Source organism: Streptomyces sp. NPDC058257 (genome assembly GCF_042881845.1).
Taxonomy (GTDB): domain Bacteria; phylum Actinomycetota; class Actinomycetes; order Streptomycetales; family Streptomycetaceae; genus Streptomyces.
Genome location: NZ_JBHVXJ010000001.1, coordinates 1,048,314 through 1,105,984, shown reverse-complemented (window position 1 = coordinate 1,105,984; position 57,671 = coordinate 1,048,314). Strand labels below are relative to the sequence as shown.

The 57,671-nt window shown below is 69.1% G+C and carries 40 protein-coding genes (2 of these 40 cut by a window edge); 28 read left to right on the top strand and 12 right to left on the bottom strand.

The features are described 5' to 3' along the window. A protein-coding gene (locus ACFVXC_RS04760; protein ID WP_389901395.1) for a helix-turn-helix domain-containing protein crosses the window boundary here: on the bottom strand, window positions 1–1,192 show its 5' portion. It extends 338 nt beyond the left edge of the window; 1,192 of the gene's 1,530 nt are visible here — the first part of the coding sequence; the start codon lies at window positions 1,190–1,192; its stop codon lies off the left edge, out of view. A 121-nt stretch (window positions 1,193–1,313) separates the two neighbouring features. Next, the gene (locus ACFVXC_RS04755) at window positions 1,314–3,215 is read right to left on the bottom strand and encodes an amidohydrolase (protein WP_389901394.1); all 1,902 of its coding nucleotides are present in this window, start codon (window positions 3,213–3,215) and stop codon (window positions 1,314–1,316) included. A 193-nt stretch (window positions 3,216–3,408) separates the two neighbouring features. Between ACFVXC_RS04755 and ACFVXC_RS04750 the strand changes: the two genes are divergently transcribed. From ACFVXC_RS04750 to ACFVXC_RS04730, 5 genes are all read left to right on the top strand, one after another. After that, window positions 3,409–4,422 (top strand): LacI family DNA-binding transcriptional regulator, encoded by a 1,014-nt coding sequence (locus ACFVXC_RS04750; RefSeq protein WP_389901392.1) that lies wholly within the window; start codon window positions 3,409–3,411, stop codon window positions 4,420–4,422. 306 nt (window positions 4,423–4,728) lie between these two features. Further along, the gene (gene acnA / locus ACFVXC_RS04745) at window positions 4,729–7,458 is read left to right on the top strand and encodes an aconitate hydratase AcnA (protein WP_389901390.1); all 2,730 of its coding nucleotides are present in this window, start codon (window positions 4,729–4,731) and stop codon (window positions 7,456–7,458) included. A gap of 98 nt (window positions 7,459–7,556) precedes the next feature. Further along, window positions 7,557–10,748: an NACHT domain-containing protein gene (locus ACFVXC_RS04740; protein ID WP_389901388.1), complete on the top strand. Its 3,192-nt coding sequence runs from the start codon at window positions 7,557–7,559 to the stop codon at window positions 10,746–10,748. A 235-nt stretch (window positions 10,749–10,983) separates the two neighbouring features. Beyond that, a complete protein-coding gene (locus ACFVXC_RS04735; protein ID WP_389901387.1) occupies window positions 10,984–13,131 on the top strand; it encodes an ATP-binding protein in 2,148 nt (715 codons plus the stop codon). Continuing rightward, window positions 13,128–14,705, top strand: a complete 1,578-nt coding sequence (locus ACFVXC_RS04730) for an ABC transporter substrate-binding protein (protein ID WP_389901386.1) — start codon at window positions 13,128–13,130, stop codon at window positions 14,703–14,705. Before ACFVXC_RS04735 ends, ACFVXC_RS04730 begins: the two co-directional genes overlap by 4 nt. Before the next feature lie 13 nt (window positions 14,706–14,718). Here ACFVXC_RS04730 and ACFVXC_RS04725 read toward each other — a convergent pair whose 3' ends face one another. Beyond that, on the bottom strand, window positions 14,719–15,108 hold the full coding sequence (locus ACFVXC_RS04725; RefSeq protein ID WP_389901385.1) for a VOC family protein: 390 nt from the start codon (window positions 15,106–15,108) through the stop codon (window positions 14,719–14,721). Window positions 15,109–15,463: 355 nt separating this feature from the next. Between ACFVXC_RS04725 and ACFVXC_RS04720 the strand changes: the two genes are divergently transcribed. After that, complete coding sequence (locus tag ACFVXC_RS04720; protein ID WP_389901384.1) at window positions 15,464–16,252, top strand: hypothetical protein; 789 nt, start codon at window positions 15,464–15,466, stop codon at window positions 16,250–16,252. Window positions 16,253–16,427: 175 nt separating this feature from the next. Here the strand turns inward: ACFVXC_RS04720 and ACFVXC_RS04715 are convergent, their stop codons facing one another. Beyond that, window positions 16,428–17,177 carry an SDR family NAD(P)-dependent oxidoreductase gene (locus tag ACFVXC_RS04715; protein ID WP_389901382.1) on the bottom strand — a complete coding sequence of 250 codons (750 nt, stop codon included), beginning with the start codon at window positions 17,175–17,177 and terminating at the stop codon, window positions 16,428–16,430. A 94-nt stretch (window positions 17,178–17,271) separates the two neighbouring features. Here ACFVXC_RS04715 and ACFVXC_RS04710 point away from each other — a divergent pair, with 94 nt between their 5' ends. The 3 genes from ACFVXC_RS04710 to ACFVXC_RS04700 all read left to right on the top strand — a co-directional run bounded on the left by ACFVXC_RS04710 (window position 17,272) and on the right by ACFVXC_RS04700 (window position 20,513). Beyond that, the gene (locus ACFVXC_RS04710) at window positions 17,272–17,880 is read left to right on the top strand and encodes a TetR/AcrR family transcriptional regulator (protein ID WP_389901380.1); all 609 of its coding nucleotides are present in this window, start codon (window positions 17,272–17,274) and stop codon (window positions 17,878–17,880) included. Window positions 17,881–18,024: 144 nt separating this feature from the next. Beyond that, window positions 18,025–19,173, top strand: a complete 1,149-nt coding sequence (locus tag ACFVXC_RS04705) for a trypsin-like serine peptidase (protein WP_389901379.1) — start codon at window positions 18,025–18,027, stop codon at window positions 19,171–19,173. A 47-nt stretch (window positions 19,174–19,220) separates the two neighbouring features. Continuing rightward, window positions 19,221–20,513 carry a DUF4157 domain-containing protein gene (locus ACFVXC_RS04700; protein ID WP_389901377.1) on the top strand — a complete coding sequence of 431 codons (1,293 nt, stop codon included), beginning with the start codon at window positions 19,221–19,223 and terminating at the stop codon, window positions 20,511–20,513. Between the two features lie 28 nt (window positions 20,514–20,541). Here the strand turns inward: ACFVXC_RS04700 and ACFVXC_RS04695 are convergent, their stop codons facing one another. Then, on the bottom strand, window positions 20,542–20,973 hold the full coding sequence (locus ACFVXC_RS04695; RefSeq protein WP_389901375.1) for a VOC family protein: 432 nt from the start codon (window positions 20,971–20,973) through the stop codon (window positions 20,542–20,544). Window positions 20,974–21,120: 147 nt separating this feature from the next. After that, entirely contained in the window at window positions 21,121–24,981 is a 3,861-nt protein-coding gene (locus ACFVXC_RS04690; protein WP_389901373.1) for a GH92 family glycosyl hydrolase, read from the bottom strand. A gap of 509 nt (window positions 24,982–25,490) precedes the next feature. On the opposite strand from ACFVXC_RS04690, the gene ngcE reads away from it, so the two are divergent. The 13 genes from ngcE to ACFVXC_RS04625 all read left to right on the top strand — a co-directional run bounded on the left by ngcE (window position 25,491) and on the right by ACFVXC_RS04625 (window position 42,661). Next, entirely contained in the window at window positions 25,491–26,924 is a 1,434-nt protein-coding gene (ngcE, locus tag ACFVXC_RS04685; RefSeq protein ID WP_389901371.1) for an N-acetylglucosamine/diacetylchitobiose ABC transporter substrate-binding protein, read from the top strand. Between the two features lie 295 nt (window positions 26,925–27,219). After that, on the top strand, window positions 27,220–28,086 hold the full coding sequence (locus tag ACFVXC_RS04680) for a carbohydrate ABC transporter permease (RefSeq protein WP_389901585.1): 867 nt from the start codon (window positions 27,220–27,222) through the stop codon (window positions 28,084–28,086). 20 nt (window positions 28,087–28,106) lie between these two features. Next, on the top strand, window positions 28,107–29,003 hold the full coding sequence (locus tag ACFVXC_RS04675) for a carbohydrate ABC transporter permease (RefSeq protein ID WP_389901370.1): 897 nt from the start codon (window positions 28,107–28,109) through the stop codon (window positions 29,001–29,003). A 150-nt stretch (window positions 29,004–29,153) separates the two neighbouring features. Continuing rightward, window positions 29,154–30,416, top strand: coding sequence for an extracellular solute-binding protein (locus ACFVXC_RS04670; RefSeq protein WP_389901368.1), 1,263 nt, complete (start codon window positions 29,154–29,156; stop codon window positions 30,414–30,416). 71 nt (window positions 30,417–30,487) lie between these two features. Further along, entirely contained in the window at window positions 30,488–31,435 is a 948-nt protein-coding gene (locus ACFVXC_RS04665) for a carbohydrate ABC transporter permease (protein WP_389901366.1), read from the top strand. Further along, window positions 31,435–32,319, top strand: coding sequence for a carbohydrate ABC transporter permease (locus tag ACFVXC_RS04660; RefSeq protein WP_389901364.1), 885 nt, complete (start codon window positions 31,435–31,437; stop codon window positions 32,317–32,319). Before ACFVXC_RS04665 ends, ACFVXC_RS04660 begins: the two co-directional genes overlap by 1 nt. 199 nt (window positions 32,320–32,518) lie before the next feature. Further along, a complete protein-coding gene (locus ACFVXC_RS04655; protein ID WP_389901362.1) occupies window positions 32,519–33,718 on the top strand; it encodes an ROK family transcriptional regulator in 1,200 nt (399 codons plus the stop codon). A 120-nt stretch (window positions 33,719–33,838) separates the two neighbouring features. Continuing rightward, a complete protein-coding gene (locus tag ACFVXC_RS04650; protein WP_389901360.1) occupies window positions 33,839–34,954 on the top strand; it encodes a substrate-binding domain-containing protein in 1,116 nt (371 codons plus the stop codon). A gap of 221 nt (window positions 34,955–35,175) precedes the next feature. Next, window positions 35,176–35,964: an ATP-binding cassette domain-containing protein gene (locus ACFVXC_RS04645; protein WP_389901359.1), complete on the top strand. Its 789-nt coding sequence runs from the start codon at window positions 35,176–35,178 to the stop codon at window positions 35,962–35,964. Next, window positions 35,961–37,238: a sugar ABC transporter permease gene (locus ACFVXC_RS04640; protein WP_389901357.1), complete on the top strand. Its 1,278-nt coding sequence runs from the start codon at window positions 35,961–35,963 to the stop codon at window positions 37,236–37,238. The genes ACFVXC_RS04645 and ACFVXC_RS04640 overlap by 4 nt, the downstream gene beginning before the upstream one ends. A gap of 211 nt (window positions 37,239–37,449) precedes the next feature. After that, the gene (gene dxs / locus ACFVXC_RS04635) at window positions 37,450–39,384 is read left to right on the top strand and encodes a 1-deoxy-D-xylulose-5-phosphate synthase (protein WP_389901355.1); all 1,935 of its coding nucleotides are present in this window, start codon (window positions 37,450–37,452) and stop codon (window positions 39,382–39,384) included. Window positions 39,385–39,576: 192 nt separating this feature from the next. Beyond that, window positions 39,577–41,070 (top strand): amino acid permease, encoded by a 1,494-nt coding sequence (locus ACFVXC_RS04630; protein ID WP_389901354.1) that lies wholly within the window; start codon window positions 39,577–39,579, stop codon window positions 41,068–41,070. Between the two features lie 94 nt (window positions 41,071–41,164). Beyond that, a complete protein-coding gene (locus tag ACFVXC_RS04625; protein WP_389901352.1) occupies window positions 41,165–42,661 on the top strand; it encodes an ArnT family glycosyltransferase in 1,497 nt (498 codons plus the stop codon). Window positions 42,662–42,690: 29 nt separating this feature from the next. Here the strand turns inward: ACFVXC_RS04625 and ACFVXC_RS04620 are convergent, their stop codons facing one another. Then, window positions 42,691–43,665, bottom strand: a complete 975-nt coding sequence (locus tag ACFVXC_RS04620) for a hypothetical protein (protein ID WP_389901351.1) — start codon at window positions 43,663–43,665, stop codon at window positions 42,691–42,693. A 47-nt stretch (window positions 43,666–43,712) separates the two neighbouring features. Between ACFVXC_RS04620 and ACFVXC_RS04615 the strand changes: the two genes are divergently transcribed. The 5 genes from ACFVXC_RS04615 (at window position 43,713) to ACFVXC_RS04595 (ending at window position 50,631) form a co-directional block, all read left to right on the top strand. Next, entirely contained in the window at window positions 43,713–44,921 is a 1,209-nt protein-coding gene (locus ACFVXC_RS04615) for a CapA family protein (protein ID WP_389901349.1), read from the top strand. A gap of 302 nt (window positions 44,922–45,223) precedes the next feature. After that, entirely contained in the window at window positions 45,224–47,464 is a 2,241-nt protein-coding gene (locus ACFVXC_RS04610; RefSeq protein ID WP_389901583.1) for a HAMP domain-containing protein, read from the top strand. Window positions 47,465–47,469: 5 nt separating this feature from the next. After that, window positions 47,470–49,059 carry a poly-gamma-glutamate synthase PgsB gene (pgsB, locus tag ACFVXC_RS04605; protein WP_389901347.1) on the top strand — a complete coding sequence of 530 codons (1,590 nt, stop codon included), beginning with the start codon at window positions 47,470–47,472 and terminating at the stop codon, window positions 49,057–49,059. Further along, the gene (locus ACFVXC_RS04600; protein WP_389901345.1) at window positions 49,056–49,538 is read left to right on the top strand and encodes a poly-gamma-glutamate biosynthesis protein PgsC/CapC; all 483 of its coding nucleotides are present in this window, start codon (window positions 49,056–49,058) and stop codon (window positions 49,536–49,538) included. Before pgsB ends, ACFVXC_RS04600 begins: the two co-directional genes overlap by 4 nt. A 16-nt stretch (window positions 49,539–49,554) precedes the next feature. Beyond that, complete coding sequence (locus ACFVXC_RS04595) at window positions 49,555–50,631, top strand: C40 family peptidase (RefSeq protein ID WP_389901344.1); 1,077 nt, start codon at window positions 49,555–49,557, stop codon at window positions 50,629–50,631. A 22-nt stretch (window positions 50,632–50,653) separates the two neighbouring features. On the opposite strand, the gene ACFVXC_RS04590 is transcribed toward ACFVXC_RS04595, so the two are convergent. Continuing rightward, a complete protein-coding gene (locus tag ACFVXC_RS04590) occupies window positions 50,654–51,022 on the bottom strand; it encodes an NTP pyrophosphohydrolase (RefSeq protein ID WP_389901342.1) in 369 nt (122 codons plus the stop codon). A 98-nt stretch (window positions 51,023–51,120) separates the two neighbouring features. Here ACFVXC_RS04590 and ACFVXC_RS04585 point away from each other — a divergent pair, with 98 nt between their 5' ends. Continuing rightward, a complete protein-coding gene (locus tag ACFVXC_RS04585) occupies window positions 51,121–52,176 on the top strand; it encodes a hypothetical protein (protein WP_389901341.1) in 1,056 nt (351 codons plus the stop codon). Between the two features lie 87 nt (window positions 52,177–52,263). Here ACFVXC_RS04585 and ACFVXC_RS04580 read toward each other — a convergent pair whose 3' ends face one another. The 4 genes from ACFVXC_RS04580 to ACFVXC_RS04565 all read right to left on the bottom strand — a co-directional run. Beyond that, window positions 52,264–54,405: a 3-hydroxyacyl-CoA dehydrogenase NAD-binding domain-containing protein gene (locus ACFVXC_RS04580; RefSeq protein ID WP_389901339.1), complete on the bottom strand. Its 2,142-nt coding sequence runs from the start codon at window positions 54,403–54,405 to the stop codon at window positions 52,264–52,266. Then, complete coding sequence (locus ACFVXC_RS04575) at window positions 54,402–55,628, bottom strand: thiolase family protein (RefSeq protein ID WP_389901338.1); 1,227 nt, start codon at window positions 55,626–55,628, stop codon at window positions 54,402–54,404. Before ACFVXC_RS04575 ends, ACFVXC_RS04580 begins: the two co-directional genes overlap by 4 nt. A 592-nt stretch (window positions 55,629–56,220) precedes the next feature. Then, window positions 56,221–57,492: an HRDC domain-containing protein gene (locus tag ACFVXC_RS04570; protein ID WP_389901336.1), complete on the bottom strand. Its 1,272-nt coding sequence runs from the start codon at window positions 57,490–57,492 to the stop codon at window positions 56,221–56,223. A 78-nt stretch (window positions 57,493–57,570) separates the two neighbouring features. Then, window positions 57,571–57,671: the 3' end of a LuxR C-terminal-related transcriptional regulator gene (locus ACFVXC_RS04565; RefSeq protein ID WP_383268565.1), read on the bottom strand. Its footprint extends 562 nt past the window's final position; 101 of the gene's 663 nt are visible here — the last part of the coding sequence; the start codon falls outside the window, past its right edge; its stop codon occupies window positions 57,571–57,573.

Genomic DNA, 57,671 nt, shown 5'->3' with positions numbered 1-57,671 from the left:
AGAAGGGGACGTTGTCGATGTTCAGGCCGGGGAACGGCATCGGGTGAATCTTGTCGATCGGCGCCTCCAGCTTGGAGGGCCGGACGGTGAGGTCGATCAGGCGCGTACGGCCGTTGTCCGCGAAGTACTCCGGCGTGCGGTCGTGGTCGAGGCCCATCTCCTCCAGGACCGCGAGCTCGATCTCCAGGAACTCGATCGGGACGCGGTTCACCGTCAGCTCGGACTCCGTGACGACGGCCGCGGCGAGCAGGCTCATCGCCTCGACCGGGTCCTCGGAGGGGGAGTAGTCGACGTCGACGTCGATGGTCGGGACGCCGTGCACGGTGAGGGTCGTCGTGCCGATGCCCTCGACCTTCACGCCGAGCGCCTCCAGGAAGAAGCACAGGTCCTGGACCATGTAGTTCGACGAGGCGTTGCGGATGACGGTGGTGCAGTCGCTGCGGGCCGCGGCGAGGAGGGCGTTCTCGGTCACGGTGTCGCCGCGCTCGGTCAGCACGATCGGGCGGTCGGGGACGACGTCTCGCGCGACCTCGGCGTGGTAGAGCCCCTCGGTCGCGGCGATGTCGAGCCCGAAGCGGCGCAGCGCGATCATGTGCGGCTCGATCGTGCGGGTGCCGAGGTCGCAACCGCCCGCGTACGGCAGGTTGAAGCGGTCCATGCGGTGCAGCAGCGGACCGAGGAACATGATGATCGAGCGGGTCCGGATCGCGGCCTGCGCGTCGATCGCCTCCATGTCGAGCTGGGCGGGCGGCACGATCTCCAGGTCCACCCCGTCGTTGATCCAACGGGTGCGCACGCCGATCGAGTTCAGGACTTCGAGGAGGCGGTAGACCTCCTCGATGCGCGCCACGCGGCGCAGCACCGTGCGTCCCTTGTTGAGCAGGGAGGCGCAGAGCAGCGCCACGCAGGCGTTCTTGCTCGTCTTGACGTCGATGGAGCCGGAGAGCCGCCGCCCGCCGACCACGCGCAGATGCATCGGCCCGGCATACCCGAGGGAGACGATCTCGCTGTCCAGCGCTTCGCCGATACGCGCGATCATCTCAAGGCTGATGTTCTGGTTGCCGCGCTCGATGCGGTTCACGGCGCTCTGACTTGTGTTGAGCGCCTCGGCGAGCTGCGACTGCGTCCAGCCCCTGTGCTGCCGGGCGTCGCGGATGAGCTTGCCGATACGTACGAGGTAATCGTCTGCCATGTTGTGCAGGTTATCTCAGATATGAGATGACGCATGCGCTGGGGTAGGCCATACGTGAAATGACCGGTTCAACACGGAAGTTCCCGTACGTCTATTCCGTACGCCACTTCACCACGTCGGGTCAGCCGCAACCGCACGAGGCGTGCCGCCCGCCGTGCACCGCGGCCTGCGCCGCCGGTCGCGGTCCCGCCGCCGCGCGCGTCACCCGGGCGGCGGCAGCGCGCCCGGCCGACGAGTCGGCGTCATGCACCACTGTGCCTCCGGTCAGCGTCAGCCGCACTTCGGCAGAGCTGATATCGGCCACCGGACACCGCGTCACATCGCGGTCGAGCAGCACCAGGTCGGCCGACTTTCCCGTTTCGACCGTTCCGGTGAGGTGGTCCATACGGAGCTGACGCGCCGTGCCGATGGTGTGCATGAGCAGGGCGGACGAGCGGCTGAGGCCCTCCTGCTCGCGGTACAGATCGCCCTCGCCCTCGGCCCCGAACCGGTCGACGGCCGTCCGCACCTGGTTCCACACCTGGAGCGGATCGACAGGCCAGTCCGAGCCACCGGAGAGCCGCGCCCCGTGCCCCTCCAGGCTGCGCGCCGGGTACAGCCGGCGGTGACGTCCGGCGCCGATGTAGGGCAGCAGGGCATCCATGGTCCAGATGTTGCGGGTCGCCCACTGGAGCTGCATGCAGGGGATGACGCCGAGCAGGGCGAACCGGGGCAGATCGGCGGGGTCGACGAGCTGGAGATGCGCGGTGGTGTTGCGCAGGCCGCGCGCTGAGGTGGTGCGCAGGGCGTACGCGTAGCCGTCGAGGGAGGTGCGCACCGCGCGGTCGCCGATGGCGTGCGCGTGCATCTGCCAGCCGTCCTTGTTGAAGGCGGCGGTGAGGCGGCCGTAGTCCGCCGACGACACGTACAGGTCGCCGCGGTGGTCGGTGGGTTTGCCGTCCTCGTCGAGGTAGGGCTTCAGGAGCGCGGCGGTCTGCGCCGGGTACTCGATGACCCCGTCGAGGAAGACCTTGACGGTGCCGAAGCGGAGCCCGCGTACGTCCTTGAAGTCCTCGCGGAGCCCCTTCGCGTACGCGAGCGCCGCCGCCGGGTCCTTGGTCTGACCGGTCTCGATGCGCAGGGCGGGCACGATGCGCTGGAGCAGGCGTCCGGACTCGGCCAGGCGCTGATACGTCTTCAGCTCGCCGCGGCCCACCACGGCTTCCATGAAGGTGGTGACGCCGGACGCGGCGGCCTCGGCGAGGGTCTTGGCGGCGGCGTCCGCCAGCTGTGTCTCGTCGGGCTCGGGGATGTGCCGGGAGACGAGCGGCTGGGCGTCGTCCTTGAGCACGCCGGTCGGCTTGCCGTCCGCGCCCTTGACGATCTTGCCGCCGACCGGGTCGGGCGTCGACGCGGTGATCTTCGCGATGTCCAGGGCGCGCTGGTTGGCCCAGAGGTTGTGCCCGTCGCCGCCGCGCAGCGCGATCGGCCGCCGGGTCGGCAGCGCGTCGAGCATGGAGTGATGCGGGGCGGTCCCGCGCGGCAGCAGCCCCACGGGGTTCCAGTCCTCCACCACGAGCCATCCGTCGGGCTCCTGGTCGGCGGAGTCCTTCAGGGCTGAATCCTTGAGAAACGTGGTCAGCGTCTTGCGCAGCTCATCGACGGTCTGCTCGGCGCCGGCCAGCGAGGGCCGCAGCGAGCGGTTCGCCGCGTCCATGGGGTGGGCGTGCCCGTCGTGAATGCCGCTCATCACGGTGCCGCCCCGAGCGTCCACCACCTGCGTGTCCCGCCCGATGAAGCGCTTGAGAGCGGAGTCGCTCCCGACGGCAAGGATCTTCCCGTCCCGCCCGACGGCGACGGCCTGCGCGGGGGCGTGTCCCCGAGTGCCGGTGAACACGCGGGAGTTGTGCAGTACGAGGGCGGCGGAGCGGCGGGGGGAGGAGGCGGCCGCGCCACTCGCGCCGACGGCGACAGAGGCTCCTGCGGCACCGGCGGAGGCGAGGAGCCCGCGCCGGGAGAGGGCGAAGGAGTGCGAAGAGGGCATAGGGCGTCTCCTAGCTGCTGTGACACGGGGCATTCGGTGGGTGGCCGGGAGGAATCCGCCGCGAAGCGAGCGGCGCGACGACTCGCGGGAGGCTCAAAGACTCACCGAGTAACCCGTTAACCAGAAGCCGTCGCCCACGACGGATTCCGTGGAGTCATGGCCCCCGGCACAGGGAATCCGTAGAATCACCGCCGTGCCAGGGCCCACCCTCACCGACATAGCGCGCGCGGCGGAGGTGTCGACCGCGACGGTCTCGCACGCCCTGAACGGCACCGGCCGGCTGGGCGCGGCCACCCGGCGCAGGGTGCGGGAAACCGCCACCGCCCTCGGCTACGGCACCCGCCGCACCGCCCCGCGCACGCGCACGCTCGGCATCGCCGTCACCACGTTCCCCGCCGCCTGGAACTACACGGAGATCGCGTACTTCTCGCGCGTCGTCACGGCGGCCACAGCGGCGGCCCACACACGTGGCTACGCCCTCACCACGCTGCCGGCCGTGCGCGCGGCGGACGACGCGTGGCACAGTCTCGCCGTCGACGGCATGCTGGTCATGGACAGCCCGCGCGGGGACCCGATGGTCCGCGCGCTGCGCGCCCGCGGCATCCCGGTCGTCTTCGACGGCGTACCCGGCGATCCGCTGCCCGGCGACCACTGGGTCGACAACGACCACGACGCGACCACCCGCGAGGTCCTCGACCACCTTGCGGCGTCCGGCGCCCGCCGGATCGCGCTCCAGTCCGGCAACGGCGACGAGCACTACGCACGCGCGGTGACGGCGGCCTACGCCGGATGGTGCGCGGAGCGCGGCGCCGACCCGCTGATCGTGCCCTTCGGCGTGGCGGACGACCAGGGGCGGGCGTTCGACGCGCTGCTGCGGGGCCCGGTCCCTCCCGACGCCGTCTACGCGGCGTACGACCCGGGCGGCCACCAGCTCCTGGCCGCCGCGGCCAGGGCCGGCCTGCGCGTCCCGCACGAGCTGCGAGTGGTGTGCGCGAGCGAGGACCCCGCCTACGCGGCGACCCGGCCGCCCGTGACCACGGTGACCCTCGACCCGGACCGCACGGCGCGGGCAGCCGTGGGCCTCCTGGCCGACCTGATCGAGGGCCGCGGCGAGAGGGCACCGGCACCGGGACGGGTCGTCGTTCCCGCCGCCCTCCTCGTACGCGCGTCGTCCGGCGCTCAGCCGACGGGGTGGGCGTGGTCGTGACCCCGTACGGACGACTGCTGCTCACCCTTCTGATCAGGGTCGACGGTGAGCGGGGCGCCGCGTACGGGGTGGTTTCCGCGCCGGACCGGCCGCGTGCGATGGAGTTCTCCGTGCTCCCTTCGGCGTGCGGGCAGGCTGGCGCGCCTCGTCGTACGCGCGAGTGATGTACTAGAGTTATCTCGACATCGAGATATCTGCCGAGGCGCACCAGGAGCCGCCACTCGGTAAGGGTTACCTAACTAAGCCTTACCTTAGCGGATCGACGAGGAGTCGTGGCGGCAGGATGTGACGGAAACGCGCACATATATGAAGGAGACTGTCGTGTCGGCGAACAGCTTCGACGCCCGCAGCACGCTGCGCGTGGGCGACGAGTCGTACGAGATCTTCAAGCTGGACAAGGTCGAGGGCTCCGCGCGCCTCCCTTACAGCTTGAAGGTGCTGCTGGAGAACCTGCTCCGCACCGAGGACGGCGCGAACATCACCGCCGACCACATCCGCGCGCTCGGCTCCTGGGACTCCCAGGCGCAGCCGTCGCAGGAGATCCAGTTCACGCCGGCCCGCGTGATCATGCAGGACTTCACCGGCGTGCCCTGCGTCGTGGACCTCGCCACGATGCGTGAGGCCGTCAAGGAGCTCGGCGGTGACGCGGACAAGATCAACCCGCTGGCCCCGGCCGAGCTGGTCATCGACCACTCCGTGATCGCCGACAAGTTCGGCACGGCGGACGCCTTCGGCCAGAACGTCGAGCTGGAGTACGGCCGCAACAAGGAGCGCTACCAGTTCCTGCGCTGGGGCCAGACCGCCTTCGACGAGTTCAAGGTCGTCCCCCCGGGCACCGGCATCGTCCACCAGGTGAACATCGAGAAGCTGGCCCGTACGGTCATGATCCGTAACGGCCAGGCCTACCCCGACACCCTGGTCGGCACCGACTCGCACACCACGATGGTCAACGGCCTCGGCGTCCTTGGCTGGGGCGTCGGCGGCATCGAGGCCGAGGCCGCGATGCTCGGTCAGCCGGTCTCCATGCTCATCCCGCGCGTCGTCGGCTTCAAGCTGACCGGTGAGCTGCCCGCCGGCACCACCGCCACGGACCTCGTCCTCACGATCACCGAGATGCTGCGCAAGCACGGCGTCGTCGGCAAGTTCGTCGAGTTCTACGGCGAGGGTGTGGCGGCCACCAGCCTCGCCAACCGCGCCACCATCGGCAACATGTCGCCGGAGTTCGGCTCCACCGCCGCGATCTTCCCGATCGACGACGAGACGCTGAAGTACCTCCGCCTGACCGGCCGTGACGCGCAGCAGGTCGCGCTCGTCGAGGCGTACGCCAAGGAGCAGGGCCTCTGGCTCGACCCGGCCGCCGAGCCCGACTTCTCCGAGAAGCTGGAGCTCGACCTCTCCACGGTCGTCCCCTCCATCGCGGGCCCGAAGCGCCCGCAGGACCGCATCGTCCTCGCCAACGCCTCGCAGCAGTTCGCGCAGGACGTGCGCAACTACGTGGCGGACGACTCCGAGGCGGGCAAGGAGTCCTTCCCGGCCTCCGACGCCCCGGCCGTCTCCAACGGCACCCCGTCGAAGCCGACCACGGTCACCGCCCCCGACGGCTCGACGTACGAGATCGACCACGGCGCCGTCACCGTCGCCGCGATCACCTCCTGCACCAACACCTCGAACCCGTACGTGATGGTCGCCGCCGCGCTCGTCGCGAAGAAGGCCGTCGAGAAGGGACTGACCCGCAAGCCGTGGGTCAAGACCACCCTCGCGCCGGGCTCCAAGGTCGTCACCGACTACTTCGACAAGGCGGGGCTCACCCCCTACCTCGACAAGGTCGGCTTCAACCTCGTCGGTTACGGCTGCACCACCTGCATCGGCAACTCGGGCCCGCTGCCCGAGGAGGTCTCCAAGGCGGTCAACGACGCCGACCTGGCCGTCACGTCCGTCCTCTCCGGCAACCGGAACTTCGAGGGCCGCATCAACCCCGACGTCAAGATGAACTACCTGGCGTCCCCGCCGCTGGTCGTCGCGTACGCCCTCGCGGGTTCGATGAAGGTGGACATCACCAAGGACGCGCTCGGCGCCGACCAGGACGGCAACCCCGTCTACCTGAAGGACATCTGGCCGACCGAGGCCGAGGTGAACGACGTCGTCGCCAACTCCATCGGCGAGGACATGTTCAACAAGTCCTACCAGGACGTCTTCGCGGGCGACGCCCAGTGGCAGGCGCTCTCGATCCCGACCGGCAACACCTTCGAGTGGGACCCGCAGTCGACCTACGTCCGTAAGCCCCCCTACTTCGAGGGCATGACGATGGAGACCACCCCGGTCTCCGACATCACGGGCGCCCGCGTCCTTGCCAAGCTGGGCGACTCGGTCACCACCGACCACATCTCCCCGGCCGGTGCGATCAAGGCCGACACCCCGGCAGGCAAGTACCTCACGGAGCACGGCGTCGAGCGTCGCGACTTCAACTCCTACGGCTCGCGCCGTGGCAACCACGAGGTCATGATCCGCGGCACGTTCGCCAACATCCGCCTGCGCAACCAGATCGCGCCGGGCACCGAGGGCGGCTTCACCCGCGACTTCACGAAGGACGACGCTCCCGTCTCCTTCATCTACGACGCCTCGCAGAACTACCAGGCCGCCGGTACGCCGCTCGCGATCCTCGCGGGCAAGGAGTACGGCTCCGGTTCGTCCCGCGACTGGGCCGCCAAGGGCACCGCGCTCCTCGGTGTGCGGGCCGTCATCGCCGAGTCGTACGAGCGCATCCACCGCTCGAACCTCATCGGCATGGGCGTCCTGCCGCTCCAGTTCCCGGAGGGCCAGACCGCCGAGACCCTCGGCCTGACCGGCGAAGAGGCCTTCTCCTTCACCGGCGTGACCGAGCTGAACAACGGCACGACCCCGCGCACGGTCAAGGTCACCACCGACACGGGCGTGGAGTTCGACGCGGTCGTCCGCATCGACACCCCCGGTGAGGCGGACTACTACCGCAACGGCGGCATCATGCAGTACGTGCTGCGTTCGCTCATCCGCAAGTAAACCTTGTACCAGGGCAGTTGGGCCCGTACTCCCGTGAAGGGGGTGCGGGCCCTACCCTTTGAGTGCGCAGGGAACTCGCGGCGGCGACGGGGGTTGCAGTGGACGCTGGAGCAATGGGCATCAAGGTCGCGTCCTCGGTCGTCGTACCGTTGCTGAAGCGGCTGTTGCTGCCACCGCCCAAGGCGCCCGGAGCCGAGTACTCCGAACAGCCCGTACGCATCAAGGGGTTGCTGTCCTTCGCCGGGGACCACCCCACGCTCAGCAAGGACGACATGCACCGGCTCGCCCAGGAGCTGGTGCGCCGGGCGGTGCGGGCCGCGGGGCCGAACGAACGGCCGATCGCGGACGACGAGCACGACTCCGTCGGGCAGGCGCTGACCCGCACCCTCTTCGCCCTCGGCGAGCTCGACATGGACGACGTGCAGATCTTCGTCCTCGGGCCCGAGGAGCTGGCCAAGGAGCTCTCCCGCGAGGCCGGTCCCGACACGCGCAGGCTGCTCACCCGCGACGCGGCGCTCTTCCACGACGTACTCCTGCGGACGGCCTGCGTGCACCTCGTGCGCTTCTTCACCCAGCGGCCCGGATTCGCGGCCCGGGCCCAACTGGAGGAGTTCCATGAACTACGCCGCCAGCGCGACCAGTTGGAGGTGATTCTGCGCCGCGTCTCGGGGGACGACTGGACGGCGGCGGACGCCCGCTTCGAGGAGAAGTACTCCGACTACGTCATCCAGCAGCACAGCAGCCTCACTCTCCACGGAGTCGACCTGCGCGAACCCGGCGACCCGGAGTGGCCCCTGGAGAGCGCCTACCTGAGCCTGCGCGCCGTCGCGACGGCAGCCGTGGACGTCGACCCCGACGTGGCCCGCGAGGGAAGGACGGCGGAACTGGAGGACAGCGTCGAGTCCATCCTCGTCGGCCACCGGCGCGTACTGCTGCAGGGCCTCGCCGGTACGGGCAAGACGACGCTCGTCCAGTGGCTGGCCCTGACCACCGCGCGCCAGGACACGGTGCCGGGGCATCTGCCACAGCTCCTCGGCCGTGTTCCCTTCGTCCTGCCGCTGCGCACCCTGGTCCGCGAGGGCACCGAACTGCCCCTGCCCGACGACTTCCTGCGCCGGATGGGCTGCCCGCACGTGGGCACCGAGCCCGACGGCTGGACGGCGCGCGTGCTGCAGAACGGCCGCGGCCTCCTGCTCATCGACGGCCTCGACGAGATTCCCGAGTCCGACCGCACACGCACCCGGGAGTGGCTGCGCCGGCTCGTCGCCGCCTTCTCCGGCAACCTGTGGCTCGCCACCACCCGGCCCTCCGCGCTCGCCCCCGGCTGGCTTGAGCGTGAGGGCTTCCACGAGTTCACGCTGAACGGGCTGCGCCCCGACGACCTGCGGCGCTTCATCCAGCGGTGGCACGCGGCGGCTGAGGCGCCCGAAGGGGTGGACGACCTCCTGATCCAATCCCTGCGCACGCGACCGGAGCTGAGCAGGCTCGCCACCAACCCGCTGATGTGCAGCCTGATGTGCGCCCTGCACGAGGAGCGCAACGGCTTTCTGCCCGAGGGGCGGGCCGCTCTCTACAAGGCGGCCCTGTCCATGCTGCTCGAACGGCGCGACAAGGAGCGCGGCGTGCCCCCCGAGCTCAGCGAGGAGGCCGCCTCCGAACCGCTCAAGCGCCTCGCGTACTGGCTGATCAGAAACGAACGCACCCAGATCGAGCGCACGGACGCCCTTGAGCTGCTGCGCAGGCTTCAGCCGCAGGTGCCGAGCCTTCAGAAGATGGGGGAACCGGAGAAGGTCCTGCGGTACCTCCTCGTACGCACCGGACTGCTGCGTGAGCCCGCGCCGGGGGCCGTGGACTTCATTCACCGCACTTTTCAGGATTATCTCGGGGCCAAGGCGGTGCTTGAAGAGCGGGACTTCGGCATTCTGGTGAAGAACGCCCATGCGGACGAGTGGGAGGACGTGGTGCAGATGGCTGTCGCGCAGAGCGATCACGTGGGACGCGCCGACCTGCTCATGCGGCTCAACGAACGCGGCAACCGCGAGAAAGACGCGATGGTTCAGGCCAGGCTGCGGCTGCTCGCCCTCGCTTCGCTCGAGCAGGCCACCCGTCTCGACCCCGCCGTGCGGCTGACCATCGAGACCGAGGCGGCACGCATGGTTCCGCCGCGCAGCCTGCGCCAGGCCAGGGTCCTGGCGCGCACGGGGCCGCTGCTGCTCGGCCTGCTGCCCAGGGCGGGGGACCTGGAGGGCGACGAGGAGCTCGCCACCGTCCACGCGATCTGCCAGATCGGCGGTGACGCCGCCATCCCGCGCCTGAAGGAGTTCCTCAACACCCGGCAGCCACTGGTGCGGGCCCAACTCCTCGGCCACTGGGACCGGTTCGACACCGCCGTCTACGCCGACGACATCATCCGGCCGCTCCTGACCGCGGACTCCTCGCAGCCCGTCACCGTACGCTCGCAGTCCGAGCTCGACGCCCTCGCGGGCATGCCCGGATGTGAACGCGTCGGTATCCACGGAGACTTCGACCCCCAGGCCGTACGCGCGGCCCTCGACCCGCGGCGCCTGCGCGAGCTGAGGCTGCGCGGCGCGCTCCAGCTGGACGACCTCGGCCTGCTCGCGGACTTCCCGGCCCTTGAGAGCCTCACCCTGCGGGGCTGCCGCAACCTCAGGGAGCCCGCACCGCTCACCGGGCTGCCCCAGCTGCACACCCTCGTACTGGAAGACCTCCCGCAGTTCGAACCGCTGTCGAAGCTGGCGGACTGCCCGCGCCTGACCGCCCTGCACCTGGGGCTGCAAGTGCCCTGGCGCGGGCTCCCCGACCTGTCCCGCCTCGGGCACCTGCGGGTCCTCGCGCTGCCGATGGGCACGGTCGACCTCTCGGAGATCGCGCACTTCCAGGCCCTTGAGGAACTGCGCCTGCACGAGGCGGGCGAGCGACTCCTGCCGGACGAGTGGGGCGCCCTGCTCGCCCGGCTGCCCGAGCTGCGCACGCTGACCCTCTCACCCGAGCAGCTGAGCACGCTGCTCTTCGACCCGAGGGCACAGGTCTCGCAGGTCACACACCTCTACGTGTACGCGAAGCCGGGCGCACCCGTGTCGTTGCGGCGCATCGCCCGCAGGCTGCCGGGGCTCGTGGAGATCCATCTCATCCAGGGCACCGACATCGACCTCTCGCACCTGGCCGGTCTGGCCGGGCTGCGACGGGTCAGGCTCGCTTACCCGGGAGAGGTCCGCGCGGCGGTGGACCTTCCCGGCCGGTTCGACCTCGAGATTTATCCACAGCCCTGAAGAGGGTAGAACAACGTTCTTACGTGCCGCTGGTCTCCCGCGATTCCGCTGGCGGGTGACCGGATGCACAGATAAGTTCCACTGGTGCGGGAGGAGTTGGAGCAGTAGTCAGCGGCTGGTGTACGGGGGGAGCACTGCGGCTCGCCCTGTTCGCGGCCGAACGCTCCCAGCGGAAGCAGGATGTCGTCGGATGGGCAAGCCGCAAACCCCACTGCTGTACGGTCGCGATCCTCTGGTGAGTTCACTCATCCCGTCCCTCACCGGACTGGCCTACGACGAACGTGCGCGCAGGAAGCGGGAGTTCGGCGACGACGTGCCCGTCGTCCTGCTCACCGGGCAGCACGGCCTGGGGCGCAGCGCCGTCCTCGACGGGCTCGCGCGCCACTACGACAGGCGGCTTCCGCTGGCCCATGTACGGGTCGTCGCGCCGGGGACGGCGTCCGTCCCCGTGCCCGTCGTCCCCGCGGACACCGAGGGGGTGCCCGCCGCCCCGGCCGCCGAGTTCGTGCAGGTCCTGGAGCGGATCGTGTGTGCGCTCGCGCCCGGACTCGGCCTCTTTCCCGTCCTGTTGCCGGGCCTGTTCGCGGTCTCCGGCTGGTTCCTGGGCGATGCGGACGAACGGGACGCCGTGTGCGTCCGGCAGGCCAGGCTCCTGATCGCCTGCGGGCTCCTCGCCGGGGCCGAGCGGGACGTGGCGCGGCAGTGGTCGGAGCGGGTCGAGGCCTCCATCGCCGATGCGGCGGGCGCGTCCGCCGCCGGTGTCGCGGTGGAGGACGACGACGGCTCGCAGCCGGTGACGGCGGCGATCCTGCGTGAACTGCAGTCGCTGCGCGGCCTCGTTACGGCCCGGCACTGGTACGCGCAGCGGCACACCACACCGGACGGCGCCACCGGCAAACTCGACGCCCTGCTTGAGCTCGGCCGGCGCTTCCACCGGGGCGGTGACTACCAACACGCCGTCGAGAACACCCTCATGGCCGCCTTCCTTGAGGAGGTGGCCACCGCCTACGGCTGGGTGCGGTCCATGAACCGTGAACCCTGGCCGCTGATCCTCCTCGACGAGGCGCACGCCCCCGCGGGGCAGCGCTTCCTGGACCTTCTCCTGGAACACCGCGCCACCGCGCGGCGGCCCCACCGCGACCGGATCACCGTCGTCGCCACCCGCCTCGGCGACGTACCGCAGGACGAGGCGCCGCAGGCCGTACGCCGTGAGTTGGCCGACCTGCTGCCCACCGGAGGCGGCGCGCGGCGCAAGCAGGCCGCCGCCATCTGGCAGCGCGCGGGACACGACCCGTCCGCGGGACTGCTCGTCGTGCCGCTCACGCCGCTGAGCCGGGACGAAGTCCTCTCGATGCTCGACCGGGCGTCCGTGCGGCTGCTCCACCCGCACCTGGCGTCGGCGCTGCACTCGCTGACCGGCGGGCACCCGGCGGCGAGCACCGTGCTGTGCGAGGCCGTCGTGCACGCGGCCCGCCAGAACCGCAAGGTGGCCCCGAGGGATCTGCTCGACCTGCCCACCGCGCAGGGGCGCCCGGTCACCCAGGTCCTCCTGGAGGATCTGCTGCCCGACCGGCGCCAGCGCGACCGGCTGCTCGTGCTGTGCCTCGCGCGGGACAACGAGACCGCGGAGGCCCTCGCCGAGAACCTGCGCCTCGACGGCCCCGAGCAGCTGCCCGCCAACGCGGCGGCACAGTACCTGGTGCAGCGGCAGTGGCAGCAGACCGTCCCCGCCGAGGCCCCGTTGGTGGAGAGCAGGCTGCTGCAGGCGCTCCTGGTCCATGAGGCGCGCCGCACGTCGCCGCCTCCTGACGATCCGCACAGCTGGCACCAGATCCACCGCTTCCTGCATCTGCACCACGTGCAGCGTTCCGCCAACGAGGAGGCGGACGCGCTGCGCCACAGCCTGGCCGCGGGGAACGCGGCACGCGTGGTGGACATGCTGGCCGACGAGTTCGGTGCGGAGGAGGCGGAGCAGAGCGTCCAGCACTGGCTGCAGTGCCTGCGGGACTGCGCCACCGCTCCGACTCCGCCGTCGGGGATCGCCGAGTGGTCGATGAACGCGCATGAGGACGCGGTGGGTTGGAGCGATCACCGGATGGAGATCGCGCTGGGGGAGCACGCCGCCCGCTACGCCCATCTCGACGAGGCGGGCCGCTGCATCAACCGGCTCCTGCACGCCCTGTGGTACCTGTCCGAGCCGTACGCCGACCCGGTGATCGACCCGGATGCCGAAACCCTGTGCCAGGCGGTCGGCGACGAACTCGGATACCTCTCCCGGCGCCACCGCACCTGGTACGCAGCCCTCGGCAGAGCCGCCCGTGACTGGCCGGCGGCCGCCCGCAAACGGCAGGTCCTGCCCGTCCCCGCCAGTGAGGGGTCATGATGTTCAACCACCCGCCCAAGGAGTGGGGCCCCCTCGAATGGCTCGTGGCCGCCGTGGTGGTCGCCGCCCTCGTCGTCGGCGGCGCCACCTGGAACAACTCGCGCCCCGGCCCGTGCGGTGACGGACTGGAGGAGATGGCGGGGGAGTGCGTCGGGGTCACCGCCCACGCCTTCGACGCGGACAAGAAGGCCGCGAGCCTCATCACGGCCATCGCGGACGAGAACGCCCGGGTCGCCCAGGACTGGGAGAACCCGCCGAACCGCAAAGCCCGCATTCCCTACGTACGCATCGCCCTGATGATGCCCTTCACGTCGAACGAGTCGAGCGCCATGACCGGCGACATGATCCGGCGCGCCCTCGCGGGAGCTCTCGCGGCGCAGCTGGAGGCGAACAGCGCCAGCGGGCCGCACTATCAGCTGCTCTTCGCCCCCGACGGCAACGACCTCAAGCAGTGGAGGCCCGTCGTCGACCGCCTCGCCGAGATGACGCGGGACACGGAGGCGCCGCTTGTGGGGGTGACCGGCATTCCGAGCAGCACGACGGACACCCGCAAGGCAGTCGCCGAACTCACCAGGCGCGGCATTCCGACGGTCGGCCCGGTCATCACCGCCGCCTCCATGAATTTCCGGTACTTCTTCAAGACGTCGCCCAACAACGAACAGTTCATCAAGGCCCTGTCCCACTACATCGACCGCTATCCGCAGGAGGAGAAGGGCCTGCTGCTCTGGGACAGCCGCGAGGGCGACGTGTACTCCAAGAACCTGCGTGAGATCTTCGAACGGCACTTCGGCAAGACCTACGACCTGAAGAACCACAACTCCCACTACATCGGTTCGTCGGGCGACGACCAGGGCATCCCGCGGCGCTTCGCCGACGCCGTCACGAGGATCTGCCGGGACAAGGCGGACACCGTCTTCTTCGCGGGCCGCGACCAGGATCTGCCCGCCTTCATCAACCGCCTCGCGAACGAGGGTGGTTGTGACCGCAGCGGCAAGCTGCGGATCCTCAAGGTCGGCATAGGCATGGAACCGACGCTCACCTCCACGGACACCAGCCGGAGCCTGCACAGGGCCAACGCCACGATCGTCGATGCCTCGGCCTTCGACCCCGCCTGGGAGTCGGACATCGGTCATGCGCCGTCCGGTTTCTCTCCCTTCCACGCGCGCTACAAGAAGATAGTCAGCGAGCACGCTCTTGGGGCGAGGCCCTTGGCGGACGGGTACATGGCCATGTATTACGACGGGTTCGCCCTTCTCGCGTCCGCCGTCGACCGTACGTACGGCGAGATGACCGAAGACGGCAAGCAGACCCCCGTTCCGGCGCGGCTGCCCTCCACCAAGGATGTGTACAGCACGCTCACCATCTCGACCATCAGCGACGGGACGTGCAGGGGCTGCCTCGTCGGGGCGAGCGGCACCTACGGCTTCACCGGTCCGGGCGAGAACAACCAGTGGGCCGTCTGCAAGCCCGTCCCGATCGTCGAGTTCCCCTCGGCGGACCGGCCCGGCGACGAGGACAGGATGCCGCTGTACCGGACGTACCGAGGGGACAAGGCGAAGAGCTGTCCGTCATGAACGACGGGCGCGACTACTCCGGAAATCCGCCGTACGGCACGGTGATGATCTCCATGGCGTGCCCCGCCGGATCCAGGAAGTACACGCCCCGGCCACCGTCATTGGTGTTGATCTCGCCCGGCAGCTTCTGATGCGGATCGGCCCAGTGCGCGACGCCGCGCGCCTTGATCTTCTCGTACGCCGCCTCGAACTCCGCCTCGGAGATCAGGAACGCGTAGTGCTGCGGGGTGATCTTGTCCGCGGGGATGGTGGCGAAGTCCAGGGTGACGGAGTTGCTCAACTCCACCGCGATGAACGGGCCCCACTCCGAGGTGATCTCAAGGCCCATGAGGTCCGCGAAGAACTCGGCGGACTCCCGGTTGTCCCGGGCGTGGATGATCGTGTGATTCAGTTCGACCGACAAGGAATGCCTCCAGAAGGCATCTCCCGACACCTCCATGCCTCACCCGGCCGGTGACCGACACGCGACGTCGCCGTGGATCTTAGGCACGGCGGCATCACGCTGTCGAGCCATTTCAGGCGGACGGCCGGCCGCCACGGCCGCCCTGATGTTTCCGAGCGTTCCTGTCATGCCGCTCACTCGACGGTCACTCGACCGGCCGCCGCGGATCTCTCACTGAATTCGGTGTACGCAGGACTGCCCTCATGGACATCTACGGACGTCTCCGGGACGCCTATCGTCGAAGGCGACTGGCGGAACGGCTCGGGGCCAGGTGTTACGCGCGGCTACCGGCCCCACTACAGGGAGCGGCAGCGGCATGGGTTTCGACCGGAAGAACGAGCACGGCGAGCAGGAGAAGAAGGCTTCGCCACCTCGGACCTCAGCGACCCGGAGCGTCGACGCGGCGCCCTTCTCGGGGAACCGGCAGGTCACACAGTCGTCCGTCCTGGCCGTGCAGCGCCTGGCGGGAAACGCTGCCGCCACCGCGTATGTGCAGAGGGTCACCGACGAGGACCGCGACAGAGCCAACAGCAGGCGGGAGCGTTGGGCCGAGCGCGACACCGAACGCGGCGGCGGCCGGCAGGCGGAGAGCTTCAGCACGCACGAGACCCCGTTCGGTCCGTACAACGATGGCCCCGGGCGCGGAAGCGCTCCGAACGTCACCACCAACAAGACTCAGTATCCGGGAACCCACAACACCGACGGCCGCTACGTCCGTGAGGAAGAGAGCCAGTTCATCGGCCTGGTCCCCGAACTCGACGCCGAGCATTTCGCCCCCCTCGTCGACGCGCTGAAGGGGCGGAAGCTGAGCGAGGAGGAGATCGAGGGGCTGAGCGACGACCAGTGCCGGGCGGCGGCGATGCTCATGGGAATCGCCAACGCCGAAAGGGTCCGCGAGCCGGGAGCGCTGAAGCACATCCGCAGCGCCCTCCGGCGGCAGGCCGACCCGGCCCACGAAGCGCCGGAGTTCCTCAACGACTACCCGCAGGGACGTCCCGGTGGGGCCAAGCACGAGAGCCGTGTCCGGTCGGGCCGGACGAAGCGGGCCACACCCGAGGTCGAGACCATTCTTGAGGCCTCGTCCTCGTCGGACGAGGGCGCGTGATGCGGACGAAGGCGACACCTCGTCACGGTCGGCCGCACTCACGGAGCGGACCGTCCCCGAGGACCCGCCGCACGCAGCTGGATATGCGGGGGATGCAAGAAAGTCCCGCCCCAAGCGGGCATTTCGCCCTCCTGGGTGGGACTTTCTCGCAACCCGCTCGCCCATGGGGCCGGGGTTAGATCTGGTTTTCGCCGCCGTCCGCGTACAGGTTGGCTCCGAGGATGAAGCTGCTTTCGCTGGAGGCCAGGAACGCCACCAGTGCGGCGACTTCCTCCGGGCGGCCCATGCGGCCGATCGCCAGTCCCGCGGCGAGGTTCACCCTGGCGTCGGCCGCGTTCTCCTCGCCGAAGACGGTCGTGATTCCGGGGGTGTCGATCGGGCCCGGCGATATGGCGTTGACCCGGATGCCGCGGCCCTTGAGCTCGTTGGCCCACGTCCGCGCGTAGGACCGGACCGCGGCCTTGGACGCCGCGTACGTGCCGAACGCCTCCGTGCCGTTGTCGGCGGCGGTGGACGCGTTCAGGATCACGGACGCGCCGTCGTTGAGCAGAGGGAGCGCCTTCTGGACGGTGAACAGCGTGCCCCGCACGTTGACGTCGAAGGTCTGGTCGAAGTGCTCCTCGGTGACCTGCTCCAGGGTCGCGAACGAGAAGCTAGCCGCGTTCGCGAAGACCACGTCCAGGCCCTGGCCCCGGGCGCGGACCGCGTCGTAGAGCCGGTCCAGGTCGGCCAGGTTCGAGATGTCACCCGCCACCGCGGTGGCCCCCGCCGACCCGATCGTCTCGACAGCCACGTCCAGTTCGGTCTTGCGTCGGCCGGTGATGAACACGTGCGCGCCCTCGGCTGCCAGCCGTACCGCGGTGGCCAGGCCGATCCCGGTGCCGCCGCCGGTGACGACGGCGGTCTTGCCTTCGAGTTGTCCCATGTGAATGACCTCCACAGAGTTCAGTACCGATCGGTACTGAATGGGACCGTAGCACCTTCCGCACCGATCGGTACAGAAGAGTAGGGTTGGCCGCATGGAGATCCAGCGGAAGGCGCCGATCGGTCGGCCCAGAGGCTTCGACGCCGACGGGGCCCTCGAACGTGCCATGCGGGTCTTCTGGGAGCAGGGCTACGAAGGCGCCAGCCTCACCGACCTGACCAAGGCCATGGGCATCACCCGCACCAGCATGTACGCGGCCTTCGGAAACAAGGACGAGCTGTTCCGCAAGGCTCTGGAGCGTTACACCGAAGGCCCCGCCGCGTACGCGGCACGGGCCCTGCGAGAACCGACCGCCGAGCAGGTGGCCACCGCGTTCCTGGGCGGCTCCGCCCGGGCCAGCACCCGCCCCGACTGCCCCGCCGGATGCCTCGGCGTCCAGGGCGCCCTCGCCGTCGGCGACCCCGGACGCAACGCCCGCGACGCACTCACCGCCTGGCGCAACGAGGCCATCGCGCTCCTGCACGACCGGTTCCGACAGGCCGTCGACGAAGGCGATCTACCCGCCGAGACCGATCCCGGGCTGCTCGCCCGCTACCTCATGACCGTGGCGAACGGCATCGCCGTCCAAGCCGCGGGCGGCACCTCCCGCGACGACCTCCAGCAGGTGGCCGACGTAGCCCTGCGCAACTGGCCACCCGCCTGACGGCACCGTCGTGCCCCGATCGACCAGGACCGGCGGGGCACGGTCCGCCGCTCGTGGCGGCGCCGGCCGACGAGTGGGGCATCGCGGAACGCGACCCCGGCTAGGTCGCCCGGCGGAACTCCGCCCATGGACTAGAACTCGACTGTGAGAACGAAACACAGCCTGACGGCGACAGCCGCCGCGTCCGCGCTTCTGGCGGTCACGGCCGCGCTCCTGGCAGCCGTGGGACCGGCCTGGTCAGCTCCGGACCCGACGCCGATCGAGGAGTTCTGGACGCCGGAGCGTATGGCGCGGGCCGAGCCGGTCGAGGAGAGGCAGGCCCGCGAGGGAGTGTCGGGCTCGCCCTCGCACACCTTCCCCTCGCACACCTTCAAAGGGATCAAGGAAGTCGGCACCTTCTACTGGGCGCGGAAGGCGGGCGACGAATACCCGGACCGCTACGACTACCGCTTCTGCGGCGGGACCGTCGTTCCCTCCCCGGGCAGGAACCTGGTCGTGTCGGCAGCGCACTGTTTCGACACCGATGGACGCCAGGAAAACCTGGTCTTCGTGCCGCAGCACAGCGCGAAGAGCCCGATGCCGCACGGCATGTACCCCGTCGAGAAGGGCCACATCTTCAAGAAGCCCGGCTACACCGGGAGCAAGAAGAGCGAGGAGGCACTGACCGACGTCGATGTCGCGTTCCTCGCCACCGAGCCGCGCGGTGACGGCAAGGAGGTCGAGGATGTCGTCGGGGCCATCCCGATGGGGTTCGACACCGGCTTCCACCACACCGTGCTCGCCATCGGATACCCGTATCTGTACGGCGGCGGCAGCTACCAGCCCAAGCAGGACCCCCTCGGCTGCACCACGCCGACGAAGAAGTACACCACCGGGGACGTCAGGGACGGCGGCGGCAGGGTCTGGCGAGGCGGCACCTTCACCGAGATCAACTGCGACGGTTACGTCGGCGGCACCTCCGGCGGCCCCTTCATCACGGCGGGCGCTGAGCCGCCCAGGCTGATCGGTGTCACCGGCGGCTGGATGACCGGCGGCCACAGCGCCGACACCTCGTACGCGTCGTACTTCGACGACGACATCAAGCGCGTCTACGTCGCCGCGAAGGCGGACAGGGGTGACAGGGGCAGCGACAGGGATAGGGGCAGCGGCAGGGACAGGGGCAGGGGCAGCGGCAGGGACAGGCGCCGTCATGCCCAGATGCGGAGGACCGCCAAGGACGGCCAGCGGCGGACTGCCCGCTCGGCCCGCAAGTCTGCCCCCGCGGCCCTGGAGCCGCACGAACCTCGCGCGTAAGGGTGGAGGTTGGTCCACCCAACCCCTTGAGCGCCGGAGGAACGCAGATGGCCTTGGCCCGCGACGACAACAACAAGGCCGGGGCCCGGAGGAGGGACGCGTCCGAGCGAGTGCGACCGGCAACCACGCGCGCCGACGCGGCTGTTCAGCGGATGCTCGATCTGCAGGGATCCATCGGGAACGGTGGCGTCGTCCAGATGCTGCGTCAGACCGGGCACGAGTGGGCCCGGCACCAGCACGGCGCCGGATGCGGACACGAGACGCAGGCGGCGCAGGGATCGCAGGAGGCGCGGGTCCAGCGGTCCGTCAGCAGTACGGTCGCGCGCGAGGCGCTGGAGGACGAGCACGCCCACATGGTGGTGCCGGACACCAGCCCCGAGGGACAGGCGGCCCTGGTGGCCGAGGCCAGGAACTCTCCCAGCGAGTCCTTGCCCTCCGCGGTCGTGGACAAGGCCGTGCCCTTCTACCAGAACCAGAGGATCGCCTCCACCCGCGTCCACCGCGACGCGATCGCCCAGCGCGCCACCGCCGCCATGGGCGCCGAGGCCATGACCATCGACAACCACATCTTCCTGTCCGCCAAGGCCGTCGGCAACGAAGAGACCATCGGCCACGAACTGAGCCACGTCGACAAGAACACCCGCGGCGTCGTCGAGACCGGCCACAGCAACGGCGCGGGCGTCACCACCACCGACCCCCGCCAAGGCTCCGAACACGCCGCCGGAGCCGACGGCCACGCCTACGCCGCGGGCGAAGCGACCGCACCCTCCCTCACAGCCCAGCGCAAGACCACCGACCACGGTGAGGAACTCACGAAGACCGGAACCGTGCAGCGGGCGCCCGCCGCCTACTACCTTCCGGAGGAGGAGATGACGGAGAATCCGGGCTTCTCCACCATTCTGACGGCGACACTGAATGGGCACGCCATCGGGACATGGACCAGCAAGACCACCGCCCAGTCGGAGGGCGACCACGCGGAAGACCAACTGCTCGACTACCTGGACTCGGAAATCGCTCACTACGAGGCCACCGGCAACCCGGACTCCGTCATGTCCACCGGTGTACCCAGGAGTCGTGGCGGCATGAGGCACCAGCTGGCGATCTCGATCACGGCGAGCCCGTGCTCCAGCAAGCACGGAACCTCAAGGAAGACGTACGGCGAGGGCTGCGCCGAGAGGCTCATCGACTACGCGGAGAACGGCTACATGGGGCACAAGTTCACCATCTCCATGACCGCCGCGCACTACTACCAGCCGCAGAACATGCGCGGCGGCAAGGGCAAGTCCAAGGACGCCGTGAAGGACATGCGCAGCGCCGGGATCCATGTGAGCGTCAGCTGAGGAAGCCCCGGCCCGCTTTCACGGCCGCTCAGTCGAGACAGAACTCGTTGCCCTCGACGTCCTGCATGTTGAGGCACGATTCGTAGTCGTCATCGGCGAGCAGGAGTCGCCCGCGTACCGCGCCGAGCGGGATCAGTCGTGCGCACTCGGCCTCAAGCGCGGCGAGGCGCTCCTCACCCACGAGCCCGGTGCCGGCCCGCACATCGAGGTGCACCCGGTTCTTGACGACCTTGCCCTCGGGGACGCGCTGGAAGAACAGTCGCGGGCCGACACCGGTGGGGTCCACGCAGGCCGCTGAGCCGCGGTGCTCGGGCGACAGCGTGCGATCGTAGTCGTCCCAAGTGGTGAACCCCTCCGGTGGCGGCGGTATGACGTACCCCAACGCCCCGCACCAGAATTCAGCGACTCGCCGAGGTTCCGCGCAGTCGAAAGTGACTTGGAACTGCTTGATCGTTGCCATCGGCACATCGTAGGGGCGGCGTCTTTCGCTGTCTCCGCGGTTTTCCTGGAGGCGGGGCCGAGGCCGGAGAGCGCAAGCGGGGGCGGGAGTGAACCTTTCACTCCCGCCCCCGCGTCGACGAGCTGCGGTACTGCCTCCCGAGAGGGATCAGCTCAGGAGCTCGACCTCCGCGAGCGTCGCGGACCCGTCCGGTACGAGCCGGTAGTGCCCGTACGTCCCCGGACGGTCGACCGTGAACACCCGGGTCTGTTTGTCCCAGGCGAACGACTGGCCGGACCGCTTGTCGAGGTCCTTCCACTTCTCGCCGTCGGTGGAGCCCTGGAGGACCCAGCCGCGCGGCGCCTTCGCCTTGTCGGCGGACGACGTCAGCGTGTACTGCACCGCCTTGGTCTCCTTGCCGACCGGAAGGTCCACGGCGGAGTCCGAAGTGGCCTCCGTCTTCGACGTGTCGTCGAAGAGCGCGCCGTCACCCTTGATGGCGTCACCGCGCGGCGCGGGCACCTTGTCGTCCTGCGTGACGGACGACGGCTGGGCGTTCTTGCCCGTGCCCCACGAGGACGGCTTGGGGCCCATGTCGAACTCCAGGACTCCGCCGCGCGCGATCTCCTTGTGGGGGAGCGCCGTAGAGGTCCACTTCTTGCCGTTGACCTTCAGGCCCTGGACGTAGATGTTCTTCGCGCTGTTCTTGGGCGCCTTGACGACCAGGTCGCGACCGCCGTCCATGTGCACCGTCATCTTGGTGAACTGCGGCGAACCGATCGCGTACTCGCCGCTGCCCATGACCAGCGGATAGAAGCCGAGCGAGGAGAAGAGGTACCAGGCCGACTGCTCGCCGTTGTCCTCGTCGCCGTGGTAGCCCTGCCCGATCTCGCTGCCCGTGTAGAGGCGGGAGAGGACCTCGCGGACCTTCTCCTGCGTCTTGGACGGCTGACCCGCCGCGTCGTACATGTAGGCGACGTGGTGGGCGACCTGGTTGGAGTGCCCGTACATGCCCATGCGTACGTCGCGCGCCTCGGTCATCTCGTGGATGACACCTCCGTAGGAGCCCGCGAACTCGGCGGACCCGGTCTCCGGAGTGGCGAAGTACGTGTCGAGCTTGTCGCCGAGACCCTTGCGGCCGCCGTAGAGGTTGGCGAGGCCGCGCGAGTCCTGCGGGGCGGTGAAGGCGTAGCCCCAGGCGTTCGTCTCGGTGTAGTCGTAACCCCACACGCGCGGGTCGAACTTGTCCGACGGGACGCGCCAGTCGCCCTTCTTGTCCTTGCCCTGGAAGAAGCCCGGCGCGGTGCTTCCTCCCGCCGCCTTGTCGTCGAAGAGCTTGACGTAGTCACGGGCGCGGTTGAGGAAGTACTCCGACTCCTCCTTGTAGCGCTTCTCGCCCGTCTTCTTGTAGAGGGCCTGGCCCATGCGCGAGATGCCGTAGTCGTTGAGGTAGCCCTCAAGCGCCCAGGAAAGGCCCTCGTGGGTCTCGCTGGGGGTGTAGCCGAGGAAGGGAGAGGTCTCCATGCCCTTGCGGCCGACGCCCGAACTCGGCGGTACCACCGTCGCGTTCTTCAGGGCCGCGTCGTACGCGTCCTTGGCGTCGAAGTCCACGCCTTTGACGTACGCGTCGGCGAACGCCACGTCCGAGGAGGTGCCCGTCATCAGGTCGGCGTAGCCCGGCGAGGACCAGCGCGACGTCCAGCCGCCGTCCTTGTACTGCTGCACGAAGCCGTCGACCAGCTCACCCGCCTTCTTCGGCGTGAGCAAGGAGTACGCGGGCCAGGTCGTGCGATACGTGTCCCAGAAGCCGTTGTTGACGTACGGCTTGCCGTCGACGATCTTCGCGCCGGTGTGGGTCGGGGTGTCGGGCCCCGTCTGCGGCGAGAAGGGAGAGGCGTACTGGTACTTCTTGCCGACCTTCTCGAAGCCCGAGTTTGGGTAGAGGTAGAGGCGGTAGAGGGAGGAGTAGAGCGAGGTCCGCTGGCCCTCGCTCGCGCCCTGCACCTCGACCTTGCCGAGGATGTCGTCCCAGCTCTTCTGCGCGCGGTTCTTCACGCGGTCGAAGGAGGTGCCGGACGGGATCTCGCTGTTGAGGTTGGCCTTGGCCTGGTCGAGGCTGATGAGTGAGGTCGCCAGGCGCAGGTTGACCGTGCGGTCCTTGCCCGCCTTGAAGCGCAGATAGCCGGTGACGTCACCGCCGCCCCCGCCCTCCAGCTTGCCGCCCGCGGTGACGGGAGCGTCGAACGTCCCGTACACGAAGAGGCGCGTGGCACCGGTGGAGAGGCCGGACTTGACGTCCGAGAAGCCGCTGACGACGCCGCTCTCCTTGTCGAGGGTGAGGCCGCCCTTCTCCGAGACGTTGTCGAATATGACGCTCGCGTCGTCACCGGGATAGGTGAACTTCATCATCGCGGCGTGGTCGGTCGGGGCCATCTCGGCCTTCAGACCGTTCTCGAAGGTCACGCCGTAGTAGTGCGGGCGTGCCGTCTCCTTCTCGTGCTTGAAGGGCAGCGCGCGCTTGGTGCGGTCCGCGGACGGGGTGTCCTTGTCGACGGACGGCATCATCTGGAAGGTCTGCCGGTCGCCCATCCAGGGACTTGGCTCGTGGCTCGCGCTGAACGCCTGGATCGTCGGCAGGTTGTCCGCGTTGTTGCCGCGCGCGTAGTCGTAGAGCCAGCTGAGCGAACCCGCGTTGGTCACCGGCGTCCAGAAGTTGAAGCCGTGCGGGACGGCCGTCGCCGGGAAGGTGTTGCCGCGCGAGAAGCCGCCGCTGGAGTTCGTGCCGCGGGTGGTGTCCGCGTAGTCCGAAGGGTGGGCCTTCGGCTTCGCCGGAGCCTTCTCCTTCAGGGACACGTCGTCCACCCAGCCGCGGAACTTCGCCGGGCCCTTGGGCGAGTCGTACGCGACGAGCACCCGGTCCACGGTCTTGCCGCCCGCGACCTGCCCGATCCGCGAGGCCACGTTGTTCCACTGGTTGACGTAGAGGCCCTTCGCGTCGCCCTGCCCCCGCGGGTCCATCGGGAAGCCGTGCTGGTCGGTGGCCTTGAGGTCACTCAGATAGGTGCCGTCGGTGAAGGCGAGGTCCACGGACACGTTCGTGGCGTCGTAGTCGAGATCGCCCTCGGCCATGGACGGGAAGACCCGGTACGACAGCTCGGTGTCACGCCGCACCGAGACGTTCACGTCGAAGACCTTGTTGTACGAGTAGCCGCGGGCGTCCGCCTTGTGGGTGCCCGCGTAGCGAAGGGCGTGCTTGCCGGTGAACCCGGCGCCCGACTTCGCGGTCGGGGAGCCACTGGGGCCGCGGTCCACGAGGGAGAGCATGTCCTCGGGGGCGGGCGTCTGACTGCCGCCGACGGAGAGCTGGACGTCGGAGAGCTGGAGGGCGTCGGACGCGCCGTTGTTGGCGGTGACGTCCAGGCGGTAGTGGGCGTACTCGGTGCCGTTGTCGAAGTCGTACTTCTTGGTCTGGTGGCGCTTGTCGAACGACTCGCCCTTGCGGGTGTCGAGGACCTTCCAGTCCTTGCCGTCCGTGGAGCCCTGCAGGGTCCAGTCCTTGGGGTCGCGCTCGTCGTGGTCGTTCGCCGACGTCAGCGCGTACGTCACGGCCTTGGCGGGCTCGTCGAGGTCGAACTCGACCCACCCCGTGGGCTTGAAGGTCAGCCACTTGCTGGTGGGCTCACCGTCGGTCAGGTTCTCCTTGACCTCACCGCCCGAGGAGTTTTCGCCGCTCGCGCGGACCTCGGTGACGTGGTCGTTCACACTGCCGGGGATACCGGCGCTGAACGCGCCGTTGACTCCGGCGGTCCGCTTCTTGCCGTCGGGGCCGGTTTCGACGGTGTTCAGCCAGTCGGGCTGCACATCGCCTTCTTCGAACGAAGAAACGAACTCCCGCGCTGCTTTGGGTGGTTTCTCCGGTTTGGCGACGGCGGCGCCCTGTGCCGTCGCGACGAGCGTGAGCGCGGCCGCTCCGAGAACCGCGGCCGAACGATGGTGTCTGAAGCGAGGTCTGCGTGATCTGTGCGGCATCCCCGAGCCCCTCCCTGCGAGTTGGACAACGTTGTCAAATCGCTGCGCAAGGTCCAGTAGGGCGTCAAGTGGTGGGTGGTGTCAAGGCTGTTGAAAGGGCCAGGTGGAGTCGGCGGTGGCCCGGAGAAAGTCCAAGGGGGCCGAGGAGAAAGTCCAACGGGGAGCAAGGAGGGGCGAGAGAGGATCAGGAGGGGGGAGCGGCGGGGACCCGACGCCACCGATTTCCCCGGCTGAATTTGCTCACGCCGTGAACGAACCAGTCCGTGTCTCCGCGAGGTCTCAACTCGGGAAAGACTGCTGGCCCAAGCTGCATTCGATCTTGCTCTGCTGCCGAGAAGTGGACTATACCTATCGGCACCCTGAGTGGCGGGTGCGAGCCCTTGCCATGTAGTTGTCGCACGTTCGGTACCACCAAGCTTCAACTGACCCGCGGTGTCGGGCCCTTCGCCACTGGCGAGTTGTCGGGAGCCCCGTGCGCCGCCTGAGTCCTGGAAGGCGAGGACTTGAGCATGGGATCCACCAGCATCAACCGTCGTGACGTGATGAAGAGGACGGTGGCCGCCAGCCTTCTCGCAGTGCCGGCCGTGGGCGCCCTGAGCTCCTGCGCGAGCGGCGGCGGTGAAGAGAACAAGGCGGAAAAGGGCACGAAGTCGAAGAAGAACCCGCTGGGCGTGAAAGCCGACGCCGGTCTCGCCGTCTACATCTTCAACGGCGGCTACGGCGACAAGTACGCCCAGTTCGTCACGGACATGTACGCCAAGAAGTACCCGAAGTCCCACCCTGAGCAGAAGCCCACCGAGAAGATCGCCACCCAGGTCCAGCCGAAGATCGTCCGGGGCAAGCCGACGTCGGACGTGGTCAACAACTCCGGCGCCGACCAGATGAACATCGGCAAGCTGGTGCACAACAAGCAGGTCGCCGACCTGCGGGAACTGCTCGGCGCCCCCTCCTGGGACGACCCGAGCGTCACGGTGCGCGAGACCCTCGTACCGGTGGTCGAGCAGATGGGCACCTTCGGCGGCAAGGAGTGTTACCAGCTCAACATCGCCTCGACGGTCTACGGCAACTGGTACTCCAAGAAGCTCCTGGAGCAGGGCCTCGACAGCGCGTACCCGAAGACCTGGGACGAGATGCTCGCCCTCTGCAAGAAGGCCAAGGCCAAGGGCATCCACGGCTGGAGCTACCCCGGCGGCCACCCGCGCTACGTGTTCTTCAGCATGTACGCGATGTTCGCCCAGCGCGGCGGGCGCGACGTCACCGACGCCATGGACTACCTGGAGCCGGACGCCTGGAAGAGCGACGCGGTCAAGGACGTCTTCGAGGCCTGGGAAGAGCTCGTCGCCAAGAAGTACGTCCTTACCGGCTTCGACGGCACCGAGGCGCACACGGAGATGCAGACCGCCTGGACCAAGGGCGGCAAGTGCGTCTTCGTGCCCGACGGCTCCTGGGTGGAGAACGAGGCCAAGGACACCACGCCCAAGGACTTCGACATGGCGGTCGGCGCGACCCCGTCCCTGGACTCGGGCGACAAGATGCCCTTCGGCACGCTCTACGCCCCCGCGGGCGAGCCCTTCATCGTCCCCGCCAAGGCCAAGAACGTGCAGGGCGGCATGGAGTGGCTGCGGATGATGTACAGCAAGGAGGCCGCCCTGAACCTGTTCAAGGAGGTCGGCTCGATCCCCGTGGTCAAGGGCGCCATCGACGGCCAGAAGCTGCCGCCCGGCACGGCGAGCGCGAAGGCGGCCATCGAGGCGGCCGGCGACAACATCGTCATCCCCAAGTTCTTCGACTGGTACAACGAGCTGTTCCGCGAGGACTACAACAACATGATCGCCAAGTTCATGCTGGGCCAGATCGGCACCAAGCAGGCGATGGAGACGATGCAGAAGGCGTCGGACCGGATCAAGAACGACCCCGACATCAGCAAGATCAAGAAGTCCTGACCACCACCGGAACCACCGCCGGAGCCGGCACCAGAACCGACACCAGAACCGGCATCGGAACCGGCATCGGAACCGAGTCTTCAGGTATGTGAGCGAGGCGGGGCGGAGCAGCATGACGACCGACACCCGGGTGGACGATTCCCCACCCCCGAAGAAGACGACGGAGCGGACGCCCGAACCCAAGGCGGCGAACCGGCTGTTGTTCCTCCTGGCGGTGCTCCTTCCGCCCCGCTTCACCCCCGAGAGCGTGCGCTACGACCGGCGCTACCGCACGCTCGACAAGTACCGCTTCATCATGGGCTTCCTGAGCGTGCCGCTCGCGTTCTACGCCCTCTTCGTCATCTCGCCCTTCGTGCAGGCGATCTACTACTCGTTCACCGACTGGTCCGGCGGCCCGGTGGCGAACTTCATCGGCTTCGACAACTTCACGAAGATGTGGAACGACGAACGCTTCTGGGACTCGCTCGAAGTGAGCGTCGTCCTCGCGATCGTCGCCCCGGTGATCACGCTCATGCTCGGCATGTTCTTCGCCTACATGATCACGTCGGGCGGCAGGCACCGTAGGGGCCAGGCCATCGCCGGTGTCGCGGGTTCGTCGTTCTACAAGGTCGTCTACTTCTTCCCGCAGGTCCTGTCCGTCGCCATCATCGCCGTCGTCTGGGGCCGCGTCCTCAACACCAACAGCGGCCTGATCAACGGCGGTCTCGACAAGGTGGGCATCGACGGTCCCGCCTGGCTCGGCGGCGACCGCGCCCTCGCCGTCATCGCCGTGCTCGTCGTGATCTGCTGGAGCTTCGTCGGCTTCTACGTGGTCCTTTTCTCCGCCGCGATGGGCGCGATCCCCAGGGACATCTACGAGGCCGCGCTGCTCGACGGCGCGGGCCGGGGGCGGACCTTCTTCAGCGTGACGCTTCCGCTGATCTGGGACACCGTACGGACGGGCTGGATCTACATGGGCATCCAGGCGCTCGACTCGTTCGCGATCGTCCTGGTCATGGTGCCCGAGCACGTCCTGAAGGTGACCCCCGTCTTCCTCTACGAACGATTCCGTGACGGCCAGTACGGCTATGCCACCTCCATCGGCGTCGTCCTCCTCCTCCTCAGCATGGCGTTCTCGCTGATCGTCATGAGGATCGGGAATCGCGACCGGATCGAATACTGAGACCGCGGGAGCACTGCATCATGACCACCTCCACCACCGCGCCCCGCACTAAGCCCGCCGACGAGCCCCGCCGTGAGACGGGCTCCAGGAGCGGCGCCACGCTGAACGTCTTCTCGCACGCGTTCCTCGCCCTGTGGGTGATCCTCGCGGCCGGGCCCCTCGTCTGGGTCGCCCTCACAGCGTTCCGCCCCTCGGTCGACATCCTCAGCGATCCGATGGGCTGGCCGTCCTCCTTCCACTGGGAGAACTTCACCAACGCGTGGACCGAGGCCAACATCGGTCAGTACACGCTCAACTCGCTGATCATCCTCGCGGGTTCGCTGACCGGCACCATGCTCCTGGGCTCGATGGCCGCGTACGTGATCGCCCGCTTCACCTTCCCGGGCAACCGGTTTGTCTTCATGCTGTTCGCGGGCGGCATGATGTTCCCGGTCATCCTCGCGCTCGTGCCGCTCTTCGCGGTCATGGAGAACTTCGGCCTCCTGGACACCCGTCCCGGCCTGATGATCGCGTACATCGCGTACTCGCTGCCCTTCACCGTCTTCTTCCTGACGTCCTTCTTCCGGACGCTGCCGACCGGCGTACAGGAGGCGGCGATGGTCGACGGGGCCTCGCACACGCGCACGTTCTTCCAGATCATGCTGCCGATGGCCAAGCCGGGTCTGGTCAGCATCGGCATCTTCAACTTCCTCGGCCAGTGGAACCAGTACCTGCTTCCGCTGCTGCTCAACAACGAGGACGAGAAGAGCTATGTGCTGCCGCAGGGGCTCGCCACGCTCGCGGTCTCGCAGGGCTACCGCGGTGACTGGGGGGCGCTCTTCGCGGGCCTGACGATCGCGATGGTTCCGGTGCTCGTCGTGTACGCGGTGTTCCAGCGTCAGGTGCAGGCGGGCCTGACCGCGGGGGCCATCAAGTGACCCCGCGCACAGGTGATTTCAGCTTGGCCACGAAAGTGGTCTAGGCCTGTTGCGCCAATTCCGGCCGTGAGTAATGTCGGCCCCACGGCGCCGCGGGGGGAACCTTTTGCCCGCGTTCAAGTCGACACCGATGTCGAAGGGTTGAACAGCATGAGGAATCGATTGATCGCCACCGGTGCGGCGACGCTCGCGATGGCACTGGGACTCAGTGCCTGCGGCGGTGACAGCGGCAGCGGTGACAGCAAGACCATCAAGCTCGTCGCCGCCGACTACGGCGACAAGGCCTCCAACGCCTCCAAGAAGTACTGGGACGGCGTGAAGAAGGAGTTCGAGAAGGAGAACAAGGGCTACAAGGTCGACGTCCAGGTCATCAACTGGAACGAGATCGACAAGTCCGTCAAGAACATGATCCAGGCGGGCAACCAGCCCGACCTCCTGCAGACCGGCGGCTACGCCGACAAGGTCGCGGACGACCTGCTCTACAAGGCCGACGAGGTCCTCTCGCCCAAGACGCAGCAGAACCTCATCCCCACCTTCGCCAAGGCCGGCGAGGTCAAGGGCACGCAGTACGGCATCCCGTGGGTCTCATCGAGCCGCGTGATGTTCTACAACAAGGCCGTCCTGAAGAAGGCGGGCGTGAAGACGCCGCCCAAGACGTGGGACGAGGTCGCCGCCGCGGCGAAGAAGATCAAGTCGTCCAAGGCCGCCGAGACGCCGTACGCCCTCCCGCTCGGCCCCGAGGAGACCCAGGGCGAGACGATGATGTGGGAGCTCGGCAACGGCGGTGGCTACACCGACGCGAGCGGCAAGTACACGCTCGACAGCGCCAAGAACGTAGAGACCTTCGACTGGCTGCAGAAGAACCTGGTCAAGCCCGGCCTCACGTACTCCAACCCGGCCTCCACGGACCGCAAGACGGCCTTCGCCGACTTCGCGGCGGGCAAGGTCGGCATGCTCAACGGCCACCCGAGCCTGATCCAGATGGCCAAGGACGGCAAGGTCGACTACGGCGTCGCACCGATCCCCGGCAAGACGGGCCCGCTCGACTCCACCCTCGGTGTCGCCGACTGGATGATGGCGTTCAAGGACGGCGGCGCGGAGAAGGAAGGCGTGAAGAAGTTCCTGGACTTCACGTACTCCAAGAAGATGCTGCAGTTCGACGAGATGTACAACCTGATGCCCGTCACCCAGGACACCCTCAAGACGATGCAGACCAGCGGCAAGCACAAGGACCTGGAGCCGTTCTTCAAGGTCCTGCCGAACGCCAAGTTCTACCCGCTCGGCGACACCTCCTGGGACGTCATCTCCTCCGAGATGAAGAAGACCGGTGGCAAGGCCGTGAGCGACGACCCCAAGACGGTCCTCGGTGACCTGCAGAAGAAGGCCGAATCGGCTGCTGCCGAGAACAAGTAGCACGCAGTCAGAAGCACTTGGCAGGCATACAGCCGTACTTCGTCCCGTAGTCCCGTTCGCTAGGAGACCTTGTGTCACTCAAGGCCCCTCCGCCCCCGGCCGACACCGGCCGGGGACGGAGCGGGCGCGCGCCCAGGCCGGTGAGCCGTCGCAGCGGTATCGCGCGACTCGGCCCGCTGCCCTGGATAGCGCCCGTCATCCTGCTGATCCTCGCCGTGGTCATCTGGCCGGTCGTCGAGCTGATCCGCACCTCGTTCCTCAACATCTCCATCGCCGGGATCGTGCGCGGCAGCGCGGGGACCGACAAGTACAAGAAGCTCTTCGAGGAGACCGACTTCGGGGCGGTCCTGCTCTGGACGGTCGTGTGGACCGTCGTCGTCGTGAGCGTGACGATGCTGCTCTCGCTCGCCCTCGCCCAGCTCTTCAACCAGAAGTTCCCCGGCCGCACCGTCACCCGCTGGGCGCTCATCGCGCCCTGGGCGGCATCCGTCCTGATGACCGCCATCGGCTTCAAGTGGATGCTCAACCAGACCGCGGGCGTGCTCAACACGCTGATGCTGGACCTCGGCCTCATCGACAAGTCCAAGGACTGGCTCGGCGAACCGGGGACGGCCTGGCCGTGGATGATGGCCGTCGCGGTCTTCGTCTCGCTGCCCTTCACCACGTACACACTGCTCGCCGGTCTGCAGACCATCCCGGGCGAGGTCTACGAGGCGTCGCGGATCGACGGGGCGGGCCCCTGGCAGACGTACCGTCACATCACGGTGCCGATGCTGCGGCCCGCGTTCCTCGTCGGTGTGGTCATCAACCTCATCAACGTCTTCAACTCCTTCCCGATCATCTGGGCCATGACGCAGGGCGGTCCCGGCTATGACACCTCCACGACCATGGTGTTCATGTACAAGCTGAAGGAGACCGACATCGGCGAATCCGCCGCCATGTCCGTGGTCAACTTCGCGATGGTCGTCGTGCTGGTGCTGATCTTCCTGAAGGTCAGCCGGTGGAACGAGGAGGACTGATGGCCACCGCGACGGCACCCCGCGCGGGGTCCCCGAAGGGGTCCGCGCCCCAGCTCAAGCCCAAGCGCACGTTCCGGCCGCGCACGCTGGTCATCACGGTGGTCGCCTGGGCGCTCGCGGCGATCTTCCTGGCTCCGTACCTGGAGATGGTGATCACCGCGCTCCGCCCCAAGAGCGAGCTGCGGGACCGGACCTATCTGCCGACCGACCTGGAGTGGTCGAACTTCATCGAGGTCTGGAAGGAGTCGGAGCTCGGCCAGAACCTCCAGGTGACCCTGTTGGTCGCGGGCGGCGCGACACTTCTGGTGCTCCTGGTCTCGCTGCCCGCCGCGTACTACACGGCCCGCATGCGTTACCGCGGACGCAAGGCCTTCCTGCTCCTCGTCCTCATCACGCAGATGTTCCAGCCCACCGCCCTCCTCGTCGGTCTCTACCGCGAGTTCCACCAGCTGGACATGCTCAACTCGGTCTGGACGCTGATCATCACCAACGCGGCGTTCAACCTCGCGTTCGCGGTGTGGATCCTGACGGCCTACATCAGCTCGATCCCGCCCGAGCTCGAGGAGGCGGCGATGGTGGACGGCACGAGCCGGTTCGGTGCCATGATCAAGGTGACGCTGCCACTCGCGCTGCCGGGTGTGGTCACCGCGGTGATCTTCACTTTCATCACCTCGTGGAACGAGTTCGTGATGGGCCTCACGCTCACCACCGAGCCCGACAAGCAGCCGCTGACCGTCGGCATCAACAACTTCATCGGCGCCTACACCGTGGAGTGGAACTACCTCTTCGCGGCCTCCGTGGTGGCGATCGTGCCGGTCATCGTGCTGTTCGCCTTCATCGAGCGGCACGTCGTCTCGGGTCTCACCGCGGGATCGGTCAAGTAACGGATCGGCCCTCTCAGGCCGGGTCCGGGTGGTTTGGGGTACATCCTCGCCACTTGGGCCCGGCCTGTCCCGCTGTTCGAGAGTGCCGATTTGGGTCAAGGACTTGACTGCGCTGACCCGTTCAGCAGAGCTTGGAGTTCACAACTTGTACGGGCGGCGAAGTAGCCGTTACGTCATACCGAAAAGGGTGGCTGAGTCAATGGAGACTCCGGGGTCGCAGTCGTCGCTGCACCGGGCCAATCTCGAACGGGTCGTACGTGCCGTACGGCTCGCCGGGTCGCTCACTCAGGCGGAGATCGCCAGGACGACAGGTCTGTCCGCGGCCACGGTCTCCAACATCGTCCGGGAGCTCAAGGACGGCGGAACGGTCGAGGTCACGCCCACCTCGGCAGGGGGCCGCAGGGCCCGCAGCGTCTCGCTCAGCGGTGACGCGGGCATCGTCATCGGCGTCGACTTCGGCCATACGCACCTGCGCGTGGCGGTCGGCAACCTCGCCCACCAGGTGCTCGCCGAGGAGTCCGAGCCGCTGGACGTGGACGCGTCCGCCGCGCAGGGCTTCGACCGCGCCGAGCAGCTGGTCAGCAGGCTGATCTCGGTGACCGGCGTGGACCGCGAGAAGATCGCGGGCATCGGTCTCGGCGTGCCGGGGCCCATCGACGTGGAGTCAGGGACGCTCGGCTCGACCTCGATCCTGCCGGGCTGGACGGGCACCAAGCCCGCGGAGGAGCTCAAGGACCGCATCGGCGTCCCCGTGCACGTCGACAACGACGCCAACCTCGGCGCGCTCGGCGAGCTGGTCTGGGGGAGCGGCCGGGGGGTCAAGGACCTCGCGTACATCAAGGTCGCGAGCGGTGTCGGCGCCGGGCTCGTGATCAGCGGGCGGATCTACCGCGGCCCCGGCGGCACCGCGGGCGAGATCGGGCACATCACCCTGGACGAGTCGGGCCCGGTCTGCCGCTGCGGCAACCGCGGCTGCCTGGAGACCTTCACGGCGGCCCGCTATGTGCTGCCCCTGCTCCAGTCGAGCCACGGCACCGAGCTGACCATGGAGCGCGTTGTCTCCCTGGCGCGTGAGGGAGACCCGGGCTGCCGCCGCGTGATCGCGGACGTCGGGCGGCACATCGGCAGCGGTGTGGCGAACCTCTGCAACCTCCTGAACCCCAGCAGGGTCGTGCTCGGCGGTGATCTCGCGGAGGCCGGTGAGCTGGTCCTCGGGCCCATCAGGGAGTCCGTGGGGCGCTATGCGATCCCCAGTGCCGCGCGCCAGCTCTCCGTGCTTCCCGGGGCCCTGGGAGGCCGTGCCGAAGTCCTGGGCGCGCTGGCACTCGCGCTCAGCGAGATGGGCGATTCGACGCTTTTGGACGGTTCTCTGTCCGCGACGGCACCTGCCTTCACTTAGATAACGCATGGCACCGTTGTCATCTCGTTAAGGATTTACTCCTTGACGCCGGTGTGGCGGCCGAGTTGACTTCGAGCCACCTCGGCCGCAACGACGCGGCCACGTCAGGGAGGTTCCCGAATGAACACGCGTATGCGTCGTGCCGCCGTTGCCGTTGCCGCCACCACGATGGCCGTCACCCTTGCTGCCTGTGGCAGTGCCAAGGAGTCCGACGGTGACAAGAGTGATAAGGGCGGGTCCAAGAAGGGTGACGCGCTGAATATAGGTCTGCTCCTGCCGGAGAACGAGACCGCGCGTTACGAGAAGTTCGACAAGCCGCTGATCGAGAAGACCGTCAAGGATCTGACCGACGGCAAGGGCAAGGTCACCTACGCGAACGCCAAGCAGGACGCGTCCACGCAGAACCAGCAGGCCGACACGATGATCACCAACAAGGTGGACGTGTTGATCGTGGACGCGGTGGACTCCAAGGCGATCGCCGGGTCGGTCAAGAAGGCCAAGGAAGCGGGCATCCCGGTCGTGGCGTACGACCGCCTCGCCGAGGGCCCCATCGACGCGTACACCTCGTTCGACAACGAAGAGGTCGGCCACGTCCAGGGCAAGGCCCTCCTGGAGAAGCTCGGCGACAAGGCGAAGGACGGTGAGATCGTGATGATGAACGGCGCGATCACCGACCCGAACGCCAAGCTCTTCAAGAAGGGCGCCGAGGCCGAGCTCAAGGGCAAGGTCAAGATCGGCAAGTCGTACGACACCAAGGAGTGGAAGGCGGTCAACGCCAACGCCAACATGGAGGGCGCGATCTCGGCGATCGGCAAGGACAAGATCGTCGGCGTCTACTCCGCGAACGACGGCATGGCGGGCGGCATCATCACCGCGCTCAAGGCCGCGGGCATCTCCAAGCTTCCGCCGGTCACCGGACAGGACGCCGAACTCGCCGGTGTGCAGCGCATCGTCGCGGGCGAGCAGTTCATGAGCGTCTACAAGTCCTACCCGCAGGAGGCCAAGGTCGCCGCGGAGATGGCCGTCGCGCTCGGCAAGGGCGACAAGCTCGACTCCATCGCCAAGACGAAGGTCGACAGCCCCACCACCAAGGGCGTTCCCACGGTGCTCGTGCCGGTCGTCTCGCTGACCGACAAGAACATCAAGGAGACCGTCATCAAGGACGGCATCTACTCGGTCGACGAGATCTGCACGGCCAAGTACAAGGCCGACTGCGCCAAGGTCGGCCTGAAGTAAGTCCCCCCGTTTCTCCGGGACTTCACCACCATTGAGCCCTGTCCGGCGCCCCGCTCCAACAGCCCCGCAGCTATGGCGGGGCGCCGGACAGAAACGCGCTCTGGTCGCTCGTCGGCTCTCGTTCCGCTGAGCCGAGCCGAGCCGGGTTCCGGCTCTTCTCGTTCTTCTGGTTCTTCTCGTTCTCTTCTGTTCAACCTCCCGCCGGTCAGGCGGCGAAGGAGATGGTTCACGTGTCCGCTACGCCCGTGTTGGCGTTGCGCGGGGTCTCCAAGCGATTCGGTGCCGTCCAGGCGCTCACCGACGTAGAGCTTGAGGTCCACGCCGGTGAAGTGGTCGCCCTGGTGGGCGACAACGGCGCAGGAAAGTCCACGCTGGTCAAGACGATCGCCGGCGTGCATCCCATCGATGACGGCGTCATCGAGTGGGACGGCAAGGCCGTATCGATCAACAAGCCGCACGACGCCCAGAACCTGGGCATCGCGACCGTCTACCAGGACCTCGCGCTGTGCGACAACATCGACGTCGTAGGCAATCTCTACCTCGGCCGTGAGCTGCGCAAGCGTGGCGTGCTCAACGAGGTCGAGATGGAGCGCCGCGCCCGCGAGCTGCTCACCACGCTCTCGATCCGCATACCCAGCGTCCGCATCCCGATCGCCTCGCTCTCCGGCGGTCAGCGGCAGACGGTGGCGATCGCCCGCTCGATGCTCGGCGAGCCCAAGCTCGTCATCCTCGACGAGCCCACCGCCGCCCTCGGCGTCGAGCAGACCGCCCAGGTCCTCGACCTGGTGGAGCGGCTGCGCGAGCGTGGCCACGCGGTCATTCTCATCAGCCACAACATGGCGGACGTCAAGGCCGTCGCGGACAAGGTGGCGGTGCTCCGGCTCGGCCGGAACAACGGAGTCTTCGATGTGAAGGCCACCTCGCAGGAAGAGATCATCTCCGCGATCACAGGCGCCACGGAAAATGCCGTGACCCGTCGCGCGGCGCGCAACGTGGAGGCACAGAAGTGAGTACCGAGAAGACCTCCACCCCGGTCGACGCCCCGGCCGCCGCCGCTGACGCCGTCACCGCGGTCGACCCCCGCCTGCTCGTGCGCGAGCAGGGCTTCGCCGGATACATCACCGAGTTCAAGCGGAAGATGCGCGCCGGTGACCTGGGCTCCATCCCGGTCGTCGTGGGCCTCATCATCATCTGGGCGATCTTCGCCTCGATGAACTCGCGCTTCCTGACCGCGGAGAACCTCAACAACATCTCCGTCGCCATGGTCGGCACCGGCATGATCGCGGTCGGCATCGTGTTCGTGCTGCTGCTCGGCGAGATCGACCTGTCGGTCGGCTCGGTCAGCGGTGTCGCGGGCGCGGTCGCCGCCGTGCTCGCCGTCACGCACGGAGCGCCCGAGTGGATCGCGATGATCGTCGCCATCCTCTCCGGCACCGTGATCGGCACCATCCACGGCTTCTTCTTCGCGCGCATCGGCGCCCCGGCGTTCGCCGTCACCCTGGCAGGCCTGCTGTTCTGGCAGGGCTTCATGCTCCAGATCCTGGGCGACAACGGCACGATCAACCTGGACTCCGAAGGCCTGATCGCCAAGCTGACCTCGTACTACTTCACGGACGTCGCCGCGGCCTATGGCCTCGCGGTGGTCGCGGTCGCCGCCTTCTTCCTCTCGGCCTTCTTCGACAGCCGCCGCCGTGACGCGGCCGGTGTGCCGTCCAGGCCGCTGAGCGAGATCATCGTGCGCACCGTGGTCCTCGCGGTGGTGGCCTTCGCCGCCGCGATCATGTTCAACCAGTACAAGGGCCTGCCCCTCGCCCTGGTGATCTTCCTGGTCTTCCTGGTCGGCACCGACTTCGTGCTGCGCCGCACGACCTACGGCCGCAAGGTCTTCGCCCTCGGCGGCAGCGTCGAGGCGTCCCGCCGCGCCGGTATCAACGTCACCCTGATCCGTACGTCGGTCTACGCGATCGCCGGTACGTTCGCGGCGGCGGGCGGCCTCTTCATGGCCTCCAAGATCGCCGCGGCCAACCAGGGCGCCGGCACCGGTGACCTCCTGATGAACGCCATCGCGGCGGCCGTCATCGGCGGCACCAGCCTCTTCGGCGGCCGGGGCCGCACCTGGAACGCCCTCCTGGGTGTCATGGTCATCACTTCGATCCAGTACGGCCTGGCGCTCGAAGGCATCGCGACGCCGGTCCAGTACATGATCACCGGTGGCGTACTGCTCGCCACGGTCGTGATCGACTCCATCACCCGTAAGACCCAGAAGACGGCAGGACGCGCCTGACCTGCCAGAACCCAGAGCAGAGCTGCCCGGTACCGCAATGGCGCGGTGCCGGGCAGCTCTCTGTGCGCCTGCGGGGCGGCGCCGGCGTACCGCCGATCGCGTGACGCGCAACTCACGGCCCAGGCGCCGTCGTCAACGACGGAACATTAGACTCAACAGGCCCGGCAACATCCGGTCAACGCTCGAACAGCTCTACTGCAAGGAGGCACGGGTGCCGCTGCTGACCCGCATCAGGGGACCGCGCGATCTGGACCGGCTCAGCCCCGAGGAGCTGAACCAGCTGGCCGGCGAGATCCGCGCCTTCCTCGTCGACGCAGTCTCCAAGACAGGCGGCCACCTCGGCCCCAACCTCGGTGTGGTCGAGCTCACGATCGCCATGCACCGCGTCTTCGAGTCCCCGCAGGACAAGGTGCTCTTCGACACCGGCCACCAGAGCTACGTGCACAAGCTGCTCACCGGCCGCCAGGACTTCGCCAAGCTGCGCACCAAGGGCGGCATGTCCGGCTACCCCTCGCGCGCCGAGTCCGACCACGACGTGATCGAGAACTCGCACGCCTCGACGGTCCTGGGCTGGGCCGACGGCCTCGCCAAGGCCAACGAGGTGCGGGGCAAGGACGACCACGTGGTCGCCGTCATCGGTGACGGCGCGCTCACCGGCGGTATGGCCTGGGAGGCCCTGAACAACATCGCCGCCGCCAAGGACCGCCCCCTGGTGATCGTCGTCAACGACAACGAGCGTTCGTACGCCCCGACCATCGGCGGCCTCGCGAACCACCTGGCGACCCTGCGCACCACCGACGGCTACGAGCGCTTCCTGGCCCGCGGCAAGGACTTCCTGGAGCGCACCCCGGTCGTCGGCAAGCCCCTCTACGAGACGCTGCACGGTGCGAAGAAGGGCCTCAAGGACTTCATCGCCCCGCAGGGCATGTTCGAGGACCTCGGCCTGAAGTACGTCGGCCCGATCGACGGCCACGACATCGAGGCCCTGGAGTCCGCCCTGACGCGCGCCAAGCGCTTCGGCGGCCCGGTCATCGTGCACTGCATCACGGAGAAGGGCCGCGGCTACAAGCCCGCCCTGGAGGACGAGGCCGACCACTTCCACGCCGTCGGCGTCATCCACCCCGACACGGGCCTGCCCATCGCCGCGTCCGGCATGGACTGGACGTCCGTCTTCGGCGAGGAGATGGTCAAGCTCGGCCGGGAGCGCGAGGACGTCGTCGCGATCACCGCCGCCATGCTGCAGCCGGTCGGTCTGAAGAAGTTCGCCGAGGAGTTCCCCGACCGGGTCTACGACGTCGGCATCGCCGAGCAGCACGCGGCCACATCGGCGGCGGGCCTAGCCACCGGCGGTCTGCACCCCGTCTTCGCCGTGTACGCGACCTTCCTCAACCGCGCCTTCGACCAGCTCCTGATGGACGTGGCCCTGCACAAGTGCGGCGTCACCTTCGTCCTGGACCGGGCGGGCGTCACCGGCACGGACGGCGCATCGCACAACGGCATGTGGGACATGTCGATCCTGCAGTGCGTGCCCACCCTGCGCATCGCCGCCCCGCGCGACGCCGACCAGGTCCGCCTCCAGCTGCGCGAGGCCGTCGAGGTCGACGACGCCCCGACCGTCGTCCGCTACTCCAAGGGCGCGGTCGGCCCGGCGGTCAAGGCCGTCGGCAAGGTCGGCGGCATGGACGTCCTGCGCGAGGCGGGCACCGACCGCCCCGACGTCCTCCTGGTCTCCGTGGGCGCCCTCGCGCCGATGTGCCTGGAGATCGCGGGCCTCCTGGACAAGCAGGGGATCACGACGACCGTCGTCGACCCCCGCTGGGTCAAGCCCGTCGACGAGGCGCTCGCACCGCTCGCCGAGCAGCACCGCGTGGTCGTCACCGTCGAGGACAACTCCCGCGCGGGTGGTGTCGGTTCGGCCATTTCCCAGGCGCTGCGCGACGCGGGCGTCGACGTGCCGCTGCGTGACTTCGGCATCCCGCCGCGCTTCCTGGACCACGCGTCGCGCAAGGAGGTGATGGCGGAGATCGGTCTGACGGCCCCGGACATCTCCCGCCAGGTCACCGGCCTGGTCGCCAAGCTGGACGGGCGCTTCGAACGCACGGCCGCCGTGGACTCCGTCGAGGCGGGGGAGCCCGCGCGCGACTGAGTCAACCCGCACCGCCGATGGGCCGGTTCCAGCACCCTGTACGGGTGGTGGAACCGGCCCATTCGCGTGAATGGGCCCGTGCCGGGGCATACGGGGTAGTCGGCCTCTCGATCATGTCGAGGACGAGAAGCGACGACAAGCGTCGACAAGCGACGACCAGCGCGTGGGACGACAATCGTGGGAGGTACGCCCGTGAGCAGCACCCTCTTCAGGACGAAGAGTGTCGAGCAGTCCATCAGGGACACGGAGGAGCCGGAGCACGCGCTCAAGAAGTCGCTGTCCGCCCTCGATCTCACGGTCTTCGGCGTCGGCGTCATCATCGGCACCGGCATCTTCGTACTGACCGGAAAGATCGCCAAGGAGACGGCGGGGCCCTCGGTCGCCCTCGCCTTCGTCGTCGCGGGACTCGTCTGCGGCCTCGCGGCGCTCTGTTACGCCGAGTTCGCGTCGACCGTGCCGGTGGCGGGATCGGCGTACACCTTCTCCTACGCGTCGCTGGGGGAGCTGCCGGCCTGGATCATCGGCTGGGACCTCATCCTGGAGCTCGCGCTGGGCTGCGCTGTGGTCGCCGTCGGCTGGTCGGGCTACATGCGCTCGCTCCTCGACACGGCGGGCCTGCACATGCCGCAGGCGCTGAGCGGCACGCACGAGGGGAAATTCGGCTTCGACCTGCTCGCCTGTGTCCTGGTGCTCGTCCTGACCGGCATCCTGGTCATCGGGATGAAGCTGTCCTCGCGGGTCACGAACGTCATCGTCGCCATCAAGGTGACGGTGGTGCTCCTGGTCGTCATCGTCGGCGCCCTGTTCATCACCGGCTCCAACTACGACCCGTTCATCCCGCCGTCCCAGGCCGCCGAGGGCGGCAGCGGCATCGCCGCGCCGCTCGTCCAGCTGATGTTCGGCTTCACGCCCTCGCACTTCGGCGTGATGGGCATCTTCACCGCGGCGGCCGTGGTCTTCTTCGCGTTCATCGGCTTCGACGTCGTCGCGACGGCGGCGGAGGAGACGCGCAACCCGCAGCGGGACGTGCCGCGCGGCATCTTCGGCTCGCTCATCATCTGCACGATCCTGTACGTCGCCGTCTCCGTCGTCGTCACAGGGATGCAGAAGTACACCGACCTCTCCACGGACGCGCCGCTCGCGGACGCCTTCAAGGCCGTCGGACACCCCTTCTGGGCGGGCCTGATCAGCTTCGGCGCGGCGGTCGGCCTGACCTCGGTCTGCATGATCCTGCTGCTCGGCCAGGCCCGCGTCTTCTTCGCGATGAGCCGTGACGGACTGCTGCCCCAGACCTTCTCCAAGGTCCACCCGAAGTTCGGCACCCCTTACCGTTCGACGCTCCTGCTCGGCGGGATCGTCGCGATCGTCGCGGGCTTCACCTCCATCGACGAGCTGGCCGAACTGGTCAACATCGGGACGCTGTTCGCCTTCGTGGTGGTCGCGATCGGCGTCGTCCTGCTGCGCAAGCAGCGCCCCGACCTGCCGCGCGCCTTCCGCACTCCGCTGGTGCCGTTCATCCCCGTCGTGTCGGTGCTCGCCTCGCTGTGGCTGATGCTGAACCTGCCCGCCGAGACCTGGCTGCGGTTCGCCGTCTGGATGGTCATCGGCGTGGTGATCTACTTCGTGTACGGCCGCTCGCACAGCCGTCTGCACCAGCGCGAAGCGCAGGCTGACGACGCACGGTAGTCACCACTCCTCGCCAGTTCCTTCGCACCTCTTCACTCCCGGCCCCGTATGTCCCGTTCCGATGGGGACTGCGGGGCCGGATAGCGTGCGTCGCATGCCCGTCGCATCCACCACACCGCTACGCTCCGTACGCGCCCTTCCGGGGCCGGGTCCGCTCGTGGAGCACGTTCCCGGCGGCGGGGGCACCTACTGGGCGCGCCTGCTCCCGCTGCTCGCCGCCCTGGCGTGCGTGACCCGGCTGCCCTCCTTCCGGGGGCCGCTGTGGAGCCCGGACGAGGGCTATCTCGCCGTGCAGGCGCGGATATTGGCGCACGGTGGCGAGCTCTACGAGACGGTCGTCGACCGCAAGCCGCCCCTCGTCCCCTGGCTCTACGAGGGGTCCTTCGCCCTCTTCGGCGACTCCTCGCTCCTGCCGCTGAAGGTGCTCGCCGTCACCGCGCAGCTCCTGACGGCGGCGCTCCTTGCCTCGCTGGCCCGGCGGCGCTGGGGGGACGGCGCGGGGCGTACGGCGGGTGTGGTGCACCTGCTGATCTCGATCGGCCTGAACCCGCAGGACGCCCAGGCGGCCACCTTCGAGATCTTCATGCTGCCGTGCACGGCGGCCGCCATGTGGTGCGCGGACCGCCGCCGATGGGGCGCCGCGGGGGTGGCGGTGGCCTGCGCGCTGCTGGCCAAGCAGACCGGGGGAGCGGTGCTTCTGCCGGTGGCCTGGCTGCTGTGGCGGGAGGGAGCGCCCCGGCCGTCCGTGGCCCGCCTGGCGGCAGGCCTGTGTGCTCCCCTGCTCGCCGCGGCAGCCCTGACGACCCCTTCGGGCCTCGTGTTCTGGACGGTGACGGGTTCGGGCGCGTACGCCTCCTTCACCGGCTCCGAACTCCACGTACTGGGGCGGGGGTTGGTGAACACCTTGCTCCTCGCGGGGGTGTGCGCGGGGATCGTCCCGGCGGTCGTGCGCGTCCTGCGCGTCGCCCGTACGGGGGCGCCGGAGCTGTGGCTGTGGCTCGCGTCCTCGGCGGCGGCGGTACTGCTCGGCTTCCACTTCTTCGGCCACTACTACCTGCAACTCATGCCGCCGCTCGCCTTGCTCGGCACGGCGGCGTTGCAGATCCTGCCGCGTGAACGGACGGTTAGGGCGATCGTCGCCACGGGGTGCTCGTGCGCGGTGTTCCTGGCCTGGGGCTTCCTGGCACCCCGCCCCGACCTCGCGCACGCGAAACGGCTCGCGGAGGTGATTGGGTCCCATGCCGCCGGGCCCGAGGACAAGGTGCTGGTGTGGGGCATACACCCGGAGACGTACTGGCTCGCCGACCGCGCCCCCGCGAGCCGCTACCTCACGGCCGGGCTGCTCACCAACTACAGCGGGGGCCGCAACGGCCCTCAGGTGGGGGAGAAGTACGCGGTCGAGGGCACCTGGCCCGTCTTCCGCGAAGAGCTGCGCCGCCACCCGCCGAAGCTCGTGGTCGACGACTCCCGGGGCAAACCGTACGGCCCGGACCGGGTGCCGTCACTGCGGCGGATCCTCACGGAGGGCTACCGTCCGGTGCTGCGGGTCGAGGGGGCGGTGGTGTACGCCCGCGCGGGCCGGGGGCGGTGAGGATTGGCCGCGGCCGGTGAGCGCGGCGGTCAACCGTCGTGCCGCCAACTGCGCGTGACGTCCACCAGCGCCTCGACCGTCTCCCGCGAGCGGTCGCGGTCCTCGCGGATGCGGGCGCCGAACTCGACGTGCAGGAAGGGCACATCGTGCGCCGCCGCCGTCCGCCCCTGCGCATTGGTGCGGCCCGCGAGCGGGCACGACCTGGCCCAGGCCCGGCAGACGTCGTAGCCCCGCTCCCGCAGCGCGTCAGCGAGGTCGCGGCCCTCAGCGACGGCCTCCCTGCCCCGGCCCGTGGAGGCGACGACATCGTGCTTCGGCGCGGAGTCGTCATCCATCCCGTGCAGCTGCACACCGGGGAGCCCACGGCGTACGAGTTCGGCGCAAATGGCGTGAAAGACGCTGTCCCTGCGGTGCGCCACATCCGCCGCGTCACCGCGCCCGGCTTTGCGATGTGCTCCCGCGACGACCAGCACGCCACCGGGGGAGCGGCTCAGGAGCTCCGCGCCGAGCCGTTCCGTGTACCGGTCGGCGACGGGGTGCGGGATCTGGACCGACCAGCGGACTGGCGATTCGAGGTCGATGTAGACCCGCCCCCAGCCGCGCGGTGCCGCGCCGCCCTCGGAGCGGTCGGCGACCTCGGCGAACCGTCGGCCGCTCGCCCTGTCGGTGACCGTGCGCACCGCGAAGTCCACGTCGCCCAGGCGGCGCTCGGCCTCCGTGCGCTTGTGGTCGAGGAGCAGCGCGACGCCCGCGGCCACCGCGCGCCGGTCCTCGCGCGTGGGGTGGCGGTATCCGCTGTCCTCGTGGAAGCCGGAGGTGTAGTCGGTGATCAGCCGTGCCAGGCCGGGGCGGCCGGAGGGCTTGTGGCCCTTGTCCGAGGGGCCCGGGGCGTCCGACGTGTCCGAGGGGGCCGACGTGTCCGAGGGGGCCGAGTCGCACTGTACGAGGCTGAGGGCGACCGCCGTCACGGCGGCGACGACCCCGAGCCTCTTTGCGATCGTCATCGGTCGGGTGCGGGAGTACTTCATGGTTGTATAAAGATATCCCTGTGATGACACGTCCCTCCCGCAGGCATTTTGTGACCTGTGCGGCCTCCGCGTTCCTGCTCGCCGGCACCGCCACCGCCTGCGGCCCCTTCGGCGACGACGGCAAGCCCGCCGCCGACGGCGGCCCCTCGTTCACCGTCGCCGCGGCGGGCGACATCCTGATCCACCCGCAACTGACCGATCAGGCGCGCAAGGACGCCAAGGCCACGGGCAAGGGCGAGAAGGGCATCGACTTCGGGCCGATGATGGCCGGGATCAAACCCGTCATCAGCAAGGCCGACCTCGGCATCTGCCACTTCGAGCCGGTGGTGGGCAAACCGGGCGGCCCCTTCCAGAGCTACCCCGATTTCCTCGTGCCGCCGCAGATCGCCACGGCGGTCAAGGACGTCGGCTACGACCAGTGCTCGACCGCGTCCAACCACACGCTCGACCACGGCCCCGCCGGAGTCACCCGCACCCTGAACACGCTCGACAAGGCGGGCCTGAGGCACACGGGATCGGCGCGCAGCGCGGCGGAAGCGGGCAAACCGCTCATCACCGAGGTGAAGGGCGTCAAGGTCGCGCAGATAGCCTTCGCGTTCGGGTTCAACGGCCGCGAGGTCCCCAAGGACAAGCCGTGGATCGTGAACCAGAACAAGTTCGACGCGATCGCCGCCGCCGAGAAGAAGGCGCGCGCGGCGGGCGCCGACGTCGTGATCCTCAGCATCCACTGGGGGCGTGAGAACCAGCCCAACGCCAGCTCTTCGCAGCTCAAGCTGGCCCGCAGGATCGCCCGTGAGACCGGCGTGAACCTCGTCATCGGCCACCACGCGCACGTCGTCCAGCCGATGGAGAAGGTCGACGGCACCTGGGTCGCGTACGGACTCGGCAACCAGATCGCCCGGCACGACGTGCCGAACGGACTGACCGAAGAGGGCGCCATCGGCTGGTTCGAGTTCGTCAAGCGAGGTGGGAAGTGGGACGTCGACGCCAAGTACGTGCCGACGTTCGTGGACATCCCGCCGGACCCGGACGAGGCGGGCGCCCTGCCCAAGGACGCGGTCCAGGACCACCGGCTCCTGGACCTGGCCGCCACCCTGCGGGACGGCGACGGCCTCAGCGAGGAGCAGCGCTCCCGCTACCGCCTCGCCTTCGAGCGCACCCAGGGCACGCTCCTGAACCGGGGCGCGAGCAAGGACGGCCTTGAGCCGCTGGAGGCCCTGCCGGGCAGCTGACGCGAGCTGCTGCGCCGGGGGCTCCACCGTGACCTCGGCCGTGACCTCCGCCTGCATCGGCTGACGGAGGAGTGGTGCGTCTCCTGACGTAAGGGTTGTCGGGCGATCGGCGCGAGCTAGCTCACATTTCCCATATCTCGTACATCCCTTCGGGTGTCTCGTAAGTCCAAGCACTCCGGAACGCATCACTCTGCGCTCATGTGTTCCCCCGTCACCCGCGTCCCCGCGTCACTCCAGGAGAGGAGCCTCCCTTGGCCGCTTCGCGTTCGAAGCGGCGGCACAAGGTCCGCCGAAGAACCGACATGTCCCTGTTGGGTGGTATACGTCCCCCCATCGCCGTGCTGTCGGTCCTGCTCCTCGCCCTCGCGGGCATCACCGCCCTGACCCTCGGCCGCGCCGGCCAGGAAGCCGTACCCAAAGCGATCAAGTCGTCTCAGCAGCACTTCGCCGAGGACGGCGCCATCGCACTGCGCGCCTCCATCGACGAGTCCGTCACCGACCTGACCCGGACCGCCGAGCTCTTCAGCGCGGGCGACCCGGTGCCCGCCGACGCCGTCCTCGACAAGATCGGCAGCGTCTACCAGAAGTGGATGGGCACCGCGGTCGTCGAGATCTCATCGGGCAAGCTGCTCGCCGCCCGCGGTGAGAACCTGCCGCTGACCGCCATCGACCGCGGCAAGCTCGCGGACGACGACGGTCTCGCCCCGCGCATGGTGCGCCTGGAGAACGGCGAGACGCGCCTGCTCTCCTTCGCCCTGCTCACCTGGAAGGGACAGCCGCAGCAGCTCCTCGTCGCCTCGGGCAGCCTGCGCTTCCCCGGCATCAGCCTCGGCAAGTTCCGCTCCATCGCCGTCGTCGGCCAGGACGGCAAGGTGCTCAGCACCGACGGCATCCCCGAGCCCGAGCAGGTCCTCACCGATCTGCAGCGCGACGAGGTCAAGCAGTCCAACAAGCAGCTCACGTCCTTCGCCGCGACCGCGGCCAAGAAGACCCGCGCGCACCCGATCAAGTCGAAGGAGCCCGGCTCCGGCGGCTTCCTCGGCGTCAGCGGCCACCTCACCGGCGAGCGCTACCTCGGTGAGCGCGCCATCGGCGGTTACGCGAGCCTCGCCGGGCCCGAGGCGGGGGAGGCCACCGTGGCCACCCGGCTCGGCCTGAGCGTCGTCGCGATGGTCCCCGTAGCCGAGGACCCGACGGCCACCAGCAGTTCGGCCTTCGGCCTCTTCGCCGCGGCCGCCCTGCTGCTCATCGGCGGAGTCACCGTCTTCCTGCTCCTGCGGACCGTGCAGCGCCCGCTGATCCAGCTGTTCCTCGAAGGCCGCAGGCTGACCCGGGGCGACCTCGAACGGCCGGTCTCCGTACCGCGCCGCGGCGAGGCCGCCCGCATCGGCGCCGCCCTCGAACGGCTGCGCCGCCAGCTGCTCGGCGCTCCCGTCGACACGAATCCGGAGTCCGCCCGCCGCCGCAGGTTCGGCAGCCGCACCCTGATCGGGGTCTGCGCGGTCCTCCTGCTCGCGTGGTCCGCGCCGCTGATGCTGATGCTCAACCGCGCGGGCGATACCGTCGTCGTACCCCAGCAGATGGTCAACGACCAGCGGGAACGCACCGACACCCTCACCGACCGGGTCCGCCGCGCCCTCAATGAAGGCCACGCCGACCTCACATCGGTCGCCTCCCTCATGGGCGACCGCACCGAGGCCTCCGACATGGCCAAGGTCCTTGAGAGCACCCTGAACCAGCACGGCCGCTACCAGTCCCTCTACGTGCTCGACGCGCGGGGCGAGGTCCTGGCGAAGGCGGGCGACGACCCGCGCAGCCCGTCCGGCAAGGGGCCCTCGAACGAGGCCATCCGGGTCGTCGACGAGGGCGGCAAGGAGCCGGTCATCTTCGGTACGGCCGAGGTGCCGGGCCGCGAAGGAGCCGCCGTGGTCGGCGAGTTCCGTATCGAGTTCCTCAACTCGCTGCTCAAGCGCCCCGGCCTCGGTGAGGTCCGCGTGGTCGACGAGAAGCGCAAGGTGATCGGCGCCAACACCGGCTACCGCGAGTTCGAGAGCCTGCCCAACGGACGGCTCGACGCGCTCGCGGAGGGCACCGGGCAGAAGGTGGGCCTCAGCCCGCGCCCCAGCGGCGTCCTCTACCGCGGCGGTGGCGACGGGATCGAGATCGCGGCCGCGGCGCCCTTCGCGGGCGGCGGCGCCGCCGGTTCGCTGCGCTGGACCGTGCTCAGCTGGCAGCCCGCGTCGAGCCTGGCCATCCCCGAGTACAGCCTGCAGAACCGCACCGTCCTCGCCGGCCTCCTCGGCATCACCGCCGCGGCCGCCTGCCTCGGCTGGCTGCACATCGTCGTCGTACGGCCGCTGCGGCACCTCGCCGACCAGGCCGAGGCGCTCGCCGACGGGGACCGCCGCACCGTCCTCTACCCGCGCCACCACGACGAGGTCGGCGCCGTCACCCGCAGCCTGGAACTCCTGCGGCAGCAACTGCCGACGGGCACACAGCGCAAGCGGGACGGCGCCACGGCCGACCTCGCCGGAAGGAACTGAACCCCGTGCTCTTCCTCTACACCGTGCTCGTGGTGTGCGGCGCCATCCTGTTGGTGGCCGGAGTCGTCGAACAGCGGCGGCACTTCACCAACCTGGAGCACATTCCGTCGCGGGTCCTCGTCAACGGCATCCGCGGCAAGTCCTCCATCACCCGCCTCTGCGCGGGCGCCCTGCGGGGCGGCGGGCTCAACACGGTCGCCAAGACCACCGGTACCGCGGCCCGGTTCATCCACCCGGACGCCACCGAGGAGCCCGTCTACCGCAAGTTCGGCATCGCCAACGTCGTCGAGCAGATCGGCATCGTGCGGCGGGCCGCCGCGTACAACCCGGACGCCCTGGTCATCGAGTGCATGGCCGTCATGCCCGCGCTCCAGGAGATCAACCAGTCCAAGCTGATCCGCTCCACGATCGGCGTGCTCTGCAACGTCCGTGAGGACCACCTCGCCGAGATGGGTCCGACCCTCGACGATGTGGCGCGCTCCCTCTCGCGCTCCATGCCGGAGGGCGGGATCTGCGTCACCGCCGAGCAGGATCGTTTCGACATCCTCAAGGAAGAGGCGGACGCGCGGAACTGTGAGCTGATCTACGCCGATCCCCGGACGGTGAGCGACGACGAGCTGCGCGGCTTCAGCTGGTTCACCTTCAAGGAGAACGTGGCGATCGCGCTGAAGGTCGCCGAGCTCCTCGGCGTCGGTCGCGAGGTGGCGCTCCAGGGCATGTACGACGCTCCGCCGGACCCCGGTGTCCTGTCGGTCGAGCGGTATGCCACCGAGGACGGCAAGAAGGTGCGCTTCGCCAACGTCTTCGCGGCCAACGACCCCGAGTCGACGCTGATGAACATCAACCAGCTGCTCGACCTCGGCGCCATCCACCGCCCGCTGCACGTGGTCGTCAACTGCCGTCCCGACCGTGTCGAGCGCAACGGCCAGATGGGCGAGATCATCCCCGACCTCCAGCCGGAGAAGGTCTTCGTCATCGGCCACCCCGCCAAGTCCGCCATCGACGCGATCCCCGCCGAGTGGCGCGGGCGCGCCGTGGACCTCGGCGGCGACCGGCGCGACCCCGAGGAGTTCATGGCCGAGATGCTCGCGCAGCTCGGCGCCGATTCCTCGCTCGTGGCGATCGGCAACATCCACGGCCAGGGCGAGCTGCTCCTGGAGCGCCTCGCGGAACTGCCGCCGGACGAGAGCGAGGAGGAGGCTCCCGAGGAGCCCGCCCCGTTCTACGAGCCGCACGTCGATCCGTACCAGCACTATCCGGAGGCGTACGAGTCGCGGTACTCCACGGCCCAGCTCCAGCAGGTCCAGCTGCCGCAGGTCCCGCAGGCGCAGGTCCCGCAGGTCCCGCAGGTCCCGCAGGTCCCGCAGGTCCCGCAGGTCCACGTTCCCGTGCAGCGCACTCCGGACCAGCGGTACGAGGCTCACGCGCCGCACGCGCCGTACACACCGCACGAGCAGTACCCGCCCCAGGAGCCGCAGCCGCAACCGCGTCCCCAGCCCCCCGCGCCCCGCGGCATGTTCGAGCCGCGGGTGCCGCCCGTACCGCCCGCCCAAGACGACGACCAGCAGTGGCACAGTCCAGGAGAGCCCCGTTGATTCCCTCCGTCCTCACCCCCGAGATCGCCGCGGTCGGTATCGCGCTCGGGCTGCTCTTCTCCCTGGTCTGCTATCTGACGACCAACCTCTCGCCCGGTGGCATGATCACCCCGGGCTGGCTCGCCCTGACCCTCGTCGAGGACCTGCAGCGCGCGGCCATGGTGCTCGGCGTGACCGTGCTGACCTACGTCGGCACCCTGCTGATGCAGAAGTACGTGATCCTTTACGGCAAGCGGCTCTTCGCCGCGGTCGTCCTGCTCGGCGTCACCCTCCAGGCGACCGTGATGATCGTGCTCTCGATCGAGTTCCCGCTCATGTACGCGAACCAGACCCTCGGCTTCATCGTCCCCGGCCTGATCGCCTATCAGCTGGTGCGCCAGCCCAAGGGCCCCACCCTGCTCGCCACGGGCTCGGTGACGCTCATGGCCTACGTCGTCCTCACCGCCGGGATCCTCCTCGGCTTCATGCCGTCCGCCTGATTCCCAGGAGTCATTCATGCCGCCCAAGAAGAAGCGTCCCGTCCTGCACGCGGCGACCGTGCTCGCCCTCCTCGCGGGCAGCGCGTACCTGACCGTGGAACTGCGCAAGGACGAAGAAGCCAAGGCACCCAAGGTGCAGGCCGTCACCGACACCCCCGGCGGCCTGCAGAACAGCAACGGGCAGCCGGGGAGCGGGAAGCAGAAGTGGGAGCGCCTCAAGAACCCCGACCGCTCCGTCCTGCGCACCGAGGGCGGCAAGGTCATCGCCACCTTCACGGACGGCGCCCGCAGCGCGACGCTGACAGGGCCCAGCCGCACCTTCACCGAGCCCGCGAACACCAAGTCCCGCGTCGTGACGAACGACTGGGTGCGCCTGATGCCGGAGAACTGGCGTGAGGGCGCCGAGAAGGAGAAGTGGTTCAAGGACTGGTACAAGGAGTTCTCCGGCAGCGAGGAGGACGACATCTTCGCGATGGCCTTCCAGTACGTGGAGGGCGCACCGGTCAAGAAGGACGACGAGGGCATCGCCTACGCGGGCGACGCCAACTTCGGCCCTCTCAACCCCGACGGCAGCGCGGGCAACGACCTGCGCCTCGAACAGTCGGACTTCTTCGACTACCTCGGCATCCCGTACACGTTCCGCAACGGCACCACCATCCAGCCGGAGAAGGTGCGGTCCCGCTCCATGGACTGCTCCGGCTTCGTCCGCACGGTCTTCGGCTACCGCGCCCGCTACCCCCTGATGTCCAACGACCAGGCGGGCGACGGCCTGCCCCGTACCGCCAACGGCATGGCGCGCGGCAAGGCCGGTACGGACGTCATCAAGCTCAAGGGCGTCGGCTCGGCGGACCGCCCCAAGTCCATCGACGTCGTCCAACCCGGTGACCTGGTCTTCTTCAAGCTGGACGCCCGCACCAAGCAGCGCCTGGACCACGTGGGGATCTTCCTCGGCCATGACGCCGACGGCCACAAGCTCTTCATCTCGAGCCGCGAGGAAGTCAACGGCCCGACGATCGGCGACAAGGGCGGCACATCGCGCCTCGACGGCAACGGCTACTACGCCTCCACCCTGCGGAGCGCGAAGCGCCTCTAGAGCATCCCCCGCCAGACCGGCCCTAGGGGCGAACCGTACGGGGGCCCGCGCACCGGGCCCCCGACCCGGCCACCCTGCCCCGCAGTTCACGGTCGGCCGTGACGACGAGGCAGGGGCGGCCAGCGGCCTCGGCGGCCAGCTCCGCGATGCGGTCGTCGCCGCTGCCGGGCGCGCTCTCGACGCGTACGCCGGGCACGGAATCCACACCCCGCGCCGCGCCCTCGACCACGAGGACGATCTCCAGCGGCCCCGGATATCCCGGCAGGCCCTCTTCCGCGTACCCCACGAGCCCGTCGCGCAGTCGCTCCGCGGCACCGCGGCGATCACGCCACCAGCCGTCGGGTACGGACCCGACGACGTTCGCGGCGTCCACCACGACGAGAGTTCTCATACGGCAAACGTAAACTAACGAGTAGAACGTTGTGCGTACGTGGACGTCGATAGGGACGTGGAAGGTGCCGCCGAGTCATGTCGTCGAGGTCGAGAACCGTGAGCACCGGTGTCCTTGAGAGCGCCCGCTGGCTGCTGCGCGGCCGGGACGGCCGCCTCACCGCGTACACCCGCACCGAGGACGGACTGCTGCGCTGGACGGAGAGCGCGCCCGGCGGCCCGGACTGGAGGGGACCGGAGTTCTTCGAGGTGCCCGACCTGACCTACCTCACCCTGGCACAGGGCGCCGACGGCTACGTGCACTTCCTCGGCCGCCGCGAGAAGCTCGACGCCGAGGGAAAGACGGCCGTCGACATCGTGCACTCGGTCCAGTACCAGTCGGGTCGGCCCCTCATGGACTGGCGGTCCCTGGGCAACCCGCACACCAAGCTCGTCGAGCGCGCGCCGCACCTCGGCGCTCCCGCAGCCGCGGTCGACGCCGCGGGCACGGTCCACGTCTTCGTACGGGACGCGGTGAACAGTGTCCGGATGCGCCGCGAGGGCAAGGGCGGCAAGTGGGAGGGCTGGAAGGACTTCAAGGTCCGCAAGGCCATGGACGGCATCGTCGCCCTCGCCACGTCCGCGGGCCGCGTGGAGGTCCTCGCGCCCGGCGCCGAGGCGACCCTGCGCTGGGCCCAGGAGGAGCGTGGCGGTGAGCTGCTGCGCGCTGACGATGTGCCGCTCGCCCCGGCCCCCGGCTCCGGCACCGCTCTGGAGACCGCCCCCGACCGCCTCACGTACTACGCCGCCGACGTCCAGGGCAGCGGCGTCCTGGCCCACCGCCTCGCGGACGGCGGCCCCGCCCTCCCGCTCGGCGGCGCCCCCGGCACCGAGGCCACGGCGGCCGTGCGGACGACCATAGACGGCCACGACTGCACGGTCCTCGCGCACCGCACGAGCACCGGGCGCCCGGCGATCGCCGCGTTCCCCACCGAGGACGAGGACGCCGGACTGTGGTGGGCCGAGACCGGTGAACCGTGCGTCGGCGCACCGGCGTTGGCCCTCGACGCGCACGGCCGCGTGGTCATCGCGGCCGTCGGCGCCGACGGGACGCTGCGACTCGCCCGCCAGAAGGCGGAGAAGGGGCTCGCCCTGGAGGCGTGGACCACGCTCTGACGCCGCTGGGGGCACGGGAACGACGGCTGGGCCGTACGGGAGCGAATCCCGTACGGCCCAGCCGTGTTGACGTGCCGGGGCGAGGAGTTACGCCGGGACGCTCGCCACGCCCTGCGCGAGGAACCGCTTGGCGTTGACCCGCTCGCTGACACCCTCGCGGTCCAGGTACGGCGTGATGCCGCCCAGGTGGAAGGGCCAGCCCGCACCGGTGATCAGGCAGAGATCGATGTCCTGGGCCTCGGCGACGACACCCTCGTCGAGCATGAGCCCGATCTCCTGCGCCACGGCGTCGAGCACGCGGTCGCGGACCTGCTCCTCGGTCAGGACGACGTCGCCCTGCTTGAGGAGAGCCGCGACCTCGGGGTCGAGCTCCGGCCGGCCGGAGTCGTAGACGTAGAAGCCGCGCTTGCCGGCCTTGACGACCGCCGCGAGGTTCGGGGAGACCGTGAAGCGCTCGGGGAAGGCGCGGTTGAGCGTCTCGGAGACGTGCAGGCCGATGGCGGGGCCGACCAGCTCCAGGAGCACCAGCGGCGACATCGGCAGACCGAGCGGCTCGATGGCCTTCTCGGAGACCTCGACGGGGGTGCCCTCGTCGATGACGTTCTGGATCTCGCCCATGAAGCGGGTGAGGATGCGGTTCACGACGAACGCCGGGGCGTCCTTCACCAGGACCGCGGTCTTCTTCAGCTTCTTGGCGACACCGAAGGCCGTGGCAAGGGAGGCGTCGTCCGTCTGCTCGCCGCGCACGATCTCCAGGAGCGGGAGGATCGCGACGGGGTTGAAGAAGTGGAAGCCGACGACCCGCTCGGGGTGCTTCAGCTTCGACGCCATCTCGGAGACCGAGAGCGAGGAGGTGTTGGTGGCGAGGATGGCGTGCGCCGGGGCGACGGCCTCCACCTCGGCGAACACCTGCTGCTTGACGCCGATCTCCTCGAAGACGGCCTCGATGATGAAGTCGGCGTCGGAGAAGCCCTCGGCCTTGTCCAGGACACCGGAGACCAGGCCCTTGAGGCGGTTCGCCTTGTCCTGGTTGACGCGGCCCTTGAGGAGGAGCTTGTCGATCTCCTCGTGGACGTAGCCGACGCCCTTGTCGACGCGCGCCTGGTCGATGTCGGTCAGGACGACCGGCACTTCGAGGCGGCGCAGGAAGAGCAGCGCCAGCTGCGAGGCCATCAGTCCCGCGCCGACGACGCCGACCTTGGTGACCGGGCGCGCCAGGTTCTTGTCCGGGGCGCCCGCCGGGCGCTTGGCGCGCTTCTGGACGAGGTTGAACGCATAGATGCCGCTGCGCAGTTCGCCGCCCATGATGAGGTCGGCGAGCGCCTTGTCCTCGGCGTCGAAGCCCTGCTGCGGGTCGCCGTCCTTGGCGGCCGCGATGATCTCCAGGGCGCGGTAGGCGGCCGGGGCCGCACCGTGCACCTTGGAGTCCGCGATGCCGCGGCCACGCGCCACAGCGGCGTCCCAGGCCTCGCCGCGGTCGATCTCGGGGCGCTCCACCGTGAGCGAGCCGTTGAGGACGGAGGCCGTCCAGATCAGCGACTGCTCCAGGAAGTCCGCGCCCTCGAAGAGCGCGTCGGCGATGCCGAGCTCGAAGACCTGCTTGCCCTTGAGCTGGCGGTTCTGGTTCAGCGAGTTCTCGATGATGACCGAGACGGCCTTGTCGGCGCCGATCAGGTTCGGGAGCAGCGCGCAGCCGCCCCAGCCCGGTACGAGACCGAGGAAGACCTCGGGCAGCGAGAAGGCGGGGAGCGCCTTGGAGACGGTGCGGTACGAGCAGTGCAGACCGACCTCGACACCGCCGCCCATGGCAGCGCCGTTGTAGTACGCGAACGTCGGCACGGCGAGCCCGGAGAGCCGCTTGAAGACCTCGTGGCCGCCCTTGCCGATGGCGAGCGCGTCTTCGTGGCGCTTCAGGATCTCGACGCCCTTGAGGTCGGCGCCGACGGCGAAGATGAACGGCTTGCCGGTGACACCGACACCGACGATCGTGCCCTCGGCCGCCTCCTTCTCGACCTGGTCGATGGCGGTGTTCAGGTTCGCGAGCGAGCCCGGACCGAAGGTGGTCGGCTTGGTGTGGTCGAAGCCGTTGTCGAGCGTGATGAGCGCGAAGCGCCCGGCGCCCGCGGGCAGGTCGAGGTGGCGTACGTGCGCCTGCGTGACGACCTCGTCCGGGAACAGCTCGGCCGCGCCCTTCAGAAGCTCGGTGGTGGAGCTGGTGGAGCTGCTCACTTGTCGCCTCCGGCGTCCTTGTGGTTCGGGTTCTCCCAGATGACGGTGGCGCCCATGCCGAAGCCGACGCACATCGTCGTCAGGCCGTAGCGGACGTCCGGCTGCTCCTCGAACTGCCGCGCCAGCTGCGTCATCAGACGTACGCCGGAGGAGGCGAGGGGGTGGCCGTACGCGATGGCGCCGCCGTACTGGTTCACGCGTGTGTCGTCGTCCGCGATGCCGTAGTGCTCAAGGAAGGCGAGCACCTGCACGGCGAAGGCCTCATTGATCTCGAAGAGACCGATGTCGGAGATGGAGAGGCCCGCCTGGGCGAGCGCCTTCTCCGTGGCCGGGATGGGCCCGTAGCCCATGACCTCGGGCTCGACACCCGCGAAGGAGTACGAGACCAGGCGCATCTTGACCGGCAGGTCGTGCTCGCGGGCGAAGTCCTCGGAGGCGATGATCGACGCCGTGGCGCCGTCGTTGAGGCCCGCGGCGTTGCCCGCGGTGACGCGGCCGTGCGTACGGAACGGCGTCTTGAGGCCGGCTAGGCTCTCCAGGGTGGTGCCGGGACGCATCGGCTCGTCGGCGGTCGCCAGACCCCAACCGGTCTCGCCGGCTTCCTCGTTCGTCCGTCGTACGGAGACGGGCACCAGGTCCTGCTGGATCTTGCCGTTGGCGTACGCCTTGGCGGCCTTCTCCTGCGAGCGCACGGCGTACTCGTCGGCGCGCTGCTTGGTGATGCCCGGGTAGCGGTCGTGCAGGTTCTCGGCCGTCATGCCCATGAAGAGGGCGGACTCGTCGACGAGCTTCTCGCTCACGAACCGGGGGTTCGGGTCGACGCCCTCACCCATGGGGTGGCGGCCCATGTGCTCGACGCCACCGGCGATGACGGCGTCGTACGCACCGAACGCGATGGAGCCCGCGGTCGCCGTCACGGCGGTCAGCGCGCCCGCACACATGCGGTCGATGGAGTAGCCGGGCACGGACTGGGGCAGGCCCGCCAGGATCCCGGCGGTGCGGCCCAGCGTCAGACCCTGGTCGCCGATCTGCGTGGTCGCGGCGATGGCGACCTCGTCGATCTTGGCGGGGTCGAGGGCCGGGTTGCGGCGGAGCAGCTCCCGGATGGCCTTCACGATCAGGTCATCCGCACGGGTCTCGTGGTAGATGCCCTTCGGGCCCGCCTTGCCGAACGGGGTGCGGACGCCATCTACGAAGACGACGTCCCTGACGGTACGAGGCACGATGGCTCTCCTCCAGGGTGCGGGGCGCCTGGCGGCGCTTTTCCTCGTCCATGCTACTTGCCGGTAACTACGCGGCCAAGGGCTGGCGCGGGGTGCCTCGGCGAGGCGAAGGTCACACTTGGGTGTCGGTGGGGGGTGCGTCGTGGTGGGTGCGGGTTGGTGCGCCTCCGCGGTCCGGTGGGGCGGTCCCCTGTCCCGTCGCTTCGCGCCGGATGTTTCCCGCCCACCCGCCCGAGTGCCCGGCATCCACCGGGGCCGGGTCGGTGTGTTTCTGCGGCCGGGTGGGGCGGTTCCCTGTCCCGTCGCTTCGCGCCGGATGTTTCCCTCCCACCCACCCGAGTGCCCCGCATCCGCCAGGGACCGTAGGGCGCCCCCCCTGGACGGCACCGCAACGCGAACCACCCACCCGCCCCCTCACCTCGAAACGCGGGGTAAACGGGTGGGTGGGTGGGAGACATCCGCCGCGAAGCGGCGGGCCAGTCCGGGACACCCGCGGCGGCGGGCACAGCTGCTCAGGCCCCGGCGGCAGGGCGTCGACCCTGCTGGGGGACAGCCGGTCGGGTCGTGCCGCAAGGCCAGCCCCGCCGGCAGGTCAGTCGGTGGTGAGTGCCGTCACCAAGGCCGGAGTGACCTGGGTGATCTGCCAGCGCCGCGCCCCGTGCGCGGCCAACGCGGCGGAGACGGACTCGGGGTCGACCTGAGCCGGCGGCTCCCAGCAGACGCGGCGCACCGTGTCCGGAGTCATCAAGTTCTCCTGCGGCATGTTCAACTCCTCGGCCAGCGCCGAGACAGCCGCCCGCGCCGCGGAGAGGCGCGCCGCCGCAGCCGGGTCGCGGTCCGCCCAGGACCGGGGCGGCGGAGGCCCGGACACGGTCTGCCCAGGCTGCGGAAGCTCGGAGTCGGGCAGGGCCTTGGCCCGGTCCACCGCGGCCTGCCACTGCTCCAGCTGACGCCGTCCCATGCGGTGTCCGAAGCCGGTGAGACCGGCCAGCGCGTGCACGTTGGGCGGAAGACCCAGTGCCGCCTCCACGATCGCGCCGTCACTGAGCACCTTGCCAGGCGACACGTCCCGCCGCTGGGCCACCTTGTCGCGAGTGGTCCACAGCTCACGTACGACCGCCATCTGGCGACGGCGCCGCACCTTGTGCATGCCGGACGTACGCCGCCAGGGGTCCACGCGGGGCGGCGCCGGCGGTGCGGAGGAGATCGCGTCGAACTCCTCGCGGGCCCACTCCAGCTTGCCCTGCCGGTCCAGCTCCTTCTCCAGCGCGTCCCGCAGGTCCACGAGCAGCTCGACGTCGAGTGCCGCGTACCGCAGCCACGGGTCGGGCAGAGGCCGTGTGGACCAGTCGACCGCCGAGTGGCCCTTCTCCAGGACGAAGCCGAGTACGCCCTCGACCATCGCGCCGAGGCCGACCCGGGGGAAACCGGCGAGGCGCCCCGCCAGTTCCGTGTCGAAGATGCTGGTGGGGATCATGCCTATTTCGCGGAGGCAGGGCAGATCCTGCGTGGCGGCGTGCAGTACCCACTCCGCGCCGGAGATCGCCTCGCCGAGTCCGGAGAGGTCGGGGCACGCCACGGGGTCGATCAAAGTGCTGCCCGCGCCTTCACGGCGCAGCTGCACGAGGTAGGCACGCTGGCCGTACCGATAGCCGGACGCACGTTCGGCGTCCACGGCCACCGGGCCACTGCCCGCCGCGAATGCGGCGATCACTTCGGCGAGCGAAGTTTCGTCGGCGACCACCGGAGGAATTCCATCACGCGGCTCGAGCAAAGGGATCGGCGCCGTTTCGACGTCGTCCGGAGGGCCGCCTCCGGTGGTTCGCAGTGAATTGTCTGCTGCGGTCTCTTGGGCGTCGGTCACCTGTCAAGGGTATCTGTGTATGTACAGCGCCCGTCGACGGAACGTTCCGTCGACGGGCGTGCGAGGGGTGTAAATCAGTCAGTGGATGATTCCGGTGCGCAGAGCCACCGCCACCATCCCGGCCCGGTCACCCGTGCCGAGCTTGCGTGCGATCCGGGCGAGGTGGCTCTTCACGGTCA

Coding starts and splice junctions, on each gene's coding strand:
- ACFVXC_RS04675 (WP_389901370.1), top strand. CDS start 28,107: ATGACCACCTCCACCACCGCGCCCCGCACTAAGCCCGCCGACGAGCCC.
- ACFVXC_RS04620 (WP_389901351.1), bottom strand. CDS start 43,665: ATGACGATCGCAAAGAGGCTCGGGGTCGTCGCCGCCGTGACGGCGGTC.
- ACFVXC_RS04755 (WP_389901394.1), bottom strand. CDS start 3,215: ATGCCCTCTTCGCACTCCTTCGCCCTCTCCCGGCGCGGGCTCCTCGCC.
- ACFVXC_RS04655 (WP_389901362.1), top strand. CDS start 32,519: ATGGAGACTCCGGGGTCGCAGTCGTCGCTGCACCGGGCCAATCTCGAA.
- ACFVXC_RS04700 (WP_389901377.1), top strand. CDS start 19,221: ATGGCCTTGGCCCGCGACGACAACAACAAGGCCGGGGCCCGGAGGAGG.
- ACFVXC_RS04590 (WP_389901342.1), bottom strand. CDS start 51,022: ATGAGAACTCTCGTCGTGGTGGACGCCGCGAACGTCGTCGGGTCCGTA.
- ACFVXC_RS04690 (WP_389901373.1), bottom strand. CDS start 24,981: ATGCCGCACAGATCACGCAGACCTCGCTTCAGACACCATCGTTCGGCC.
- ACFVXC_RS04595 (WP_389901344.1), top strand. CDS start 49,555: ATGCCGCCCAAGAAGAAGCGTCCCGTCCTGCACGCGGCGACCGTGCTC.
- ACFVXC_RS04660 (WP_389901364.1), top strand. CDS start 31,435: ATGGCCACCGCGACGGCACCCCGCGCGGGGTCCCCGAAGGGGTCCGCG.
- ACFVXC_RS04670 (WP_389901368.1), top strand. CDS start 29,154: ATGAGGAATCGATTGATCGCCACCGGTGCGGCGACGCTCGCGATGGCA.
- ACFVXC_RS04615 (WP_389901349.1), top strand. CDS start 43,713: ATGACACGTCCCTCCCGCAGGCATTTTGTGACCTGTGCGGCCTCCGCG.
- ACFVXC_RS04645 (WP_389901359.1), top strand. CDS start 35,176: ATGGTTCACGTGTCCGCTACGCCCGTGTTGGCGTTGCGCGGGGTCTCC.
- ACFVXC_RS04650 (WP_389901360.1), top strand. CDS start 33,839: ATGAACACGCGTATGCGTCGTGCCGCCGTTGCCGTTGCCGCCACCACG.
- ACFVXC_RS04680 (WP_389901585.1), top strand. CDS start 27,220: ATGGGCTTCCTGAGCGTGCCGCTCGCGTTCTACGCCCTCTTCGTCATC.
- ngcE (WP_389901371.1), top strand. CDS start 25,491: ATGGGATCCACCAGCATCAACCGTCGTGACGTGATGAAGAGGACGGTG.
- ACFVXC_RS04715 (WP_389901382.1), bottom strand. CDS start 17,177: ATGGGACAACTCGAAGGCAAGACCGCCGTCGTCACCGGCGGCGGCACC.
- acnA (WP_389901390.1), top strand. CDS start 4,729: ATGAAGGAGACTGTCGTGTCGGCGAACAGCTTCGACGCCCGCAGCACG.
- ACFVXC_RS04720 (WP_389901384.1), top strand. CDS start 15,464: ATGGGTTTCGACCGGAAGAACGAGCACGGCGAGCAGGAGAAGAAGGCT.
- ACFVXC_RS04695 (WP_389901375.1), bottom strand. CDS start 20,973: ATGGCAACGATCAAGCAGTTCCAAGTCACTTTCGACTGCGCGGAACCT.
- ACFVXC_RS04710 (WP_389901380.1), top strand. CDS start 17,272: ATGGAGATCCAGCGGAAGGCGCCGATCGGTCGGCCCAGAGGCTTCGAC.
- ACFVXC_RS04610 (WP_389901583.1), top strand. CDS start 45,224: ATGTCCCTGTTGGGTGGTATACGTCCCCCCATCGCCGTGCTGTCGGTC.
- ACFVXC_RS04625 (WP_389901352.1), top strand. CDS start 41,165: ATGCCCGTCGCATCCACCACACCGCTACGCTCCGTACGCGCCCTTCCG.
- ACFVXC_RS04730 (WP_389901386.1), top strand. CDS start 13,128: ATGATGTTCAACCACCCGCCCAAGGAGTGGGGCCCCCTCGAATGGCTC.